Origin of the sequence: Nocardia sp. NBC_01377 (assembly GCF_045040005.1) — a bacterium.
GTDB classification, from domain to species: Bacteria; Actinomycetota; Actinomycetes; order Mycobacteriales; family Mycobacteriaceae; genus Nocardia; species Nocardia noduli.
Genome location: NZ_CP109566.1, coordinates 3,453,664 through 3,511,334, shown reverse-complemented (window position 1 = coordinate 3,511,334; position 57,671 = coordinate 3,453,664). Strand labels below are relative to the sequence as shown.

Genomic DNA, 57,671 nt, shown 5'->3' with positions numbered 1-57,671 from the left:
CGACTCCCCGTGTCGCACGCGTTCCACTCCTCGCTGATGGAACCGGTGCTCGCGGATTTCGAAGCGGTCGTCGCCGGATTGTCTTTCCGCCCGACGGATCTGGTGCTGGTCTCCGATTCGACCGGGGAGTTACTCACCGACGACGAACTCGCCGATCCGCGCTACTGGGTGCGTCATCTGCGCGGCACGGTCCGATTCGCCGACGCGGTGCGCACCGCGCGGGACGCCGGCGCGGAATTATTCCTCGAACTCGGCGCGCAGGCGGTTCTGACGCCGACGGTGTCGAGCACGTTGGAGGAACACGATCGCGGCGGTGTCGCGGTCGCGGCATTGCGCGGCGATCGTGCCGAGACAGTCGGCCTGCTCCGTGCGGCCGCCACGGTCTTCACCCGCGGCCACGATGTCGACTGGACCGCGATCGTGGCCCCCGCGCGTCCAATCACTTTGCCCACCTACGCGTTCCAGCGACAGCGATACTGGTTGGACGCCCCGCCGACCACCACGCCTGTCGAGAATCACCCAGGCGACGGCTGGTTCTGGGAGCGCGTCCGTGCGCACGATGCCACCGCACTGGCCACCGAACTCGGCGTCGACGCGGCGAACGCGCCGTTGAGCGCGGTATTGCCCGCGCTCGACGCTTGGCGAAGCCGACGCCGCGACGGCGAGACCCTGGATTCGTGGACCTACCTGGTGCGGTGGCGTGCGATCTCGGTGGCCGGTCCGCGACCCTCGCGAGGAGATCGCTGGCTCCTCGTCGCCCCCGGTACCGGCAGCGCGAACACGTGGGCCGCGGCCATCACCGAGACACTGGAGCGATTCGGCGCTACCGCGTCGACCGTATTCGTCGATCCCGAGGCGGATCGGGCCGATATCGCGACGGCCATCGCCGCCCACGAAGAGCCGACCAGGATCGTGTCACTGCTGCCGCTCGCACCGGATTCGGACGCGCGGGCGACCGGTGTGGCGCTGGTGCGAGCCGTAGCCGATCTCGGCCTGACCGCCGACTTCCGCGTGGTCACCTCGGGCACTGTCGCCGTCGTCGCGGACGAATCCGTTCGCGAACCGTGGGGGGCATGGCACTGGGCCTTCACCGCCGCCGCGGTCGCCGAGGGAGCCGTGCGCGGCGGTGGACTGGTCGACCTGCCTGCCGCGCCGGACGACGCACTCGCGGCCCGCGCGGTCGAGGCACTGTCGAATACCGTCGGCGAACGGGAACTCGCTGTGCGCGAGGGCGGTACGTGGACCAGGCGGCTGGTTCGGGCAGCCCCGCACCGCCCGACCGCGCGAGTGTGGCGTCCGACCGGGACGGTCCTGATCACCGGCGGCACCGGGGCGCTCGGGGCTCGGGTGGCCCGCAGACTCGCGAGCAGCGGCGCGACCGATCTGCTGTTGGTGAGCCGACGCGGACTCGACGCCCCCGGCGCTCGCGACCTCGTCGACGAACTCGAACGACTCGGCGCGCACGCGACGGTGGCCGCCTGCGATATCGGCGACCGATCCGCCCTGTCCGCCGTCCTGGCCGACATTCCCGAGGAACGGCCACTGACCGATGTGGTCCATACCGCCGCCGTACTCGACGACGCGCTGATCGACGGGCTCGACCGCGAACAGATCGAGCGGGTCCACCGGGTGAAAGCGGGCGGCGCGGAACACCTGCACGCGCTGACCGCGCATCTGCCGCTGTCCTCGTTCGTGCTGTTCTCCTCGGTCACCGGGACCGTCACCACGGCGGGGCAGGCCAACTACGGTCCCGGCAACGCCTTCTCCGACGCGTTCGCCGAGTACCGCCGCTCGCTCGGACTACCCGCCACCGCGATCGCCTGGGGCCACTGGGACGGTGCGGGGATCGCGAATCCGGAGGCGCAAACCCATTTGCGCAGAGCCGGTCTGCGACCCATGGACCCGGAGCTGGCGATCGACGCTCTCGAACGCGCGGTCACCTCGGACGACACCCGGGTCGTCGTCGCCGACGTGGACTGGACCGCGACGGCACGCACGGCCCACGCGCGGCTGGTCGAGGACCTGCTGCCGGTCACCGGCGACACCGACGACCCGCCGACGCACACGGACGGATTCGCCGCGCGGATCACCGACACCGACCCGGCCGAGCGCGGACGCGCCGTTCAGGTGATGGTGCGCACCGAAGTGGCCGCCGTGCTCGGATTCGGCTCGGCGGCGGCTGTCGCCGACGAACGGAGCCTGCGCGATCAGGGTTTCACCTCGCTGTCGGCGATGGAACTGCGCAACCGCCTGCGGGAGGTCACCGCGCTCGACCTGCCCGCGACCGTCGTCTTCGACCACCCGACGGTCCCCGAACTCGCCGATCTGCTTCTCGGCCTGCTGATTCCGCACACGCCGACGGTGCTGGAATCGGTGCTGGGCGACCTGGAACGGATCACCGCTCTGCTGTCGGGCGCTGACCTCACCGACGACGAACGCGCCGTCGCGGCGGAGCACCTGCGCCGCGTGGTCGATTCGTCGGCGCTCACCCCGACGGGGGCGGCGGTCGGTCGCGCCGTCGAGTTGTCGACAGCGACGGACGACGACCTGATCGATTTCATCGGCACCGAACTCGGCATCTCCTGATCTGGCACACCGGATCTGGCACACCTCGGGCAGTGGCGCCCGGCTCCACGCGTGGATTTCGAAAGGCACAGCTGTGAACGACGTTGCGAACGACGAGAAACTCCGACATCTGCTGCGGCGGGTGAGCGCCGAGTTGTACAAGACTCGGGAAGAATTGCGTTCGGTCACCGAGGCCGAACACGAGCCGATCGCCATCGTCGCCACCGGATGCCGATTCCCCGGCGCCGACTCGCCCGCCGCGTTCTGGGACCTGCTCGCACGCGGTGCAGACGCGCTCAGCGAATTCCCCGAGGATCGCGGCTGGGATACCGCGGGGCTCTACCATCCCGACCCCGAACACCTCGGCACCTCCTATACCAGGCGGGGTGGATTCATCGACGGCGCGGCCGATTTCGACCCCGACTTCTTCGGCATCTCCCGTCGCGAAGCGCTCGCCGTCGACCCGCAGCAGCGCCTGCTGTTGCAGACCACCTGGGAGGCCTTCGAATACGCGGGTATCGACCCGAAGACCCTGCGCGGCAGCCGTACCGGCGTCTACACCGGAACGAACGGGCAGACCTACGTCACCGGGCCGGGTCACGTGCCCCCGGCCGTTGAGGGCTATCTCGTCACCGGTACCGCCGCGAGCGTGCTGTCCGGACGGATCGCCTACACGTTCGGATTCGAAGGCCCCGCGCTCACCGTCGACACCGCGTGCTCGTCGTCGCTGGTGGCATTACATCTCGCGGTGCGGGCGCTGCGATCGGGCGATATCGACTTCGCCGTCGCGGGCGGTGCCACGATCATGTCCTCGCCGTCGATCTTCGTCGAATTCTCGCGGCAGCGCGGGCTCGCGGCCGACGGCCGGTGCAAGGCGTTCGCGGCGGGCGCCGACGGCACCGGATGGGCGGAGGGCGTCGGCGTCGTGCTGGTCGAGCGACTGTCCGACGCGCGACGGCTCGGGCATCCGGTGCTCGCCGTCGTGCGCGGCACGGCCGTGAACCAGGACGGGGCGTCGAACGGCCTGACCGCGCCGAACGGTCCGGCGCAGCAACGGGTCATCCGCGAAGCGCTCGCCGATGCGGGACTGAGCGCGTCGGACGTGGACGCGGTCGAGGCGCACGGGACCGGCACCGCGCTCGGCGACCCGATCGAGGCACAGGCCCTGCTCGCGACCTACGGACAGGAGCGGTCCGAACCGCTGTGGCTGGGCTCGGTCAAATCCAATATCGGGCATACGCAGGCCGCCGCGGGTGTGGCGGGAGTGATCAAAACCGTTCTCGCGCTCCGGCATCGGGAACTGCCGCCGACCTTGCACGTGGACGCGCCCTCGCCGCTGGTGAACTGGGAGTCGGGCCGTGTCGCCCTGCTGTCCGAGAAGCAGGTGTGGCCGGAGACGGGCAGACCGCGGCGCGCGGCGGTATCGGCGTTCGGTGTGTCGGGGACCAACGCGCACGTCATCCTCGAGCAGGCGCCCGATATCGTCGCGCCGGAAACGGTTTCGCCGGGGGCGGCCGGGGTCCTGCCGTTCGTGGTGTCGGCAGCGACGGCGACGGCACTGCGGGCACAGGCTCGGCGACTCGGCGCGTTCGTGACCGGCCTCGGCGAACCCGATCCGCGTTCGGTCGCCTCGTCCCTGGTGCGTGAGCGCGGTGTATTCGGGTCACGCGCGGTGGTGATCGCCGCGGACCGGACGTCGCTGGGGTCGGCGCTGGACACTCTGGCCGACGGCGTGGTCGCCCCCGGTGTGATCCTCGCCCCCGATGCCGCTGTGTCCGGTTCGGTGGGTGTCGTCTTCGGTGGTCAGGGCAGTCAGCGGGCGGGTGTCGGAGCGGACCTGTACGCCCGATTCCCCGTATTCCGTGAAGCGTTCGGCGCGGCGGTGACGGCGCTGGACCGGCACCTGGGTGACGCGGTGGAGTTCTCGGTCCGCGCGGTCGCCTTCGGTGAATCCGGCATCGACGGACTGATCGATTCGACCGTCTACACGCAGTCGGTGGTCTTCGCGGTCGAGGTCGCGCTGTTCCGGTTGATCGAATCGTGGGGTGTCGAGGTCTCGGCCGTGGCGGGCCATTCCATCGGCGGCGTGGTGGCGGCGCATGTCGCCGGTGCGCTCAGCCTCGAGGACGCGGCCCGATTGGTGGCCGCGCGCGGTCGGTTGATGGGTGCGCTGCCGGTCGGCGGCGCGATGGTGGCGATCGGCGCGACCGAAGCCGAAGTCCGCGAGGCGATCTCGCGATCGGCGGGTGACACGTCGGAGCGGGTGTCGATCGCCGCGGTGAACGGGCCGCGGGCCGTGGTGATCTCGGGCTCCGAGGTCGAGGTTCTGGACCTGGCGGCCGAACTCGCGGCGGCGGGCACACGGGTGAAGCGGCTGGTGGTGTCGCACGGCTTCCATTCGCCGCAGATGGATCCGGTGCTCGCCGAATTCGAGAGTGTCGTCGCCGCGACCACATTCTCCGAACCGACCGGTGCGACGCTCATCTCGGATTCGACCGGTGCGATCCTCACCGGCGCCGAACTCGCCGACCCGACGTACTGGGTGCGGCATCTGCGCGGCACGGTGCGCTTCGCCGACGCCGTACGCACCATGCGCGAGGCGGGAGTCACCGCGTTTCTGGAGTTGGGGGCGGGCGCGGTCCTGACACCGTCGGTGTCGGCGACACTCGACGAGACCGGTACCGACTGGGGTGTCGCGACGGCGTCGGTGCGTAAGGGCCGCGACGAGGTGTCGACGGTGCTGTCCGCGGCGGCGACGCTGTTCGTCCACGGTCACCGCGTGGACTGGACCGCCGTCGTGCCGGTCGCGCCGCGGGTCGAACTGCCCACCTACGCCTTTCAGAACGAGCGATTCTGGGCGACGGTGGAGACCACGCACGGGACGGCACGCGGCGGACATCCGCTGCTCGGCTCGCCGCTGCTGCTGGCCACCGGGGACGGTGCCGTCACGACCGGACGACTCGCCACGACCATCCAGCCGTGGCTGGCCGACCACGTGGTCGCGGGAAACATCTACGTGCCGGGTACCGTGCTGGTGGAATCGGTCGTTCACCTCGCCGATTTCCTCGCCGTCGACACCGTCGACGAACTGATCATCGAGTCCCCGCTGATCCTGCGCTCCGACGCGGTCCTCGACGTGCAGGTCGCCGCGCGCCGGGTCGGCGCGGAATTCGCCGTCGAGATCCATTCCCGCCCCTCGGACGACCCCGATGCCCGCTGGACCCGCCACGCGGTGGGAAAGATCCTGGCACGGGACGGGAATCCGGCGCCGACGACGGGTCCGTGGCCGCCCGTGGGCGCGACGATCCTCGACACATCGGACGCCTACGACCGGCTGCGTGCGACCGGACTCGACTACGGACCGCTGTTCCGCGGACTCGGATCCGCGTGGCGGCACGGCGACACGATCCACGCCGAAGTGGCGCTACCGTCGGATACGCCGAGTTCCTACGCGGTCCACCCGGCCCTCTTCGACGCGGCGCTGCACCCGATCGCTCTGCTCACCGCCGACGCCGACGCGCCGCGAATTCCCTTCGTGTGGAACGGAGTCCGCGTCCGTGCCGCCGGCGCGGCGGCGCTGCGAGTGAGTTTCACCGTCACCGACGACGGCCTGCGCGATCTGACCGCGACCGACAATGCGGGACTGCCCGTCCTGTCGGTGGACTCGCTCACCCTGCGAACCGCGGCTGCCCCGCGTCCCGCGCTCGACGACGGCCTGTTCGAAGTGAGCTGGATCGAGCGCCCGACGGGGAACACCCGTTCGTCGACACCGATATCCGGGGTCGCCGACACGGCGTCGGGTTCCTCCGCCCACGCGGCGCTGGCCGCGCTACAGGCGCACGACGGCGTCGAACCTCTGATCCTGCCCACCCGTGACGCGGTCGCCGTGCTCGACGGTGACCGGCCGGATCTCGAGTCCGCGCCGGTCTGGGGGCTGGCGCGGGTCGCGGCCGCCGAACGTCCGGGCACGGTCGTGGTGATCGACACCGACGGCACCGACGCGTCGGCCGCGGCCTTCGATCGGGCCGCCGCCGACGCGCTGGCGGCGGGGGAGTCCCAGCTGGCCCTGCGAGAAGGCCGAACCTACGTGCCGCGCCTGACGCGCTCGACCGAGAGTGCGCCGCGTCCGGGGTGGGATCCGGACGGCACGGTCCTGGTGACCGGCGGCACCGGCGGCCTCGGCGCGCTGCTGGCCCGTCATCTCGTGACACGGCACGGTCTCGGGCACCTGCTCCTGGTCAGCAGGCGCGGTTCGGCGGCGCCGGGCGCCGATCGACTCGTCGCCGACCTGCGCGCGCTCGGTGCCCACGTGCTGGTCGTCTCGGCCGATATCGCCGACCGCGCCGCCGTGGAACGGGTCGTGGCCGCCGTGCCCGCCGAACACCCGTTGACGGCGGTGGTCCACACCGCGGGCATCGTCGACGACGGTGTCCTGGAATCGGTGACACCGCGACGTCTCGACGCGGTGCTCGCTCCCAAACTCCACGGGGCACGCCACTTACACGAGTTGACCCGCGACCAGAATCTGGCCGCCTTCGTGCTGTATTCCTCGGTCGCCGGGCTGCTCGGCACCGCGGGACAGGCGGCCTACGCGGCGGCCAACACGGGCTTGGACGCCCTCGCCGCGCAGCGCCGCGCGGACGGACTGCCCGCCACCGCGCTGGCCTGGGGTCTGTGGAACGAGACAACCGGTGTGACAGCCCATCTCACCGACGCCGACCGGGACAGGCTGGCCAGGCAGGGGGTCCGCGCCCTCGACACCGACACCGCGCTGGCACTGTTCGACGCGGCGGTCTTCCACCGCGATCGCGCGCTGTTGGCCCCGGCCCCGCTGGACCTCGCGCGATGGCAGGGCGCCGATACCGCGCCGCCGCTGTTGCGGGCGTTGATCCGTCCACCCCGCCGCCGCGCCGACACCGAATCACGCACCGCCGATACGGGACTGGCGGGACGGCTGGCCGCGCTGCCATCCGAGGAGCAGGCGAGCGTGCTGCTCGACCTGGTCCGCCGCGAAGCCGCCGCCGCACTGGATCATCCGGACCCCGTGGGTATTCGCGGCGATCGCGGACTGGCCGAACTCGGCCTCGACTCCCTGACCGCCGTCGACCTGCGCAACCGTCTCGCCGCCGCCTCCGGTCTGCGCCTGCCCGCCACCCTCACCTTCGATCACCCGACACCCGAGGCCATCGCGGCACACCTGCGCGAACGCCTGCTCGGCACCACCGCGACCGGGACGGCCGTGGCCCACGGCACCGGTGCCGACACCGATCCCATCGTGATCGTCGGTGTCGCGCTGCGCCTTCCCGGTGGCATCGAAAGTCCCGAATCGCTGTGGCGACTGCTGGAACGCGGCGGCGACGCGGTCTCGGAATTCCCCGACGACCGGGGCTGGGACCTGGCGACGCTCTACCACGAGGATCCGACGACACCGGGCACGTCCTACACCCGCCACGGCGGATTCCTCACCGACGCGGCCGATTTCGACGCCGGACTGTTCGGGATGTCGCCGAGGGAGGCGCTCGCCACCGATCCGCAACAGCGGCTGCTGCTGGAAACCTCCTGGGAGGCGCTGGAACGGGCCGGGATCGACCCGACCTCGTTGCGGGGCAGCCGGACCGGCGTCTTCGCCGGAACGATGTACCACGACTACGCGCCGCATATCCAGGACGCCCCCGCCGACCTGGAGGGATACCTGGTCAACGGCAGCGCGGGCAGTATCGCCAGCGGTCGCATCTCCTACACCTTCGGATTCGAAGGCCCCGCCATCAGCGTCGACACCGCGTGCTCGTCCTCGCTGGTCGCCCTGCACCTGGCCGCCCAATCACTGCGTTCGGGGGAGAGCGATCTGGCGTTGGCGGGCGGGGTCGCGGTCATGTCGAGTCCGGCGACCTTCGTCGAATTCTCCCGTCAGCGCGCCCTCGCGCCCGACGGCCGGTGCAAGGCGTTCGCGGCGGCGGCCGACGGCACCGGATGGGGCGAAGGCGTGAGCATGCTCGTGCTGGAACGACTCTCGGACGCGCGGCGGGCGGGTCATCCGGTGCTGGCGGTGGTGCGCGGGTCGGCGATCAATCAGGACGGTGCGTCGAGCGGGTTGACCGCGCCGAACGGACCTGCCCAGCAACGCGTCATCCGACAGGCGTTGGCCAATGCCGGACTGTCGGCGTCGGAGGTGGACGTGGTCGAGGCGCACGGCACCGGCACCACACTCGGCGATCCGATCGAGGCGCAGGCCGTCATCGCCACCTACGGCGCGGAACGCACCTCGGACACACCGCTGTGGCTGGGTTCGCTCAAATCCAACGTCGGCCACACCCAGGCCGCGGCGGGTGGCGCGGGCATCATCAAAATGCTGCTCGCGCTGCGCAATCGGGTACTGCCCGAGACACTGCACGTGGACGAGCCGACCCCGCACGTGGACTGGTCGGCGGGCACGGTCCGGCTGCTCACCGAGGCGCGCCCCTGGCCGCGTGCGAATAGGCCACGCCGAGCGGGTATCTCGTCGTTCGGTGTGAGCGGCACCAATGCCCACGTCATCATCGAGGAACCGCCGACACCGGAACCTCGTCCCGCGTCGCCCGACGACGCGGCGGAACCACTGCCGTGGATCCTGTCCGCGCACAGTCCCGCCGCATTGCGTGGACAGGCGGTGGCACTGGCCTCGTACCTGCAATCGCGCCCCGAGGTGGACGCCGCCGATATCGCGCGCACGCTGGTCGAATCCCGTGCCGCCCTCACCGAACGGGCCGTGATCCTGGGCGCCGACGACACCGAACTGCGCGCGGGCCTGAACGCCCTCGCGGCCGGTGAACCGCTGCCCGAGCACATCGTGCGTGCGAGCGCGGAGGTCGCGGGCAAGACGGTCTTCGTCTTTCCGGGCCAGGGCGGGCAGTGGCCGGGCATGGCGGCCGAGCTGTACCGGACCGCGCCCGTATTCGCGCGCCGCCTCACCGAATGCGCGAAAGCACTGGAACCGCATGTGGATTGGCCGCCGCTGGCGGTCCTGCTCGGGGATTCGGAGGTCGACATCGACCGGGTCGACGTGGTGCAGCCCGCGCTGTGGGCGGTGATGGTCGCCCTCGCGGCGCTGTGGCGGGCGCACGGGGTCGTGCCGGACGCGGTCGTCGGCCATTCGCAGGGGGAGATCGCCGCCGCGGTGGTCGCGGGCGCGCTGTCGGTCGAGGACGGCGCCCGGGTGGTGGCACTGCGCAGCAGGGCGATCGCGGCGGGTTCGGCGCCCGGCGCGATGGCGGCGGTATCGCTGTCGGAAGAGGCCGCCGCCGAACTGGTGCGCGACGGCCGGATCTCGGTGGGCGTGGTGAATTCCCCGACCTCGGTGGTGCTATCCGGCGAAGTCGCCGCGATCGAGGAGACACTGGCGCGACTGGACGAGGACGGGATCCGTCATCGCAGGGTCGCCGTCGACTACGCGTCACATTCGGCCGCCGTGGACGCGTTGCGCGGTGAACTCATCGACCTTCTCGCGCCGATCGCGCCGGGAGTCGGCGAGATTCCGATCCTGTCCACGGTGACCTCGGGGTGGATCGAGGGCACCGCGCTGACCGGCGAGTACTGGTTCGACAACCTCAGGAACACCGTGCGATTCGAGGCCGCAACCCGGGAACTCGTCGGGCACGGATACCGGTCCTTCCTCGAGATCGGCCCGCATCCGGTGCTCTCCGGGGCGATCGAGGAAACTCTGGAAGCCGTGGACGCGCCCGCGACGGCCGTCGTCGGCACGCTGCGTCGGGACGAGGGCGGGCCGCGCAGGTTCGCGATCTCGCTGGCGTCGGCGTACGCCAGGGGTCTACCGGTGGACTGGACCGTCTCGCTGGCCGAGCGCGGACAGCGGATCGACCTGCCCACCTACGCGTTCCAGCGCACCCGCTACTGGATCGACGCGGACCGATCGGCCTCGCGCCGAGACGATCGCCGGACGGGTTCGACATCCGTAGCGGAGCAAGCGTCGGTGCCGCCGACGATCCTGCGCTTCACCGGCCTGGACGGCCCCGCGCGGCGCACGGCGGTGCTCGAGCTGGTCCGCGGTGAGACCGCGGCGGTGCTCAAACACGCCAGCGGTGCCGAGGTGAGCACGACCAGGGCTTTCCGCGAACTCGGTCTCGACTCGCTGACCGCCGTCGACCTGCGCAACCGACTGCGCGCGGCGACCGGGTTGTCGCTCCCGGCGACGTTGATCTTCGACCACCCCTCACCCGAGGCCGTGACCGATTACGTGGTGTCCGCGCTGCCCGCCGACACCCCGAGCGGACCGACATCGCTCGACGACGTGCTCCGACTTCTCGAAACATCGCTGACCATGGCCGACGTCGGCAGCGATGCCATCGCCGACCGGTTGCGCGCACTGGCCGATCGCCTCGCGGCCGAACCCGATATCGAGTCGGTGGATCTGGATTCCGCCTCCGACGACGAACTGTTCGACTTGGTAGACAGGAACTGACGGCAATGGCCACCGAAACGAAACTCCGCGAATACCTGAGGCGTTCGATCGCGAAGGAACAGAAGCTGCAACAGCGGCTCGACGATGCGCGGGCGCGGGCGCACGAGCCGATCGCCGTCATCGGCACCGCCTGCCTGCTGCCCGGCGGCATCAGCAGTCCCGAACAACTGTGGGAGCTGGTCTCCGAAGGACGCGACGCGGTCGGTGAGTTCCCCGCCGACCGGGGCTGGGACCTGACCGCGCTCTACGACCCGGACCCCGACCGCCCCGGAACCTCCTACACCAGGCATGGCGGATTCCTCGACGGCGCGGCGGATTTCGATCCCGACTTCTTCGGCATCTCGCACCGCGAGGCGCTGTCGATGGACCCGCAGCAGCGTCTGCTGTTGCGGACCGCGTGGGAGGCGTTCGAACGCGCGGGTCTTGACCCGAACGCGTTCCGTGGCAGCCGAACCGGGGTGTACGCGGGGCTGGCCGGGCACGACTACGGCTCGCGTCTCGACCCCGTTCCGGAGGATCTGGAAGGCTACCTGGCGATCAACAATCTCGGCAGCGTGGTCTCCGGACGCATCGCCTACACCTTCGGATTCGAGGGGCCCGCGGTGACGGTGGACACCGCCTGCTCGTCGTCGCTGGTGGCCTTGCATCTCGCGGTGCGGGCGCTGCGATCCGGCGAGGTCGATCTGGCCGTCGCGGGCGGGGCGTCGGTCATGTCGACGCCGATCGGCTTCACAGAGTTCTCCCGGCAGCGCGGACTCGCGGTCGATGGCCGCTGCAAGGCGTTCGCGGCGGGTGCGGACGGCACCGGCTGGGCCGAGGGCGTCGGCGTGCTACTGGTGGAACGACTCTCCGACGCGCGACGGCACGGACACGAGGTGCTGGCCGTGGTGCGCGGATCCGCGATCAACCAGGACGGCGCGTCGAACGGACTGACGGCCCCGAACGGCCCCGCCCAGCAGCGGGTGATCCTCGCCGCGCTGGCCGACTGTGACCTCGAGGTCGGCGACGTCGACGCCGTCGAAGCGCACGGCACCGGGACCGTGCTCGGCGATCCCATCGAAGCGCAGGCCATCCTGGCGACCTACGGCGCGCGCACCGATGGCGAACCGCTCTGGCTCGGTTCGCTGAAATCCAATATCGGCCACGCGCAGGCGGCCGCGGGCGTGGCCGGTGTGATCAAGACGGTCGAGGCGATCAGGAGGGGACAACTACCCCGATCGCTGCACCTGGACGCGCCGTCACCACTGGTGGACTGGGATTCCGGGAGGGTGGAACTGCTGAGCGAGGCGCGGGCGTGGCCCGAGACCGGGCGACCGCGCCGCGCGGGGGTGTCCGCGTTCGGTGTCTCGGGAACGAACGCGCACGTGATCATCGAGCAGGCGCCCGCTACCACGGAAGCGGACCCGGCCCCGGAAGCCGTGGAGACCCACGAGCTACTACCGTTCGTCTTCTCCGGGGTCACCCCGGAAGCGTTGCGCGCGCAGGCGGCACGGCTGGCCGACCTCGTCTCCACGGCGGACGCACCGGATCCGGGATCGATCGCGTCGTCGCTCGTGCGCGATCGCGTCGTGTTCGCATCCCGCGCTGTCGTCCTGGCGTCCGACCGCGAGCGGGCGCGTTCGGCGCTGCTCGCGGTATCGGAGGGCAACGCCGCGGCCGGGGCAGTCACGGGCGTCGGCGACAACCCCGGCGGCGTCGGGCTCGTGTTCTCCGGACAGGGCAGCCAACGGGCAGGCGCGGGAGCCGACCTGTACCGGCGCTTCCCGGTGTTCCGGTCCGCTTTCGACGCGACCGTGGCACGGCTCGACCGATATCTGGGCGACGCCGTGGCGTACTCGGTCGCCGATGTCGCCTTCGGCACCCCGGGGACCGAAGGACTGATCGACGCGACGTTCTACACCCAGTCGGTGGTGTTCGCCGTCGAAACGGCACTGGTCGCACTGCTGCGGTCGTGGGGCATCCGGATCGCGGCGGTGGCGGGCCATTCCATCGGCGGCGTCGTGGCGGCGCACGTGGCCGGCGCGCTCTCGCTCGACGACGCCGCCCGGCTGGTGGCCGCGCGGGGACGGCTGATGGGCGCGCTACCGACCGGTGGTGCCATGGTGGCGGTACAGGCCACCGAAGCCGAGGCCGCGGAGTTCATCGAGCGGTCGGCGACCGGGGTGTCGGCCATCTCGGTGGCCGCCGTGAACGGTCCTCGCGCCGTGGTGATCTCGGGTGCCGACGCGGCGGTGTCGGAGGTGGCCGCGGCCCTCGCGGCCGCGGGCAGGCGAACCAAACGCCTGCCGGTCTCGCACGGTTTCCATTCCGCCCTCATGGATCCGGTACTGGCCGAATTCGAGAGCGTCGTCGCCGGTCTGACCTTCACCGAACCCACCGACATACAGGTGGTCTCGGACGCGACCGGCGCGGTGGTGACCGGTGCCGAACTTTCGGACCCGCGGTACTGGGTGCGTCATCTGCGCGGCACCGTGCGCTTCGGCGAAGCGGTGCGCACACTGCGCGAGACGGGTGTGACCACCTTCGTCGAAGTCGGCGCGGATGCCGTGCTGACGCCCATGATCTCGGCCAACCTCGATTCCGGCGACACGGTGGCGGTGACGGCGACCCTGCGCCGCGGCCGTGACGAGACCACCACCGCGCTCACCGCGGCGGCGACCGTGTTCACCACCGGCGGCGAGGTCGACTGGTCGGCCATCGTCGCGGCCCGGCCCCGAACACCGCTGCCCACCTACGCCTTCCAGCAACAGCGCTTCTGGGCCGCTCCGACCGCGCTCCGATCCGACACCGCCGCCCGTGGCGTGGCGAATATCGGTCACCCGCTGCTCGGCGCGGCGATCACACTCGCCGCCGACGGTGGAGTCGTGCTCACCGGCAGGTTGTCTCTGCGGACCCATCCGTGGCTGGCCGATCACGCCGTCCTCGGCACCGTGATCGTGCCCGGCACCGCGCTGCTCGAACTGGTGTCGCGGGCGGGCGAGGAAGTCGGCGCACCCGGTATCGACGAATTGATCGTCGAAGCGCCGCTGGTGCTGACCGACGATCCGGTCGACATCCAGGTCACGGTGAGGACCGGCGACGGCGCGAGCGAGGTCGGCATCCATTCCCGCGCCGCGACCGGCACGGACGCCGGATGGATCCGGCACGCCGTCGCGGTACTGGCCTCCTCCGCCGTCGAACCAGACTACGATTTCACCGTGTGGCCCCCCGAGGGCGCGCAACCGGTCGACGTCGACGACATCTACCCGACCCTGGTCGCCACCGGCCTGGACTACGGCCCCGCCTTCCGGGGACTGCGCCGGGCCTGGGAACGCGACGGTGACCTGTATGTCGATGTCGCCCTGCCGGATTCCGAACGGCCGAACGCCGAGAATTTCGCCATCCACCCCGCCCTGCTCGATGCCGCCGTCCACCTGCCCGCCCTGCGCGCGCTGGCGGAGGTACCGCCCGGATTCAACCGGCTCCCCTTCGCCTGGAACGGAGTACACGTGCACGCGGTCGGCGCGGCGGCGCTACGCGTGCGGATCGCGCCCTCGGGACCGGACACGGTGACGCTGCACGCGGCCGATCCGGCGGGAGCACCGGTGCTCACCATCGACGGTTTGGTCGCCCGCCGCGTCTCGGCCGCGCAATTGCGTTCGGCGCGTTCGGAATTGCGCGACGCGCTCTTCGAGCCGACCTGGACGGCGGCCTCCACCACGTCCACCGCTCCCACCTCGTGGGTGATCCTCGACGCCGCGGGCACCGACCTGCCCGATCGGCTCCGCCTGATCGGCCATCGCGTCGATCGCGTCTCGGACCTGACCGGACTGGCCGCCGCGATCACCGCGGGCGAGGTCACACCGGGCGTCGCCGTACTGCCCACGGAAACCCTCGAGCACCTGCTGCCGGTGCTGCGGAACTGGCTGGCCGACAGTACGTTCGAGTCGGTACCGCTGATCGTCCTCACCCGGCTCGGGATCGCCGCGGACGACGACGAGATCCCCGATTCCGGCGTCGCCGCAGTCTGGGGACTGGTGCGCTCGGTACAGGCCGAACAACCCGGCCGGATCCTGCTCGCCGATATCGACGACGCCGAGGAATCGCTCGCGGCGCTGCCGGGCGTCGTGGCGCTCGGCTCCGAGGGCGACACCCATACCGTCGTGCGCAGGGGCAGGGTGCTGGTGCCCCGGTTGAGCCGGTGGGATCCGCCCGCGGAAGCCGGGACCGCGCCGTGGGACGCGGCGGGCACCGTGCTGATCACGGGCGGGCTGGGCGGTGTCGGCGCGGAGATCGCCCGGCATCTGGTGTCGGCGCACGGGGTGCGGCACCTGCTGTTGATCGGCCGACGCGGCGTCGACGCGCCGGGTGCCCGGGAACTGGTCGCCGAGTTGGAGAACGAGCACGCGACGGTCGATGTGCGCGCGGTGGATGTCGCGGATCGCGAGCGATTGGCGGCCGTGATCGCCACGATTCCCCCCGCGCGTCCGCTGTCCGGGATCGTGCACGCCGCGGGCGTGGTCGACGACGGACTGTTCGGCGCCCTCACCGCCGAACGCCTCGCGGCCGTGCTCGCGCCCAAGAGCGTCGGTGCTCGCAATCTCCACGAGCTGACCAGGGATTCGGCCACGCTGACCCGGTTCGTGCTGTTCTCGTCGGTGTCCGCGCTGCTGGGCGGACCGGGCCAGAGCGCCTACACCGCCGCCAACGCCGAGCTGGACGCACTCGCGGCCCGCCGCAGGGCCGACGGCCTGCCCGCGGTATCGGTGTCGTGGGGGCTGTGGGAGCGCGAGAGCGGCACCACCGCCCACCTCACCGCCGCCGACCGGGCCCGCATCGCCCGCGGTGGTCTGCGCTCACTGCCGACCGCGCTCGCGCTGGCCCTGTTCGACGCCGCGGTACGCGCCGATCGGGCCGTGTTGGTGGCGGCGCGATTCGATATCGGGGCACTGTCGCGCCGCGCCGATGTCGAGCCCACCGCGCCGGGCCTGCGTTCACTCGTGCGCGCACCGCGCCGGACCGCCGGATCCGCCGGGCAGCAACGACCGGTGCTGCGGGAACTGGCGGGCAAGGACGGCGCCGAACGCCACCGGGTACTGCTCGGACTCGTCCGCGCCGAGATCGGCGCGGCACTGGCACATCCCGATCCCGACGGCATCGCGGGAGATCGCGCACTCGTCGAACTGGGTCTCGACTCGCTCAGCGCCGTGGAGTTGCGCAACGGCCTGGTCCGGGCGACGGGGGCGCGGCTGCCCGCGACGCTGACCTTCGATCATCCGACACCGGACGCGATCGTGCGGTATCTCTCGGAGTCGATCGACGAGGACCCGGCCGCGGCCACCACGGCGACGCGGTCGGCGGCGACGGGCCTCGCCTCCGTGCACCGGCGCATTCACGACAGTGGCAAGCATGTCGAGGCGGCGCAGTTGCTGATCGCCGCCTCCCACGTGCGGAGCACTTTCACCCTGGAGGACCGGAAGAAGCACGCGCTGAACCCGATTCGGCTCACCTCGGGGCCCGCGCCCACCGCCGTGGTCGCGTTTCCCGCGTTGAGCGCGATCTCCGGGCCGCACGAATACTCCAGGATGGCCAAGGAGTTCGGGGGAGAGCGTGATTTCCATGTCGTCCCGTGGCCCGGATTCACCGCGGGGAGCGACGAATTGCCCGATTCGGTGGAGACGGTGGTTCGCCTCGGCATCGACGGACTGAAGGCCGCGGTCGGCGATCGGCCGTTCGTGGTGCTCGGCCGCTCGATGGGCGGGTGTGCCGCGCACGCCGTCACCGTCGCGCTCGAACAGGAGGGATTGTCGCCGCGCGGCATGGTGCTCGTCGACAGCTACCCGATCGACGCCGCCACCGAGCCGGGCATGGAATGGTGGATCGGGTCGATGATCACCGGAATGCTCGACCGCGTGGACCGTTTCGATCTGACGGTCCAGGACGAACGGCTCACCACCATGGGCACCTACAACCGGGTGTTCGCGCGGTGGCGGCCGACGCCGGTGCGCACCCCGATCCACCTGCTGCGGGCACTGACTCCGCTGCCGGGAACAACGGTGGACGGCCAACGGGACTGGCGTGCGTATTGGCCCGAGCCGCACAGTGTCACCGATATCCCCGGCGACCACTTCACCGCGCTCGAGGACGACGGCCCGACCACCGCGGCGGCGGTTCGGGCATGGCTGGAGAGTCTGGAGCGCTGAACGCCGCGAGGTGGCATCCCGGACTCCGGGATGCCACCTCGACACAGGATCGGATCAGGCGACAGCGCCGGTGAGCTGGGCGATGATGCCGAGCCGATCGGGCAGGACGGAGTATTCGGTGATGCGGCCGTCACGGAAGCGGATGGTGCTGATGCTGACGCCGGTGAAATGCCTGCCGCTGTTGGGCACACCGAAGATCTCACCGCGCTGGGTGCCATCGATGGTCCAGTACACGACGACGCGGTCGTCCTCGGCGATGACGTCGGTGACGGTCGCGGTGACGTTCTCGACATTGGCGCGCAGCCAGGTGATGTGTTCGACGAATCCGTCGCGGCCCTTGACATCGCCCGCGGGCACCGCGGAATCGCGTCCGTCCTCGGCGATGATCTCGTCGAGCAGTCCCAGATCGCCCTTGGTGACCACTTCATCGTAGAAGCGGCGGGCGACGGTCTTGTTGGTTTCCGATGCGGATGTCACGGTCTGTCTCCTTCGTATCGGGGCGATCCACCGGGGTCCGGCGGGTCGGTACTGCGTCAGAGGGATTGGCCGGGCAGCGGGAGGATGCCGAGATTGGCGTCCAATCCGCCGTCGACCACGAGCGTGGTCCCGGTGATGTATCCGGCGGCGGGGGAGGCGAGGAACCAGATCGCCTCGGCCTGCTCGCGGGGTTCGGCGAAGCGGCCCAGCGGGATCCGGCGTTCGATCGCGGCGAGCAGCGCGGGGTCCTTGTGCACGTTGGCCGTGATCGCGGTGCGGGTGAGTCCCGGTGCCAGGGCGTTGATCCGGATACCCTGCGCGGCATAGTCGATCGCGAAGGCCCGGACAAGGTTGATCAGAGCGCCCTTGGAGGCGTTGTAGGCCCAGTTGCCGGGGTCGCCGCGCAATCCGGCGACCGAGGCGGTGAAGATCGCCGAGCCGCGCGAGCGGCGCAGCGCGGGCACGGCCGCCTTGAGTCCGTGGATCGGTCCGCGCAGATTCACCCCGAAGATGCGGTCCGCCGAATCCACCGCGCCCGCCGATTCCAGGGGCGGGGTTCCGCCCGTTCCCGCGTTGAGTACCACGGTGTCGAGGCGGCCGAAGCGCTCCAGCGCGGTATCGACGGCGGTGCGGTTGATCGCCTCCGCGGAGACGTCGCCGGTCAGCGTGACGATCCCGTCGCCCAATTCGGCGAGACCGCGCGCGGCGATATCCACGGCGACCACGTGATGTCCGCGTTCGGCGAACAATTCGGCGGTGGCACGGCCGATACCGGACGCGGCGCCGGTGACGATCGTGACGGGGCGGGTGGGGGAGGGTTCGGTCGCGGTGGTGGATGGGAGTTCGGTCATCGAATGCCTTTCGGAACGAGATCGACGAGGGTGGACCCGGTCGGGGTCGGTGTGCGGGGTATCGCGTCGAGCAGTTGCCGGGTGTACGGGTGTCGCGGATCGTCGAATATGTCCTCGGTGCGGCCGGTTTCGACGATCCGGCCGTGCTGGACGACCGCGACGCGGTCACACAGCTGCCGGACCACCGCGAGATCGTGCGAGATGAACAGCAGGGCCGTTCCGGTCTCGTGCTGCACCCGCTCGAAGAGTTCGAGGATCTGGGTCTGGATGGTGACATCGAGCGCCGAAACCGGTTCGTCGGCGACGAGCAGGTCGGGCCCACCGGCCAGCGCGCGGGCGATGGCCACCCGCTGACGTTGGCCGCCGGACAGCCGCGCGGGCAATCGGTTCCGCAATCCGGGGTCGAGCCCCACCGAGTGCAGGAGTTCGACGATCCGCGCGGCGCGCGCGGTCGACGACGGGAGTCGGTGCAGCGCCTCGGCGATGATCTTCTCCACGGTGTACCTGGGATCGAACGCGCTGAGCGGATCCTGATCGATGAGCTGGATGCGGTGCCGTGACGGTCTGCGGGCACGTTCGCGCAACACGCTCCACGGTCGCCCGTCGAAGGTGACCGTGCCCGACTCCGGTGCGATATGTGCCATCGCGAGCCGTGCCAGGGTGCTCTTGCCCGAGCCGGATTCGCCGACCACTCCCAGCGTTTCGCCGCGAGACAAGGTCAGCGAGACCGAGTCGACGGTGCGCCTGGCGGTGCCGTCCGGACGCCGATAGTGGTGTGAGACGTCGGTGAATTCGAGTAATGGCCGTGATATGTCCTCCTCGTGTCTTCCGTGGGGGCGGTGAGTGGTTCGCTCCCGTGGCACGTGTTCACCGGGGTGCAGGCAACGGGAGGCGTGCCGGTCGCCGAGGGCGGTCAGTTCCGGTAGGCGCTCTCGGCAGCGGTCCTCGGCGAGGGGGCAGCGCGGCGCGAACGGGCATCCGGTCCGCGCCGCGGGCGCCCACGGCGCGACCCGTGTGCGCCGCGCCGGTCCGTCGATCCGCGGCGCCGCGGCGAGCAGTTCGACCGTGTAGGGGTGGGCGGGATTGCCGAAAATGGCCGCCGCACTGCCCTGTTCGACCACGACGCCCGCGTACATGACCGACACCGTGTCGGCCATATCCGCCACCACCGCGAGGTCGTGGCTGATCAGCAGGACCGCGGTGCCGTCGGCTCGATACGTGTCGAGCAGCCGCAGGATCTGTTGCTGTACGGACACATCCAGCGCGGTGGTCGGCTCGTCGGCGATGAGCAGCGCGGGTCGCGCCGCGATGGCCGAGGCGATCAGCGCCCGTTGACGCAGTCCGCCGGACAGTTCGTGCGGGTATTGCAACAGCCGGTCGCCGGGGTCGGGGATGCCGACGGCCTCGAGCAGGTCGAGTACCGCGTCGTCGAGGTCGTCGGGGGATACCAGCCGATGGATCCGGAGTGGTTCGGCCACCTCGTGTCCGACCCGGCGCAGTGGATCCAGTGAGGTCAGCGCGTCCTGGAGGACGAAGCCGATCCGTTTGCCCCGGATGCGCCGCCAGTGCCGGTCGGGCAGATCGCGCAGGTCGGTGCCGTCGAAGTCGATGGTGTCGGCCCGCACGGTCGCGCCGGTCCCGGCCAGGCCCAGCAGCGACCGGGCCACCACGCTCTTGCCCGAACCCGATTCGCCGACGAGGGCGAGGCATTTCCCGGCATCCAGTCGCAGGCTCACGGTGCGCACCGCGGGCGCGTCGGCCGAGCCGAATTCGACCGACAGATTCCGTACCGACAGCAGGGGATCGGTCATCGCTCACCTTCCTCGGTGCGCACGCGCAGCCCGCGCCCGAGCACGCTGATCGACAGCACGGTCACCGTCACGGCCAGACCGGGGAACAAGGCGAGCGTCCACGCGGCCGACAGGTAGTTGCGTGACTGGGCGAGCATGGAACCCCAGTCCGGTACGGCGTTCTCCGGCCCGAGGCCCAGGAAACTCAACGACGACCCGATGATGATCGCGGTGCCGATATTGATCACCACCAGCACACCGATGGGCAACAGGACATTCGGCGCGATGTGGAGCCAGGCCACCCGCCACGGCGCGATGCCCTGATCCAGGGCCGCGCGGACATAGGCGAACTGCCGCACCAGGTGCGTGCGGATCCGCACGATGCGCGCGAAACCCGGTGCGAGAGCGACCGTCACCGCGATCGTGACATTCACCGTCCCCGGTCCGAGTACCGCGACCACCAGCAACGCCATCAGGATGGCCGGAAAGGACAGGAAGACATCGGCGACCCGCATCGCGATCTGATCGACGACACGCCCGCCGAGCGCGGCGACCAGCCCCCACCCCGCCCCGGTGACGCAGGCGAGCACGGTCGAGCCGATCCCGATCAGCAGGGTGGTTCGGGCGCCGTGCACCACCCGGGCGTAGACGTCGCGTCCGAGCCAGTCGGTGCCGAAAGGGTGCGCGCCGCTCGGCGAGTGCAGCGCGACGGCGGGTTCGATCGCGTCGGGCGAGCCCGCGAGCAGCCCCGGCGCCACCGCGGCCACCACGATCGCGGCGAAGACGATTCCGGCGACCGCCGTTCCCAACGGCGGGATCCGACGGCCGGGTCGGCGTCGCACCACCTCCGGTGCCTCGACGGCGCCGGTCACCGGGCCGACTCCCCGATACGGGGATCGACCACGCGATAGAGCTGGTCGAGCGCGATGCTGATGAGGGAGAACGTCGCGGCGGTGAGCACGACGATACCGGTCACCACCGGATAGTCACGTCCTCGGACCGCGGTCACCAGTACCTGCCCCAAACCCTGTCTGGCGAAGACGGTTTCGACCACGACCACCCCGCCCAGCAGATTCCCCAGCATCCAGCCCGACATCGTCAGCACCGGCAGCGCGGCGTGGCGCAGGGCGTGGCCGACGCGCACCGTGGTCTCGGTCGCGCCCCTGGCGCGGACCGTCAGCGCGAACGGTTGCCCGAGCGCCTGTTCGATACCGTCGCGCGCGACCTGGGACAGGACGCCGGTGATCGCGATGGCCAGGGTGATCCACGGCAGGATCAGTGCCTCGATGCCGCCGTTGCCCAGGACGGGGAACACGTGCCAGCGGAAGGAGAACAGCGCGAGCAGGACGAAGCCGATCCAGAAGGTCGGCATCGACAACGCGGTGAATTCGGCCAACCGCGCGACCGAGCGCGGGCGCGGTCGGTCCGCGGTCAGCACGGCGAGCGTGATCGCGATCAGCGCGCCGAGCAGCATGCCCCCGAGCGCGAGCGCGAGGGTGGCCCCGAGCTGTTCGGTGATGATCGACTGCACCGGCCGGTTCTGCTGATACGACGTGCCGAGGTCGCCGCGCAGCAGCCGCGCCAGGAAACGCAGATATTGCACGGCGACCGGATCGTCGAATCCGTATTCGGATCGGATGCGGGCGAGCACCTCGGGCGAGGCGGTCGCCGCCACCCCGCCCGCGACGGCGCGGGCGGGGTCGCCGGGAATCAGCAGCAGTCCGGCGAAGGTGACGGTCGCCGCGCCCCAGATCACGACGAGCGCGAGGGCGAGGCGACCGATCAACCAGCGCAGCGGCTCCGGCACCCGATTCAGGACGCGAGCCATGCGTCGTAGAACCTCGGATAGGTCTGGGCGTCGAAGGTGATGCCGTGCACCGTGTTCGCGAATCCGGTCAGGCTGACGGGGGTGTACACGGGAATGATGTAGGCCTGTTTCAGCACGTCGTGCTGCACCGAGGCGTAGTTCCGCGCGGCGCGTGCCGGATCGGTGGTCGACGCGGCATCGGTCACCCAGGTGTCGATCTGCGGCGAATTCACCAGCGCCACATTGCCGCCCGCCTTGGCGTAGGTGTTGGTGGAGAAGAAGGCGAAGCGCAGCACGTCGGGGGTCGGGCGGGCGAAGCTCACGTCGACGAGGTCGTACTCGCCGCCGATCAGGTACTTGTCGATGTAGGTTCCGGTGTCGACCTTGGGACGCTGGATCTCGATGCCGACCGAACGGGCCTGGGCCTGGATACCTTCGGCGACCACCTCGCGCTGTTCACGGGTGCCCTCCGGCCAGTACGGCCACACCAGCGACAGTCTGCGGCCGTCCTTGACCCGGTATCCGTCACCGTTGAGGCGGTTCCAACCCGCCTGATCGAGAAGCTGTTTCGCGAGCTCGGGCTGGTAGGTGGCGAGCTCGCCGCGCGCCGACGCGTCGTAGGCGGCGGTGACGCGGGTGAGTGGATTGTCGGCCACCGGATAGCGCCCGAAGTAGACGTTGTCGACGAGTTTCGGGACGTCGACCGCCGCCGACAGCGCCCGGCGCACCGCGACATCCTGGAGCGGCCCACGGGTGCCGTTCAGGTAGACGTTGTAGTTGAGGCCGGGGGTCTCGGTGCTGTGCAGGGTGAAACCGGCCTGGTCGGCGAGCTGTCCGGCGGAGACCGGAGGTACCCCGGCGATGCCCTGGAGTTGGCCGCTGGTGAGCGCACCGAAGCGGGTCGCGTCCTCGGGCACGAATTCGAAGACCAGCTTCTCCAGATAGGCGGTCCCGGTATGCGTCGCCCCGTCGGGCGGCGACGAATAGGCGGCATTGCGCACCAGGGTCTCCCTACGGCCCTGTTCCCACTGCTCGAACGCGAACGGACCGGTACCGACCGGCCGGTAGCTCGTGCTCGGCTCGGCGAGCGCCTTCGGGCTCTGGATACCGAGGCTCGGAGTCGAAAGTGCTTGCAGCAGTGGGGTGAACGGCTGCGCGAGGACGACCTCGGCGACGTTCGGGGCGGTGACCCTCGTCTCCCGGTACGGGGTGATCAACGAGGCTGCGTAGGCGGATTTCGTCTTCGGGTCGACGACGTGGTCGAGACTGGCCTTGACCGCCGTGGCGTCGAACGGGGTGCCGTCGTGGAAGGTGACGCCGTCACGCAGGGTGAAGGTGTAGGTCGTGCCGTCCGGCGAGACGGTCCACCTGCTCGCCAGCCAGGGCGCGAAGGTGTCGGGACCGGTCTGCACGATCAGCGAATCGAAGATGTTGCGGTTGATCACGCTGGTGACCGCCGTGGCCGCGACCGCGGGATCCAGCGAGACCTGGGTCCCGGAGACCCCGTAGACCAGGGTGCCGTGATGGGTCGGAGTGTCACCGGCCGCGTCGTCGGAATCCGACCCGGTCACCGCGACGACGACGCTCACGGCCACCAGCGCCGCCACGACGACACCGGCGACGAGCCACCGCCCACGACTGCGGCGCAGAGTACCGCGTGCCCGGCGGTCGGGACGCGCTGATTCATTGTCTGGAGACATGGCACCTGTTCTCGGAAAGGAAGGGTCGCGAATTCGTGCACGCACGGAGAAACGCCATCGATTCGGTTCCGGACTGCCGATCGGTGACTGCTATGACTTCAACACGGGGTATTCGACGTTGTCAATGATTGCGGCACAGGCAGATTCGAGAAAGTCGCGGTATTCCGACCTGTTCGACGCGGAATTCGAAATTGGTATCGGTGCCGATCGGATACTTATATCGGTGAAATAGAATCATCGCGATCGGAACGGTTCGAATTGGGCCATCGTCGTGAAATCATGCCCTGTTCCGCGAGAGATCGGCGACGCTCCGCGATCGGGTCGACCGGCCGCTCGTCGCACCGACGACGGTTGCCCGCCGCCGTCGAGGACCGCTTCGGCGCGCAGTGCGATCGGCCCGGCCGGTGCGGCCCGGAACGGCTCGCGTGCCGCCGGTGTGATTCGTGTGGGACGGCGAGTGCATCCGCGTCACCCGGCGGAGTCGAATCGGCGCCGAGACGGCCCTTTCGGCCCGGACGCGCCGGGTCGTGTCGTCCTCGTGGTCTGCCCGGCAACTGTCGCCGAACGCCGACCGCGAGGCCCGCCCAACTCGTCATTTCCCCTTGGGGAAAAATACTCTAGGCTCTGGAGATGACGGGATTCCCGGCCGCAACCCGATGGTTGCCGTCGGAGATTCCGTCGCCCAATGTCTCCGGCGTGCGACCGCGTCGAACGCCGCCCAGGTAGCAGCAAAGGCAACACATGGCACATTCGGACAGAGTCGAGGCCTACTACGAGCTCACCCAGGCCAAGGCCCAGTACTGCTACAACCTGGACGCGCGTGACTGGGGGGCGTTGGCGGAACTGATGACCGAGGACGTCGAGTTCGACGTCGGCGACGGTGATCCGCGCATCCCGGTGCTCTACGGCGTGGAGAACGCGATCAGGATGCTTCGGGTGTCGTTGGCCGGTTCCCGCTCGGTGCACCAGGTGCACACACCACTGATCGATCTGGACGGCGACGAGGCCCGCGTCGTGTGGACGATGCACGACCGCGTCATCTGGGAGGACGGGCGCAGCCGGACCGGATACGGCCACTACCGGGAACGGTGGGTGCGGGCCGAGCGCGAGTGGAAACTCGCGTCGCTGCGGCTCACCAGGCTGATCACCGATCTGGACCGCGCGCCCGTGACCATCTACGACATGGGTGACTGGACGACCCGGTCGACCGCCGACATCTGACGCCGAGGGTGTGACCCGAGGAGCTGTTCTAGGCCCGAGATGATCAGGTCGAGTTCGAAGGCGAACTGCGTACCGAGCTGAGTGCGGTTCCTCAGGGTCGACGCCGCTTCCCTGAGCAGCGGGAAGGCGTCTCCCGGCGTGTTGTCGAGGGTGCGTAGGACGTGCTCGGCCTGCGGGTCGACGGGATCGTCGACCGCCTCCAGCGCCTCGCCCGCGGCCGAATGCGCGACCTCGGCGAGGAGTTTCATCGTGCGCCCGGCTTGGGCCTCGTCGAATCCGGCGTCCATGAGCGACCGGATCATCCGCTCGATCACCGCCAACGTGGTGAGACCGGCCTTGCCGGTGAAACGAACGGTCGGAATCAGCACGCCGACGTCGATGAGCGCGTGCGCGACCGCCGTGGTGAACACGCGCAGCAGCTCACGCCAGTCGGCGTCGCGTTCGAGATCGACCAGGGCCACCTCGCGCTCGAACGCGTCGAAGGCGATCAGTTCCAGCAGGCCGTCCCGATCGATGACGTGGTAGTTCAGCGATTTGCGGTCCACCCCGAGCACTTCGGCGACGGCTTTCATGGTGAGCGATTCGGGGCGCAGCGTGCGGGCCGCGGCGACGATCCGTTCCCGGCTCAGCAGCGGTCTCCGGCCTCGCCGTCGCCCCGGCGCGACCACGGTTCCGGCTTCGGGGCCGAGGGAAATCTTGTCGCTCACCCATCCAGCGTACGAACCCCGCGCTCGAGGTGGGACGCCCCGTCGGTCAAATAGGGGAAAATCTGCCAGTTGGAACGGTCGATCGAACAGTCGGTGGATCGCGGGGCGCTCGCGCCGGCGCGCGTGGGAAACACGCACCGGCGTCGCGCCGAACTCAGACGGACAGGATCATGGCGATGCCCTGGCCGCCACCGCCGCACAGGGCCGCGGCGCCCTTGCCGCCACCGGCGGCCTTGAGCGAGTGGGCCAGCGACAGCGCGATCCGCGCGCCCGACATGCCGACCGGGTGACCCACCGCGATCGCGCCGCCGTGGATGTTCACCTTGTCGGCGTCGAGGCCGAGCTGACGAATCGAGGCGATCGCGACGCCCGCGAAGGCCTCGTTGATCTCGACCAGGGCCAGGTCGTCGAGAGTGGTCTCGTCGTCGCGCTCGAGTGCCGCCTCGATCGCGTTCGCGGGCTGGTGCAGCAGGGAGGTGTCCGGGCCCGCGACGAGCGCGTGCGAGCGGATCTCGGCCAGCCATTCGATGCCGCGGGCCTCGGCGAGGTCCTTGCGCATCACCACGACCGCGGCCGCGCCGTCGGACAGCTGCGAGGCCGCGCCCGCGGTGATCGTGCCCTCCTTGGCGAAGGCCGGGCGGAGTTTGCCGAGGGATTCGACCGTGGTCTCGGCCCGGATGCCCTCGTCGGCGGCGACGGTGACCGAACCCTTGCGCGAGGCGATCTCGACCGGCGCGATCTCGGTGGCGAATGTTCCCGACTCGGTCGCCGCGGCGGCGAGGCGGTGCGAGCGGGCCGCGAATTCGTCCTGCTCGGTCCGGCTGATGTCCTCGGAAGCCTGGTAGCGTTCGGTGGACGCGCCCATCGAGATGCCGTCGAACGCGCAGGTGAGCGCGTCGCGGTCCAGAGTGTCCTCGAAACCGGTCGACCCGTACTTGAGCCCCTGCCGCGCGCCGCGCACCACGTACGGCGCGTTCGTCATCGACTCCATACCGCCCGCGACGACGACATCGGCCGCGCCGGTCGCGATCAGACGGTCGGCCTGCATGATCGCCTCGAGTCCGGACAGGCACAGGTTGTTGACCGTCGTCGCGGGGACCGTCATCGGCAGGCCCGCCGCGACCGCGGCCTGGCGTGCCGGATTGGGGCCGACACCGGCCTGCACGACGGTGCCCATCACGACGGCGTCGATGCCGTCGACATCGAGGCCGCTGCGCTGGATCGCCGCGGCGATGGCGTGGCCGCCGAGGTCGGTCGCTGTCAGCGACGCCAACGCGCCCGATAGCTTGCCGATCGGGGTTCGCGCCCCCGCGATGATGACACTGGTGCTCACGATGTGGTCTCCTTCTTCCGGCTCGCGCGCTCGGATTGCCGGCGAGTCCGCGGGTTCCGGCGTGCGGTTCCCATCTCTGGATATTCCCATCCCGGTTCGTCGGCGGTTCGTCCAGACCCATGACGGTTCGCCGTGGCGGCGAGCGAGGGTCCGGGATCGCAACGGCGCGCGGGCCGTCGTGGTCGGTCGGTCACGCGGGGCTCAAAGTTCCTGTCGTCGCAACGGTAATGGCAACTATAGTGTTGTCGGTCTGAACTTCCGGTGCTAATGTACGAAACACGAGGAAATGCCTCGGCGGGTTTCCCGGGGGCGTGCGCTCGCGTCACCGAGAACGGAGCGTCGATGCGACGAGTTGTCGATTGCCTTGCCAATGTGCATTTCGGTGAAAGCGAGCAGCCGGACTGGATGGTGAAGGTCCGCGACGATTACTTCCGCGGCCCGACATCGATGTACTCCCGGGTGGATCTGTCCGAGATGCTGGCGGAGATGGACAGGCAGGGCGTCGAAAAGGCGATACTCATGTATTCGCTGCAACAGCCTTCACCCACCGTGTTGAAATTCATCGACGCTAGGCCGGACCGGTTCGCGATGGCAGTCGGCGGATTCGATCCGGACCGCCCGGTAGCGGCACTGCGCGAATTCTCGGCGATGATCGACGATCTGCCCGTCGCCTACGCGTGTACCGGTCCCGGATTCTGGGGTGACGGGCGGTATCGGCCGACCGACGGCATCTACTTTCCGCTCTACTACACATGCGCGGAGCTCGACCTACCGCTGTGTATGAACACCGGTCTGCCCGGGCCGCCCGTTCCCGGTGAGGCGCAGGACCCCATCCATCTGGATCGCGTGTGCGTGCGGTTCCCCGAATTGCGGCTGTGCATGGTCCACGGCGCAGATCCCTGGTGGGACACCGCGATTCGGTTGTTGCTGAAATACGACAACCTGCGGCTGATGACGTCGGCGTGGTCCCCGAAACGGCTACCGGAGAGCCTGCTGCACTACATGCGGACCCGGGGCGCGCACAAGGTGATCTTCGGATCGGACTGGCCCGTACTGCCGATGCGCCGGGTGGTCCCGGAAGTGCTGGCACTGGACCCGCCCGACGATGTTCTCGACCGCTATCTCGCCGGTAACGCCGATGAGTTCTTCTTCGTCACACGGGCTCCGCTGGGTCGGTGAGCCGCGAGCGCACCGACCAGAGTCACCGCGGCCTCCGCGGCGTCGGCCGTCAGGGCTCGAAGGTCATCGGAACCTGGACGCGCACCGCGATCGCACCGCTGTCGTCGGTCAAGGTCCACGTGAGGTCCTGGTGCAGGGGTTCCCGGAACATGCGGATCGAACTCATCAGGCGCGGATAGTTGGCGGGCAGGGTTCTCACGAGGCCCCGGTAGGTGTAGCGCTCGCCCGCCGCCATCGGGCAGTTCACTCCGGCCGCGGCGGGATCCGGCGGCACGCCGTGGGGCACGGGCGCGGTGTGTCCGAGGGTGTCGGTCAACGTCACCTCGGCCCTGAGTTCTCTCGCGTTCGTGGCGGGAGTGAACTCGACGGCGAGTGTCAGTTCTGCCCCGTAGCGCACACCGCACCGATCGGGTACTTCCGGTCGATGTCCCGACAGTTCGATACTGTGCACTGTCGAGTACCCGTCGGCACGGGCATACGGCGCGTTACCCGTGATGGCAGCCATGGGGATATCTCACCATATCGACGGTCCTCCGCGTGCCGTGTCCGGCCTGCGCGACACGAGTTGTTCGCCTGCGAGTCGCGCAATTCGGGCCCGGACCGCATAAGCTCTGTGGTGCAAGACTATTCGTCGGTGCGGGTCGGTATCCGGATCGTAGGTCCCGACGTGCCGCCGAAACTTGGTAGAGTCTCGCGCATCCGGACATTGCAGTCCGGATTGTGCGCCGCCGGGAGACGTCGGTTCGCGAACCGAGTTACGCGAGAGCATCCGGACGATCTCCCCACGCACGGTAGGTATTTGCCGCAACGACGCGGTGCTGACACGTCATGTCCGCGACTCACCGCACTCGAGCGGAGCCAGGAGACTCCATGGGATCATCGGGGCAGTCCACCCTCCTGCAGGTACAGACGCTTTTCGCCGGCGCCGCGGCGGTGATCGTCGACAGCGCGTCGATACTCACGGAATTCAGCGACCCGCCGGTCGATCCGGGGAATATCCAACGCCGCCTGCGCATTCTGGAAACCGACAGCGCCGTGATCGCGCGTCGGATTCAGGATCTGCTCGACGCCGACCAGGCCGACACGAGTCGCCATTCGGAATTGTCGCGGCTGTCCTACATGCTCGACCTCGTCATCGATCACCTCGGGGTGGTCGCCGACATCGCCCGGATGCACGATCTCATCGCCGTTCCCGACGAACTGGTCGATTTGATCACGATCCTGTTGGGCTGCGCACAACTCACGGCCGTGTACATCGCGGCACTTCGCGGCCGACATCGCGAATTGCACTGCGCGACGATGCGATACCGCGCCGAGGACGGTCTTCGCATCGGCGAGGAATTCCTGTTGCACCGCCCGGCCAGGGCCTACACCGAGTCCGCCCTACTCGAGATCTGCGGTGCCCTCAACCGCGCCGCCCACTCCTTCCATCAGGTCGCCGACGCCCTGCACACCATGGACACCTTGGCGTAGCGGTGCGACAACCTCCAGCGAGTCGAGTGCGAGTCGGGGATGTCAGGGATTGTCGAGGGGATCGCGGAGTCCGTCCATGAGCAGTTGCCACGCCTCGTCGGCGACCGCGCGGCGCATCGGCTCGGGGGTCTTGGTGAGCAGGGCGGCGACCAGACCGATGGCGAGCATCAGCTGCCGGGCGGTGGTGCCGGGCCGGAATGCGCCGCTGGTGTCGGCGGCGAGTTTATCGGTGAGTAGCTCGCTCACCGTGAGTGCGAAACTCGCGTGCGCCGGGTCGCTGTCGTCGGGACGCAGGGTCGCGACGAAAGCGGTGCATTCGACGAGTTGGTCCAGGAACGTGGCGAGGAGTTCCCGAAGGCTGCTGTCCTTCCGGTAGGCGACCTTCTCCAGCGCTCGGATGTCTTCCTCGAATACCGCGCGCGTGAGGCTGTCCCGGTTGGGGAAATGGCGGTAGAGCACGCCGGGGCTGACGTTCGCGGTCGTCGAGATCAGCGACATGGGTGCGGCGGGGCCGTTGCGGCTGAATACCGCGCGGGCCGCGGTCAGGATGGCGGCCCGGTTCTCCGCCGCGGCGGCGGGGCCCCTGTTGACACGCCCGGTAGATCTCACGCACACAACGGTACTACCGAGGGTGTCGATCCGTTCGTCGGGCGGAAGCGGGTCGGTTCGCCGACCGGAGCGAGGAGGTGCCGCCACGCCGTAGGGCACGCACACACCGGTCGATGCCGGAGACCGGTCACCGTCGGGGCCGAATCTCCGGACACTGGAGTCATGACCAATCCCCTGGAGGACCCGAACGAATTCCCCCTGTTCGCACCGCTCGACGCCGATGACATGGCCGAAGCCCTCGCCGAGGCGATCATCGCCGACGACGACAACTGGATTCGCGTGTTCGGTATCGAGGATTCGAGCGACTGAAAATCCGGAGAAATCGCCGCACGTGAAATATTTGCTGGCCGGTTCCTGACCGTCGCGTGCCGAAGTCTGTTCCAATGAATTCATGTGCAGGTGGATGGCGTATTCAGGAGAGCCGATCCTCGCCGAGGATTTGCTGTTCAAACCCAAGCACTCGTTGATCGACCAGAGTCTGCATTCGACCATGGGGGCCACGACGACCAACGGTGACGGCTTCGGCATCGGCTGGTACGGCGAGGGCGCCGAACCGGCGCTGTTCAAAGGCACCGAGCCCGCGTGGAACGACCGGAACCTGCGTGAGCTCGCCGGTCAGATCCGAACGCCGTTGTTCTTCGCGCACGTGCGCGCCTCGACGGGGTCCGCGGTGCAGCGCAGCAACTGCCATCCCTTCCGGCGCGGTCGCTGGCTGTGGATGCACAACGGCGCGCTGCGCGGGTTCCACGATGTCCGGCGCGACCTGGTGACCGCGATCGATCCGGGATTGTTTCCCGACCTCGAGGGGTCGACCGATTCCGAGACCCTGTTCTATCTCGCGCTGACCTTCGGTCTCACCGAGGATCCGATCGGCGCGGTCGCGCGCGCGGTCGGTTTCGTCGAGGACGTGGGTCGCGCCCACCAGGTGGAGTATCCGGTGCAGATGACCGTCGCGACCACGGACGGCGAATCCATGTGGATCTTCCGCTACTCGAGCGAGCGGCGGTCGAGGTCGCTGTTCTTCTCCACCGAGATCGACAAACTCCGGGCTCTGCATCCGGAGGTGGAAGTGCTGTACCGCCTCGGCGACGAGACCCGCTTCGTGGTGTCCGAACCGTTGCGCGACCTGCCCGGCGCGTGGAACGAGGTGCCGGAATCGTGTGCGGCCCTTGTCCGCGACGGTGCGGACGAGCTCCGCGAGTTCCAGCCGATCTCGCCGGTCTGAGCGTCGACGGCGCGAATCAGTGGGCGTGCGTATCGGATTCGGGACGTGATCGGGTTTCGCGGCGAGTCGCCAAGTCTCGCAGGCGGTTCCAGTCGACGGCGGGCGCCGAGGTGCGCGTTCCCGGCCTGGCGCGCGGAACCCGGACCCGCAGCGCGTCGGGTTCGATGACACAGCGCACCGGGGTGTCGAGCATCAGTGATTCGCCGTCGACGCCGACCGGGATCTGCGCGGTGTCGGCGTCGACGACGACTTCGACCGCGGTCCGCTGCGTCAGCCCACGACCCCGGGTGCGCCGGATCAGGCCGACGGCGTCGCGGGTATTGGCGACCGAAAGGGTCACCGCGCCGAGCGCGCCCCGATCGAGCCGGTCACGGCGACTGAGTCCGGCGAGATCGCTGTTGCCGTAGGGGTTGTTGCTGACCAGGATCGCCTGCGGACCGTCGACCGTCGTGTCACCGATGCGGGCGACGAGCCGGGTGCCGGTGTGCCCGGCGAGCAGATCGGGGAGCAGTCGAAGCACCGTTGCCGTCTTGTCGTCGCGGTAGGCGGGGCTGCGCACGATTTCGGCGTACACGCCGAACGAGGCGTTGTTGACGAAGGGCAGCCCGTTGATTCTGCCGAGGTCCACCCGCATCTCCACGCCGTCGCGCAGCGCGTCGAGGCCCGCCGCGGGGTCGGCGCGATCCAGACCGAGGTCCATCGCGAAATGATTGCGCGTGCCCGCACTGATCACCAGGAACGGCAGGTGATGTTCGGCCGCGACGCCTGCGACCAGGGCCTGGGTGCCGTCACCGCCCGCGACCCCGAGCAGATCCGCGCCACGGGCGACGGCGTGGCGCGCCAGTGCGACCACGTCGACGACCCCCTCCAGCAGCACGACCTCCGCGCCGAGTTCTTCGGCCCTGCGAGCGAGATCGAATTTCGCGACCTTCCCGCCGCCGGAACGCGGATTCATGATCAGGAAGGGTTGTCGCGGTGCGGGGGCAGGGTATTCGGTGGCGGCGGCCGCCGGCGGACTCCCGGCGCGAAGCGCGGCGCGCGCGCAGACGACGGCGACCAGTGCCGCCGCGCACGCGAGCACGACCACCCACAGCAGGTGCGCGCGCACGAACAGCACGAAGACCACGATCGGCGCGAGGACCGCGATACCGAGCGAGATCCACCGCAGAACCCCGTGCCTGGTCAGGAACCAGTACAGCGCCGCCATGGTGACCACGACGCCTCCGACGCCCGTGACGAGCAGCCCGATCGTGCCGAGCAGCCCGGCGAAGAGCACCGGCGCCGCGGCGGCCACGGCGGCGAACACGAACGCGGCGCGGGCCGACCAACACCGGGTCCGGCTGTCGGTGTCGTCGTTCACCGTTCCGCCCTCCGATCATCCGCCCCCGGGCCGGTGACCCGAATCGGTCGGCGGTCGCGGTATTGGTGGCCCATGGTGTTCCTCGCTTCCGGTGGGCGTGGTCAATGCTCGGCCGCGCGGTCGGTTCGACGGTGGAATGCGTCGACGGCGGCCTCGACGGTGGGGAAGAACTGCGTCCCGTCGAATCGGTCGCTGACGCCGAAACGGATCAGTTTGTCCTTGATGGGTCCTTTCATCTCGGCGAACGCCAGTCGAATCCCCCTGCCCTCCAGGTAGTTGTCGAGATCGACGAGTTCGTCGACGGCCGTGGTGTCCAGACCCGTGATCGGCTCGGCGGCGATGATCACCCATTCGACAGGGGACGGAGCCTTCGCGACGACCGAGCGCACGTATTCGTCGAAGATCTGACCGTTGGCGAAGAACAGCGGCGCGTCGAACCGGATCAGCACCAAGCCGGGAATGCGGTGCCCGCCGGGATGGCGTTCGATGTCGTGGAAGCCGGGACGGTCCGGTGTCCGGACGAGTTCGGTGCGGTAGGGCTGCCAGGCCCGCGCGACGACCGCGACGAACGACAGCCCGATCGCGACGAGAATCCCTTGCAGCACACCCGCCAGCGCCACCCCGAGGAACGCCGCGACCGCGAGCGCGAATTCGACACCGCTCATGCGCCACATGCGGACCATGCCGCGCACGTCGATCAAGGCGGTCGCCGCGACGATCACGACCGCGGCGAGCGCCGCGTCCGGCAGGTAGGCGGTCAGTCCCGGGGCCAGCAGAACGAAAAGCAGGACCGCGAGCGCGCCGACGACACCCGCCAATTGCGTATGGGCGCCGCTCTGTTCGGCGACCGGCGTTCGTGATCCGCTCGCCGAGACCGGGAACCCGCCGAAGAGGCCGCCCGCCACATTGGCGACTCCGATCGCCTTCATCTCGGTGCTGCCGTCGACGTCCTCGCCGTGCCTGGAGGCGAACGTGCGCGACAGCACGCCGCTGTCGGCGAAGGCGATCAGCGCGATGCCCACCGCGGGTCCGAGCAGATGTCCCACGTCGGACCAGTCGACGCCGCCGATCGATGGCAGTGGCAGACCTTCCGGCAGGGCTCCGACCATCCCGATATCGTCGGTGAGTCCCGCGCCCGCGGCGACCGCGATGGCGCACGCGACCGCGACGAGTACACCGGGCACCACGGGCAGCCACAGCCGAAAGGCCACGATGATCGCGAGTGCGCCAACGCCGACGGTGGCCGCGATCGGGTCGATGCCGCCGTCGATGACGGCTCGGCCGATCTCGCCGATCTCGGCGAGCAGACCCGACGCGTCGACGGAGAGGCCGAGCAGTTTGGGAAGTTGGCCGACGACGACGATCAGCGCGATCGCGTTCAGATAACCGAGCCGGATGGGTTTGGAGAGCAGTTCGGTGACGAATCCCAGGCGCAGGAATCCGCCGACCAGCAGAATGAGGCCGACGAGGACGGCGAGTACCCCGGCCAGCGCGAGTGCGCTGTCGGGATCGTCCACCGCGGCCAGTGGTAGCACCGCGGCCGCGATGAGCGGGGCCAGTGAGGAATCCGGGCCGAGCACGAGAATTCTCGACGGCCCGACCACCGCGTAGGCCAGCAGCGGCACGATGGTCGCGTAGAGCCCGGCGTAGGCGGGCAACCCGGCCGCTTCGGCGTAGCCCATGCCCGCGGGGATCAACAGCGCGGTGAGGACGAGTCCCGCGGTCACGTCGGTTCGCAACCACTCCCGCCGATATCCCCGGGCCGTCACGATCCCGGGTAATCCGCCCATACTGTCCTTCCACGACACGGCGGATCTCAGTGCGCTCGTGCGCGCTGCGGGGTGACCGCGATCGGGGTGGACAGGAGAGCGGGTGGCTCGGTGCGCAGTACGCGTCGGCGTCGCAGCGCCTTCTCGGATTCGATGGCGATCGGGATGAGAAGCGACCAGCCCAGGCATGCGAGCCATTGGCCGCCCGTCAGCGATGTCGTCATCAGCAGGTCCTGGAGGAAGCCGAGTTCGACCGCGAACACGGTGACAACGACCGGGATCGACAGAATTTTCAGCGCGCCGAGAATCGGTGCGGCGAAACCGGATTCGGGATCGCGTCGCATCGCCAGACCGCTGAGGATCGAACCGAGCGACAGCACGACGAACGCCGTCGTGATCGGCACGGAGGACTCGGTGGTGCTCATGTCGCCGGGAGCGAGGAGCATCGCGGCGAGGGTGACGGCGAATTGCAGGATCCCGTAGGCCAGCCACTGTGTGAACGCGCGCCGATTGGCGATCGGCACGGACGGATCGCGCGGCGGTTTGCTCATGAGATTCGGCGGCGGCGGATCCATCATGATGACGGCCACCGGGAACAGCGTGATGAAGAAATGCTGGAACAGCACCATCAGCGGGGTGAGCGCGACGCCGTCGTTGATATCGAAGACACTCGCCGCGAGGAACAGCAGAACCAGCGAGAACAGTTTCGACATCTGGTAGCGGATATAGGAGACGATCTTCTCGTAGATATTGCGGCCCAGGCGGATCGCGGTGATCAGGGTGCCGAAGTTGTCGTCGGTGAGCACCATCTTGCCCGCCTGTTTGGTGACTTCGCTGCCCGAACCCATCGCGACTCCGATATCGGCCTTCTTCAGCGCTGCGGCGTCGTTGACGGCGTCACCGGTCATCGCCACCACCGCGCCGCCGCGTTGCATGACATCGGCCAAGCGCAGCTTGTCCTGCGGTGTCACCCGTCCGAACACATGCAGATTCGGCAGTGCGGCCGACAACTCCTCGTCGGTCATCGCCTGTAGTTCGGCGCCGCTGATCGCCCCGGGACCCAACCCGAGTTCGGCGCCGATCGCCGACGCGGTGATCGCGTGGTCGCCGGTGATCATGCGCACGTCGATGCCCGCTTCGCGCGCGGTGCGCACCGAGTCGATCGCCTCGGGTCGCAGCGGGTCGATGATGCCGACCATGCCGACGAAGGTGAGGTCGTCGACCAGGGACATGGGGTCGGTCTTGGCGGCCTCTTCCCGACCGTCGAGCCGCCGGGCGGCGAAGGCGAGCACGCGAAGTCCCTTCTCCGACATGGTCCGCATGGCCGCGGTTACCTCCTCGCGCACCTCGTCGATCGGGACCGCCCTTCGCCCCGGAAGAAACGCGGTCGCGCATCGCGCCAGCACCATATCAGGCGCGCCCTTGACCAGTTCGACGAATCGCATGTCGCCGTCGACCCGCAGTCGGTGGAACGTCGCCATGAATTTGTAGGCGGAGTCGAAGGGGACCGCGGCGATCCGGGGATAGGTCTGGCGGGTCAGCGGGGCGTCGACGCCGATCTTGGCCGCCAGTACCACCAGCGCGGCTTCGGTGGGGTCACCGACGATCTCGCCGGTATCGGAGACGGTGGCGTCGCTGTCGAGGCACAGTCCGTAGGCGAGCAGCGTGAAATCCGGGATATCCGAACCCGCGACCCGGGTGATCTTCCCGGACTTGCGGTAACCCTCGCCGTCGACGGTGTACCACCGGCAGTGGAAGTACAGCGATCGCACGGTCATCTGGTTCATGGTCAACGTGCCGGTCTTGTCCGAGTTGATCACGCTGGTCGCGCCGAGGGTCTCGACATCGGTGAGGTTCTTCACCACGGCTTTCGCGTCGGCGAGTTGGCGTGCGCCGTAGGCCAGCATCGCCTGGACGAAGGTCGGAAGACCCGTCGGAATCGCCGAGACGCCCATCGAGATGCCGAGCAGCAACAGCGTGGTCATATCGTCGCCGCGCAGTGCTCCGATCACCACGATGACGGCGACCGCCGTCCACGCGATGACCCCGAGCACCTTTGTCAGCGCGTCCAGTTCGCGTTGCAGCGGCGACGCGGCGGGTGCGACCGCCGACAGCATCGACGCGATCCGGCCCATCTCGGTGTTCATCCCGGTCTCGGTGACCACGATCGTCGCGGTGCCGCGGGTGACCGAGGTGTTCTGGTAGACCATGTCGGCGCGGTCGCCCAGCGCGGCGTCGGCCGCGTCGAGCGTGCCGGGATCCTTGGCGACGGGCGCGCTCTCACCGGTGAGTGCCGCCTCCTGGGTTTCCAGGGTGGCCGAGGTGATCAGCCTGCCATCGGCGGGCACGATATCGCCGGATTCGAGCCTCACGATATCGCCCGGCACGAGTTGCACGGCGTCGAGTTGCGTCAGGTCTCCATCGCGGATCACCCGCGCCTGCGGTGATTGCATCCTGGCGAGCGCGTCGACGCTGGCTCGTGCCTTGCGCTCCTGTCGCGTGCCCAGGACGACATTGAGGACGACGAGTACCGCGACCACGATCGCCGTCGGGACCTCGCCGATGACGACGCTGACGATCGCGACCACGATCAGCATCAGATTCATCAGGTCCTTCACCTGCCGCAGGGCGATGGACCACAGCGACGGCGTGGGCTCGGAAGCGATCTTGTTGGCTCCGTACCGCAGTCGGAGTTCGGCCGCCCTGTCCGCGGTGAGTCCCGCCTGCGCGTCGGAGGACAGCGCCGACACGACGGATTCGACGTCGCGCGCATGCCAATTCGTCGGTTCGCGGGTAGAGGTGTGCACCGTGGCTCGATTCCCGGGTACGGCATGCGTGGCGGCCATGACGCTCGTCCTTTCCCTCGCGCGGAAACTCAGTACGGCGTCGGAATCCAGTGCAGCGGTTGCAGGGAAGCCCGGTAACCGTGGGCGCTCTGCCGGTCCGGCAGGACGACGTCGGGACGATCCAGTGGCTCGTAGGGGACTCGGCTCAGGAAATGGCTGATGATGTCGAGTCGTCCCCGCTTCTTGTCGTCGTTGGTCGCGACGTACCACGGCGCCCAGCCGGTATCGGTGAGACGGAACATCTCGTCCCGCGCTCGGGCATAGTCGTACCAGCGGCTGTAGGACTCGAGATCCAGTTCCGACAGCTTCCAGATCTTGCGGGGGTCGTCGATGCGGCTCTGTAGGCGCAGGGTCTGCTGCTCCTGGCTGACCTCGAGCCAGTACTTGACCAGGATGACCCCCGAGTCGACGATCGCGCGCTCGACCGCGGGAATCAGCTGGAGGAAGTGCTGCGCCTGCTCGTCGGTGCAGAATCCCATCACCCGTTCGACACCCGCCCGGTTGTACCAGCTGCGGTCGAAGATGACGACCTCCCCGGCCGCGGGGAGATAGGGCAGATAGCGCTGCACGTACATCTGGGATTTCTCCCGTTCCGTCGGCGCGGGCAGCGCGACGACCCGGAAGACGCGTGGACTGACCCGCGCGGTGATCGCCTTGATGACCCCGCCTTTCCCCGCGGTGTCACGACCTTCGAATACGACGCAGATCCTCGCGCCGGAGGCTTTCACCCATTCCTGGAGCGCGACCAGTTCGCCGTGCAGCGGTCGCAGCAGGCGACGGTAGTCCTTGTTCTTCATCGGTGCGTCGCGCTGTCGCGTCCCGGGTGCGAACAGTTCTCCCGTGTCCGCTCGGTGATGGGACTTCTTTCCCACAACGGTCCTCTCAGTTCGCTATCAAGGTGTCGGCGCCGTCGCGGGAATCTCCGATCGGTTCGGCCAGGCGATCGCTGATGGCTTGCCGAGCCGCCTTCTCGACGAGAAGTGGTACGAAATCGTGGATCCGGACATCGACGAAACGTTTGTGAACGGTGCGCACGATGAGTTCGATATCCGCTGGTGGGAACGACGGGTACCGAGTGATGAGACGTTCGACGACTTGCTCGACCTGAAGCAATTCGTTATCGCCGGCCATAGATCTATCGTCGGCCCGTCGCGGAATATTCGTCAAGGCACGAATCGGATGCGAAATGCGGGTGTCCACGCGGAATTCGACCGCCGTGTCATCACGGCGTCACGTCATCTGACGGTCTTCGGTGGTTTCGCATCCTTCGGTGGTCAGCCGTGAGACGACGTCGAAGACATTCGACGGTCCACCCGAATACAGGGCGCTGCGCTGTCGAACAGCGCCGTTGCCGCGCGTGAGTACCGCCGCCAAGGCGTCGTGGGTGAATTCGTGATCGCCGGATTCCTCTAGTGCCGGGCGAATATGGGCGAACAGTTCGGCGATCGATCCGGAACCCGGCACCGGATGCCGTGTGGCCGTGTGGAATTGCGGACCGGGCAGACCGTCGCGGGCGGCTTTGCGGCAGGCCGACCGTAGGCGGTCCTGGTCGATGACCGGTGCGGGTCGACCGCCCTCGACGGCGGCCACCGAGGTGACGACCAGTGCCCGGACCAGGCTCGCCAGCAAGGTGGTTTCCCCCACCGTGGCGGGGACGTCGCTGATCCTGATCTCGATCGTGGGCAGGTGCGCGGACAGTCGCACGTCCCAGTAGACCATCGCGGAGTCCAGGATTCGGCCGTCCTCGACCAGTTTCGCGACGAGGTCGTCGTAGTGGGCGGCCGACCGGAAATGCGGTGGGGGCCCGGCGCTCGGCCATCGCGCCCACAGCAGGTGACGCCGGCTGGCATAGCCGGTATCGGCGCCCTCGGCGATGGGTGAATTCGCGGTCAGTGCCAGCAGGACGGGCAGCCAGGGGCGCAGATGGTTGCTGACCTGGACCGCCAGGTCGCGGTCGGGAACGCATACGTGGACGTGGCAACCGCAGATCACCTGTTCGGCGAGGGAGCCGAAGCGCTCGGCCATGCGCTGGTATCTCGGTGTGTCGGTCATGGAGCCGCCCGGCGGCCCCCAGATCGGAACCCCTATCGCCAGTGGCCGGGACCCCGCGCGCGCCGCGGCCGCCACGGCCGAGAGCCGCGCCCGCCGGAGTTCTCGGTGCACCTCCGGAATGTTCGCGCACACCGGTGTGCAGGTTTCGACCTGGCACCGGGAGAGCTCCAATTGCAGTTCGACGCCGCAGGCGCAGGCCGCCACCGCGGCATTGGTGAGCGAGGGCAGGCCGGTGGCGGGGTCGACCAGGACGAATTCCTCCTCGACGCCGATCGTGAACGGACGGACAACGTTGCCGTGCAACGGATCGCGTGGATCTACCGACACCGTGGACGCCACGGCCACCTCCTTGCCCTCGGACGAGGATTCAGCGTTCGGGCTGCCATGTCGTGACCGCCCAGATGACCACCACGCTCAGTGCGATGATCACCATGGACCATGCCGGGTAGTAGGGCAGGGACAGGAAATTCGCGAGGATCACCAATGCCGCGATGCCCAGCGAGGCGTATCGGCCCCACGTCCTTCCGAACATCAATCCGAGCGCGCAGATCAGTGCCACCACGCCGAGCACCAGATGGATCCAGCCCCACGTCGTGGTGTCGAACCGGTAGACGTAGTCGATACCGGCGACGTAGAACTCGTCATCGACGAGTGCGGAGATGCCTTCCAGGATGGAAACCGCCCCCAGGATCAGCAGCATGAACGCGGCCGTGATGGATATGCCCGCCGCGACGCTCTGCTGCTGGAAGGGTTCTGCCTCGGGAACGGCATCGTCTACACCGGAAGTATGGTCGGTCATTTTCGACTCCTCGCCGATTCCGATAAAGGGGTCACTGGAATCAATGGCGCCGACCATCTGTATTACGCCGTGGGTCGCGGCGTTTCGAGACAATTCGAGTGGACGGTCTCGTTGCCATTTCTCCATGAGGGTTCGCAATCTTATCCGGTTCGCCCGTGATCGCGGAAGCGATCGTCACGGATCGTATTCACCCCGGACGCGCCAGCGGAAATCGCATGCAATGGTTCGGCAACCGGGGTATCGGATGCTGTTTTCCAGTGGTCTGTCGAAGTGATCGAAGTTTACCGGAAAATTGCCCGGTAAAAAAGGACCGGTCGGTGTTCGGCTCGAGCCTATGCGCGGTCGGGGATGCCGGGGGCCGACATACCGTTTCGAATTCATAACTGTGGCCGGGGCCGGTCGGCTTCCGAACCGGAGGTGTGGTCGGCGATGACGCGGTGCGGGAGAAACGTCGCGGCGAGAAAACCGGCGAGCCCGACACCGGCCAGTGTGACCATCGCGTCGGCGTAGGCGTGACCGGTGAGATTCGCGATGAGGATGGTGCCCGCCACGGCGGTGCCAAGCGATGAGCCCAGATTCGACGCGCTGCGCGACAGGCCGGAGATCTCGACCTGCTCGTCCTCGCCGAAGCTGGACTGCACCACGGTGACCGACGGGGTGAGCATCAGGCCGAGTCCGAGTCCGATCAGCAGTAGTCCCGGTGCGAATGCCCACGGGGACAGCGAGCGGTCGGCCAGCGCGAGCAGTATCGCGACGCCGAGAATGCCGACGAGGAATCCCGTGCGGATCAGGGTGCGCTGGGGATGTCGACGTGCCAGACGTGCGGCGGCCAGCGAAGTCGTGAGCAGTCCCAACGTCGCGGCGGTGAAGATCACCCCGGTTTCGACGGCGTTGTACCCGCGCACGACCTGGAGGTAGGCGGCCACCACGAACGATGTGCCCATCAGCAGTAGCCATTGGGCCAGTTGGGTGACCAGGCCCAGGTTCGCGACCCGGTCGGTGAACATCCTCGTGGCGATGAGCGGTTCGCGACCGGCCCGCTCCCGCGCGCGGATATGCCCCACGAAACACGCCAGCACCACAGCGCCGAACGCGATCGTGGCGACCATGAGTCGAATGTCGTTGTCGGCGAGCTGAATACCCAGCACGACGAGGGTCAGCCCCACCGCCGACAGTACGGCGCCCATGATGTCGAAGGGGCGGGACGGGTCCGGTAGCAGCGGGTCGTCGACGCGGCGGCCGAGCACCGCGATGCACAGGACGACGAGCGCCTGGAACAGGAAGGCCGCCCGCCAGCTCAGCGCCGTCGTGATGAGTCCGCCGATCAGCGGTCCCGCCGCCGCGCCGATACCGCCCATGGCCATGATGACGCCGAATGCTCGTGCTCGGGAGGCTGTTTCGGTGAAGAGCAGAGTTGTCAGGATGTAGACCGGTGGGATGAGCAGCGCGGTCCCGACACCCTCGAGAATGGAATTGCCGAGGATCAGGATGCCGAGTCCGGGCGCCGCCGCGCTCAACAGGGCGCCGATACCGTAGATCAGCAGACCCGTCTGGAAGCAACGCCTGCGACCGTACCGGTCGGTGAGTTTGCCGCCCGGGATCATCAGCGCGGCCATCACCAGTAGGAAGATCGTGATCGCCACCTGGACGCCCTGCACCGTGGTGTCCAGATCGGCGCTGATGTCGTTGATCATCACATTCATGTTCGAGCCCGCGAAGCTCGTCGGTGAATTCGTCGGGGCACAGGTACATGGCCAGCGTGAGATCGGCCTGTTTGACGACCTGCCTGCGGTAGAGGTCGAAGTACGGGTAGTGCAGCAGCAGCGGATAGTGGTCGGCGGGTGTGGCCTCGAAATCCCACCGCGCGTGCCGGGTGAAGCCCTCGGACTGGTCGTGGACCCGCAATTCCTCGTTGTAGGGCATCGCCATTTCCTCGGCGCACTCGCGCCAGCGAGCGATCTCGTCCGCGCCGACGCCGAGACGTTCGGCGAGATCGGTTCGACGCGAGCAGGTTTCGGCGGCTTCGCGCATGTTCTGTCTGGCCATCACATTGGTGTAGATGTTGTTGTCGGCCAGCGCGGAATACTCGTCGGGACCTGTCACGCCGTCGATCCGGAATGTCGCGTTGCTGTCGTGGTGGCCCAGGCTCGACCACATCCGCGCCGTCTCGACCAGCAGTTCGGCCGCTTCGGCGTTCGCCGAGGATGTCACCACACCGACGCGCAGCCCGTGGTCGCGCACCGCGCGGACGCAGGCGACCGATCCCGGATACGCCCGCACCCCTTCGTTCTCGATGATCGAGAGCAATACCGCGTTCTTGCGGTTTCCCAACCCGTACACGGTCAGCGCGTCGGCCGGGTCGCCGGGATCGCCGTCCGGCAGGGTGATGTCGCGCGATCGCAGGAAGGCGCGCACACCCTCCTGGCGGGGGCGACCGTTCACGTACTCCAGATAGTCGCGCTCGTCGAACGGCCGTTCGTCCGGGCCGGCGTGGTCGGCCAGGTAGCTGTCGAATATCTGCTTCCACGCGCGCCGATGTAGTACGGCCGTACTTGTCAGCACCCCCGTCGAGGTCGAACAGCACCGCTGTCACCGAATCCGGTAATCCCATCACCACGCCGATACCCCTGCCACCACGGAAACGACCACGTCACCGCGAAACCCGAAACTCCGAAGTCCAACCCCGGCAGCGCCATCCGCGCCCGGTCGCGCGGCAGCCGCCTCATTCGAAGTGGCGCTCACGGTGACGGTGGCTCGTGTCGCAGAGCGGATAGTTCTTCGACCGGCGGCACAGACAGATCGCGACCATGAATCGGTCGCAGTGGATGGTTCGGCCGTCGGCGGTGAACAGGTCGATCGGGCCTTCTACGAGGGCGGGGCCGTCGTGGGTGAAGGTCATTCGCGGGGGCTCAACGCCGGATGCGGTCACCGCGGATCACCACCAGATCCTCGGTGTCGTCGGCCGGGTCGATGCGTTCGGTTTCGGTCAACCAGGCCGCGCGGGCCCGCAGTACCGGTCCGAACGGAACGGTCGCGCGGGCGACGACCGCGGCCTTCAACCCGTGTTCGCGCAGCGTGTCGAGGGTGCGGCCGGGATCGGACAGGGCCGATTGCACGATCAGCGCGGTGCCGCGCGGGGCGAGCGCGGAGGGGACGAGAGCGCACAGTCGGTCCAGGATCGCGCGTCCGTCCGCGCCCGCGTCCCAGGCGCGGGCCCGGCCGACGGCGGTGTCGTTGGGCGCGGGGACATACGGCGGGTTCGCGACGACGAGATCGTAGTGGTGGTGTCCGAATACCGAGGCGAAATCCCCGCAGTGGATTTCGGCGGCGACGCCGCGCAGGCGCAGGTTCAGCCAGGCCGCCGCGGTGGCGCGGCGCGAGATGTCGACCGCGGTGACCGTGGCCGCGCCGATGCGGGCGGCGGCGATGGCCAGTGCGCCGGTGCCGGTGAAGACGTCGAGAGCGTGCGCGCCGCGCGGGATTCCGGCTTCGACCAGGGCGCGGGCGAGCAGCCAGGTATCGGCTTGTGGTGCGTAGACCCCCGGCGGACGAAGCAAGGCGCGGTGCGGGATTCGCAGCGGGTTATGCATCGGCCGCCCCTTCACGCAGCGAGCTGCGACCGGCTCGCCAGGCCTCCAGCATATATTTGGCAAACCGATCCTCGAGCAGATTCGTCACCTGGATGCCGAATGCCATCGCGGCCCGTTGCGCCGGTTCCTGCGTCAGCAGGTCGGCGATGACGCCGTGGCGCATTACCTGTTCGTGGACGGCGTCCGCTTCGACGTGCTCGGTGTAGAACCCGATACACGCCGGGTCGGCGTCGAACCGACGCAGGGTGTCCACCATGCGCTGAGCTCCCGGCGGTGAGGTGATCTCGACGGCGGCCAGATGTCCGACGAGGGCGCCGCGATGGCGGCGATGCAGGCCGAACAGCGACATCATGTCGACCAGCGCGAGCATCGGCGCGCCGACCACATCGAGGTAGTGCAGGTAGTCGGGGTTCAGGCCGGCGCCCGCCAGCAGATCGGCGTACAGCTGTGCGTGGACGCGCTCGCCGCGCCCGCCACCGAACTCGTCGAATTCCACCGCGACCAGCGAGGCCTTGGCCTGTCCGCGCAATCGCGGGATCATCCACGCGTACGGATCGGCCTCTTTGTGGTGGTAGATCGACCGGTGGACGAAATATTCGCGGACCTGCCACCAGTGACCTTCACCGAGCAGGTAGGCGCTGGTTCCGGAAGGCTCGTCCGGGACGACCAGCAAACGTTCGATTTCGGTGTCCAGATCGTCGCCGCCGGGGACGGCCTCGCGCAGGGCGTCGAGGAATACCCGTTCCATCTCCGCGCGCAGGGTCAGCAGACCGGGATCCCATTCCCACCCGGGATCGACATCGGGAAATCCCTGGTAGTGCAGTTCGTAACAGGTGTGCAGCGCCAGGTGCAGGTCGTCGCCGAAGGGGTCGACCGAACCGAGCCTCGGCGGCGGGGAACCCGGTGACCGGCCGAGCACATCGATGACGGCGCCGGACAGTTCGCCCCGCTGGGCGAATCGCATTCGTGTCGGAGGAACGGCGATCGTCATGGCACATCCCTGCGGGTCGAAGTTGATCAAGCTGTCTGCGTCATACCCGGGGCTTCCAGCGCGAAACCGTGGTAGGGGTGCCGTACCTCACGCTGTCGCCGCCCTACGCGCCGTCGGTGATTCGGCGAGGGCTTGTTCGCGCAGCCCGCTCAGGACGCGGTTGAGGATGCGTGAGACCTGCATCTGGGAGACGCCGACGCGCTCGGCGATCTGGGCCTGGGTGAGTTGGTCGAAGAATCGCCACGCGAGGATCTGGCGCTCGTGTTCGGGAAGTGCGGCGAGCAGCGGGCGTACCGCCATGCGGTCCTCGATGAGCCGGTAGGAAGGCTCGTGCGCGCCGAGGGTGTCCAGGACGTTGGCGGCGGGGACGTCGTCGTCCTGGCCGCCGGTGTTGTCGAGCGAGTTGGCGCGGTAGGCGTTGCGGGCGATCAGCGCCCGGGTGACCTCGGTGACCTCGACGTCGAGTTCGGCGGCGATCTCGCGGGCGGTGGGGCCGCGGCCGAGGCGTTGGGTGAGGGTGTCGGTGACCGGGCCGAGTTGCTGCTGGAGCTCCTTGGTCGCACGGGGGACGCGGACGGCCCAGGTGTGGTCGCGGAAGTAGCGACGGACTTCGCCCATGATGGTCGGGATGGCGAAGGACAGGAACGACGCGCCGTGCGCGGTGTCGTAGCGGTCGACGGCGAGGACGAGTCCGACGCGTGCGATCTGGAGCAGGTCGTCGAGCGCTTCGCCGCGGTTGTTGAATTTGCGGGCGATGTTCGCGGCCAGCGGGAGGCACAGGTCGATGATGTGGGCGCGGGTCCGCGCGTGCTCGGGGTCGGCGGGGTCGAGTGCCGCCAGTTCATCGAACCAGGGCTCGATATTGTCGTAGCTGTCACCGGCGGACCGGGAGGTCCGGGGGTGTTCGGTGTCGTTCGTGGAGGCAGTCATCAGGGCGTTCCTCGTTTCCACCGTGCGGTTCGGGCTGGATCCCCGGCTACCCCGATCCCCGTGGGTCAAACGGGGCGGTCGGATGAGATCTCGACCACTCGCACCGGGCGATCGGGCCGTGTTTGGATCCGTGTGCGCGGGGGATACGAACCACATGGCTGTGAAACCCACCAACCCCACCGGCCCCTCGCGTCTCGCCACGGGTGTGGGCTGGCTCCTCGGCTCGATCATCGCGTTGTCGAGTATCGGCGTCGGGCTGATAACCACCTCCGTCTTCGGGCCGGTCGTCGTCGCCTTCGGGATCGCCGTCGGCCTCGCGATGGCGCTGGGTTTCCCGATCTGAGAAGAACCGCCTTCCGTCTCATCGATGATCGCCGGACCGATATTCTTGCGGTCTCCAGCGGTGTCAGAGAAGAATAATCGCTGATCAGACGGATCGAATCGGAAATAGCCGATTAGTTGCTCCCTCAACGGGGTAGGTCTCTGGTGAGTGGGAGTACTGCCGACAACGCCCACTCTCCGGTGGAGTCGACACGGCCCATACCTGCTCGGGGGCGTGCGCGACTGCCGCCTCGGCTCCGTCCGGCCATCCGGTCGGACGGAGCTGATCACTGCGTTTGCCGGGTCCGGTCGGGGTATCGCCCTCTCGATCGAGAGGTGACGCGCAGGTGTGGCGACGCCGAACACCTCCGCTGTCCAGGCATCGGAACGAAGGACGCATCACGATGACGGACACCGAAAATGTGCCGTCCGCGCAGTCCCGATCGGTCACCGAGCTGGTCGAGGACGCGAGTGCTCAGATCACCTGACTCGTACGCGACGAGATCCGGCTGACCGGACTCGAACGGGTGTGGCGCTCGGCGACCGGCGCGGATCACGCCCCCACCGCCACCGCGAAGGACCCCGGATGGCGTGAGGTCCTGATCGCGGCCGCCGTGCAGGGCGCCATTTTCGGCCTGGTCAAAGCCGCCATGGACCGGGCCGGTGCGGCCGGATATCGGTCGCTGACCGGTACCTGGCCGGAATAGGTCACACCCGCATCGCAAACCGCGCCACACGCACCGCGTGTGGCGCGTATCGCTCGTTTGAGGGGTGGTACGCGGGGAATGTTCTCCCGGGCCGGTCCGGATCAGTGGTGACAGTCGGTGCGCTCATGCGGCCCGTGCACGATCGGGCCCGCCGGATCGGAACGAGCGCACCGGCGGAGGAGAGAACATGACCAGCATTGCGGAAGTATCGAATTCGGTGGCGTCGGTGTCGGAAGCGGACATCGCCTCGGCTCGCGCCGCGCGTCTTCGGCGGCGGCTGGAACGGCTCATCGGTATCGCCGCGACCGAGGGCAACGCGCTGGTCGCGCTGCGCAACGGGGACGAGATCTTTCCCGCGATGCTCGACGCCATCCATTCGGCCGAGCACACCGTCGACATGATGACCTTCGTGTACTGGCAGGGCGATATCGCGCGGCAGTTCGCGCACGCGCTCGCCGATCGCGCTCGCGCGGGAATCCGGGTGCGGCTGCTGTTGGACGGTTTCGGCAGCAGACTCATCGAGAAGGATCTCCTGGAGGATATGGATCAGGCCGGCGTGCAGGTCGCCTGGTTCCGCAAACCGCTGTATCTGTCTCCGCTCAAACAGAACCACCGCTGCCACCGCAAGGTGCTCGTCGTGGACGAGCGGGTGGCGTTCACCGGCGGCGTCGGCATCGCCGAGGAGTGGAGCGGCAACGCGCAGGACGAAAACCACTGGCGCGACACCCACGTTCGGATCCAGGGCCCGGCCGTCGACGGTGTCGCCGCGGCTTTCGCGCAGAACTGGGCTGAATGCCACGACGATCTTTTCGACGACAACGACCGCTTCGCCGGTCACGAGAGCGAGGGTGGCGCCGTCGTCCAGGTGGTGCGCGGTTCGGCGAGTTTCGGCTGGCAGGATATGCAGACGCTGTTGCGGGTCGTGATCGAATCGGCCGAACAGCGCTTCCGGTTGGCGACGGCCTATTTCTCGCCGGACGCCTACTTCGTCGAATTGCTGTGTGCCGCCGCGCGTCGGGGCGTGGAGGTCGAGATCCTGCTGCCGGGGCCGCATACCGATAAACGCGTCTGTCAGCTGGCCGGTCAGAACTTCTACGAGGATCTGCTCGCCTGCGGTGTGCGCATCCTGCAATATCAGCCGACCATGATGCACGCCAAGATCATCACCGTCGACGGTATCGCCGCGCTCGTCGGCTCGACCAATTTCAACCGGCGCTCCCTCGATCACGACGAGGAGATCATGCTGGCGGTACTCGACGAGGAATTCACCGCGACACTGGACGCGGATTTCGACGCCGACAAAGCGGTCAGCGAACCCGTCGGCGAAGGACGCTGGAAGCGGCGTTCACTGATGCAGCGGGCGCGCGAAGCGGCCGTGGTGCCGATCCGCCGCTTCCTGTGAGGTGACCCGCGCGGTCGGAGGTCGGCCGATCACTGGCGGTGGGCCTTCTCCGATAGCCAGGTCTCGTGGGTGTGTCCGGTCGCCATGAAAATGGTGCGACGCCCCACCTCGACGGCATTGTCGGCGAAGCGTTCGTAGTAGCGGCCGATGAGGGTGAGGTCGACGGCCGCGGAGATCCCCTCGGTCCACTCGGGGGCGAGAACGGCGGTCAGCAGGTCGTGTTGCAGGCCGTCCATGACGTCGTCCTGGTCGTCGAGTGCGGCCGCTTCGTGCGGATCACCGGAGCCGAGCACCTCGATGGCGCCGTCGGCGATGGCGACCGCGGCCGCGCCCATCCCCGCCACGATCGGGTGTACCGGCTCGGGGATGGCGGTGAGCGGGTGCCTGCGACGGGCGATATCGGCGATATGTCCGGTCAGCACACCCATCCGGGTCAGATTTCCGGCGAGCTGGATCGCGGTGACCACCTGGCGCAATTCACCCGCGACCGGGGCCTGCAACGCCAGCAGCGACACAGCCGTCGTCTCGATCCGGTCGCGCAGCACGTCGAGATCGCCACACAGATCCAGCGCCTGCTCGGCCAGCCCGACATCGGCCGCGAGGAGGGCGTCGGTCGCGACGGCGACAGCGTCACGGTCGCGTCGACACATCACCTGTAACTGTCCGGCGAGGTGATCGAGGTTGTCGTGGAACTCTGTCCGCATGCCCCCTATCCTGCCCCTGCCTCGCAACGCGCGACGGTCGCACCCGGATCGAGGTGACGGATCTGGCCTGGCGAACCCCGATCCGTCACCTGCGCGGAAGGGCGAACCGAGTCGTCGCGTGACGCGGAGTTCCGCTCCGGCAATGGTGTGCGACGGCCGCTCGCCCGGCGCTGGAATCGGTCGGAATTTATGTCGATCCGGGACGAATAAGAGCTTGTGGGAGCCTGTTTCGAGGGTACGTATGCCGCAGGTGCCGACGGCTTCCCGCGGTACCGCGGGCCGATAATTTCGTTGTTCGGACGATCGTCGCGCTGCGCACGGGCTCGTGTCCCGGTGGCAGTACGGAAGGTGCGCAATGACAGCGGTGGAAACAGCGACCGGTCCGGCCGCGGCGGTGACGGCCGCGGACCGACATCCCTTCGTCGCGAAGGTGCGCGAATACGCCGAGACGCGACTACGGCCGCGAGCGTTGACGACCGACCGCGACGGCGTCGCCGAGGAGCGCGTCGACGAACTCGCAGCCCTGGGTCTGCTCAATCACGCGGCCCCACCGGAATACTGCGGCGCGGGCGTGGATCGCGCTGTCGATCGCCGCGTGCACGAGATCATCGCGGGCGCCTGCTTCAACACGTGGCTGGTCTGGGCCCAGCACGCGTCGCTGTCGCAACGGATGGTCGAGTCCACTGCGACGGGTGCGCCGCTCTCCGCACTCGCGCGCCGGATTCTGCGCGGAGAACTTCTGCTCGGCGCGGGCGTGAGCGACGTGCGGCGCTTTCCCGACCACTACATCGCGGCGCGCGAGACCGATTTCGGCGTGGCGAGCGATGCCCGCTCCCACCACTTCGGTCTGGCCGAGACGGTATTGGACGAACTCGAGTCGACAGGGTATCCCGAAGCCGTGGAAGTCGCCGCGATCTGGCGGCCGCGCATCGCTCGGATCCGCGCCGCGGCCTACGAATTGACCGACGAGGCCCGGGTGAACGGCGGCGGTCCGTACCGCGTCGAGGAACGCCTCGCTACCAAGGTCGCCAGTGGCGAAGCGCTGTCCGCCCTCACTCGCGCCCTGCTCATCGCCAGGTCCGGTCGCGGACTCGCGGGCGACGACACCGCCCAATTGCACGCGCGCTCGGCCCTGTTCATCCTCGTCCAAGGCCAGACCCCCGATGTCCGCCGAGCCCAGCTCGCCCGACTGGCGAGCTGGTCGCGTCCTGCCTACGGTCTCCGGTTGATCTCGTCCAGCACCAGTTCGGCGATAGCGCTGCTCCCGATGGGAGTCGGGTGCCGATCTGGTGTCGTGTCGGTGGAGTAGTTCCCTTCGAACCATCGGCTCTCCCGTGGCGCGCACGCCTCGTGCCCGGCGGCGGCGTTGCGCACGTCGACGAACCGGGCGTTGTGCGCCAGGGCGCGACCGCGCAGCACGTCGTCGATCCGGGCGAAGAAGTCGGCGACCCAGGCGGCATCGTCCGCGCCGAAGGTGGCAGTGCGGCCGCAACCGTATCGCCCGTAGACGCCCCCGTGCCCGACCACGACGATCGTGGCGTTCGGCGCTTTCGCCCTGACGGCGATGAGGTCGGCTTCGATCCATCCGACGAGTTCGGCGAGTTTGCGGTCGACGCGGGCGCGCACGCCGGGGTCGAATCGGCATCGAGCGTCGACGCCCTGTTCCGCAGGGAAGCACGACGAGATCAGGTTCCACCAGTTCAGATCGTTGCCGCCGATGCTGATCGTCACCAACGTCGTGCTGAGGCGCAACGCGGAGATCTGCGGCGCCCTGCGGTGCCGATTACCGTCGGAACTCGTCGTGACCTGCGCGGTGAGGAGCAGATTCTCCGACGTCGCGCCCGAACAGGTCACATCGACGAAGGAGCCGGGGCTGATCATGTCGGCGATCCGGGCGGGATAGCCGGTCGCGCTGCGCCCACAGCCGTCGAATCCGGAGCCGACCTCCTTGTCCGGCGCCGCCGCCCGGGAATCGCCGACGGCGACGTACTCGATGACCCGGTCGCTCCCGACGTACTCGATCGCCCCGTCGGTTCGTGGGCAACTGCTCACGATCAGCGCCAGCGCGGCGGTCATCAACCCGAATCCCGGAAGTAGTCGTCCGGCCGTTTCTCGCATGATCGGAACGCGTGTGTCTCGCCGTACCTTCTCGACCGGCCGCCGCTAGCCGGTGGTCCCGATCGTGACGCGACGTTCGTCGCGGGCTGCCCGCGTCGATACCGGGGCAGCGGGCGGTGTACCGAATCGGATATTTCTCATCGCGGTGTAGCAGGTCTTCCTCGAGATCGGACGCCCAGCGTAGAACGCGGGCGCGTTGTCCTGGGAGTCGACCATCCCGATCCGCTCCGGAGCGAGAGGTCGGCTCACACTGATTCGAACCGCGCACCCGTACCGGCAGCGTCTCACGGCCGGTCGGGCAGCGGAAAGCCCAGGGCGGCAGCGGCTTCGTGCGGCATCGGCTGGGACCACCGGTCGACGATCGCGGCATTGCTGGACAGCGATCGCGTTTCGGCGCGGTCCAGGTACAGGATTCCGTCGAGATGATCGGTCTCGTGCTGCACGATGCGCGCCGCCCAACCCTCGACGATCTCGTCCACGGCGCGGCCGGATTCGTCGAGGGCGGTGAGGTGGACCGCGGCGTGCCGGGCGACGACCGCCTGCCACCCCGACACGCTCAAGCACCCCTCGAAGAAGCCGACGGTGGCGTTACCGGCGGGCGAATACGTCGGATTGACCAGCACCCGCAACGGCACGGCGCGCCGGTCCCGCGCGAGGCGAACCTCGTCGGACACCTTCGCGGAATCCTCGATCACGGAGATCCGCAACGGGACTCCGATCTGCGGCGCGGCCAGTCCGACTCCCGGCGCGGCGCGCATGGTGTCGCGCATGGCCGCGATCAGCCGGGCGAGCAGGTCGTCGTCGAGTTGTCCGTCGAAGGGGGCGGCGCGTCGGCGCAGCACCGGGTCGCCTGCCTGCACGATGGGCAGCGGCCCGTCGTCGTCGAGGAGTCGCGTCACCAGATCGACCAGCGAGATTGCCATGCCGACAGCATCACAATCGGTCCGGTCGCGCCGCTCTCCGGGACGCCGTTCGCCGCCGCACCGGAACTCCGGGTTTCACCGGTCGAAATGTGGAATACCGGTACCGGGAGACCACGATGATCCGACCTTGACGCCGCGTACGAAACCGAATCCGGAGGTTGATGATGTCGAAGATCCTGTTCGTGATGACCGGTGCCGACCACTGGACCCTGGCAGATGGAACCAAACACCCGACGGGGTACTGGGCCGAGGAGGTGGTGGCGCCGTACCGGGCGTTCGAGGCCGCCGGTCACGAGATCGTGGTGGCGACACCGGCGGGGGTGGTGCCCACCGTCGACCGCGGCAGTCTCGAACCCGACGCCAACGGCGGTCCCGAACGGGCGGAGGAAATCGCCGTGACCCTGCGGGCCGCCACCGAACTCGCCCACCCGATCCGCCTCGACGAGGTGATTCTCGGCGATTACGAGGCCGTCTACTACCCGGGCGGACACGGACCGATGGAAGATCTCGCCGTCGACACCACCTCCGGGGCGCTGCTGCGCGCCGCGCTGGCCTCGGGCACGCCGTTGGGGGTCGTCTGCCACGCGCCCGCCGCGCTGTTGGCGACCGTGGACGCCGAGGGATATTCGCCGTTCGCCGGGTACCGGGTCGCCGCGTTCACCAATGCCGAGGAGACGCAGGCGGGTCTGGCGGACAAGGCGAAATGGCTGCTCCAGGATCGGCTGGTCGCGATGGGGGTACAGGTGCAGGAGGGCGAGCCGTGGGCGCCGAACGTCCAGGTCGACCGCAATCTCTTCACCGGACAGAATCCCGCGTCGTCGGCCCCGCTGGCAGCGCTGATGCTGCAATCGTTGCGCTGAGCCGAGGTTCGTCCCGGGTGCCGGAGGTCGGTGGCGCGGAATGACCGGCGCGGTCGCGGTGTTGCGGCAGACAGCACGCCGCGATCGCGTGTCGCATGTCCGATCCACCCGACGAGAGCGGTTCCCGCCGCCTCGTCGAGCCGACTCCCGCAGAGGATATGACGTTTATGACAACCGAAACCGCCACCCGGCCCGCCGACGCCTCCGGAACCTTCGCCCTCGGCGGTGACCTTCCGATCAACCGGCTCGGCTATGGAGCCATGCAGATCACCGGACCCGGCGTGTGGGGTGATCCCGCCGATCCGGACGAGGCCGTGCGCGTGCTTCGCCGCGCGGTCGAGTTGGGTGTCAATTTCATCGATACCGCCGATTCGTACGGTCCGTTCGTCAGCGAGAACCTGATCCGCAAGGCACTGCACCCGTACGCGGATGATCTGGTCATCGCGACCAAGGCGGGGTTGACGCGGTCGGGCCCGGGGGACTGGCGTCCGGTCGGACGGCCCGAATATCTGCGTCAGCAACTGGAATTGAGCCTGCGCCACCTCGGTCTGGACCGGATCGACCTGTACCAGTTGCATCGGATCGACGCGAAGGTGCCACTGGCCGACCAGATCGGCGCGCTGCTGGAATTCCAGCAGGAGGGCAAGATCCGGCATATCGGCCTTTCCGAGGTGAGCGTCGAACAGCTGGCGCAGGCGCGCGAGATCGCGGAGATCGCGTCGGTGCAGAACCTGTACAACCTGGCCAACCGCCGCGCCGAGGACGTCTTGGACTACGCCGAGGCGAACGGGATTGCCTTCATCCCGTGGTTCCCCATCGCGACCGGTGAACTGGCCCGTCCCGGCGGCCCGCTCGACACCTTCGCCAAGCAGCACGGGGCGACGCCGTCGCAGTTGGCGCTGGCCTGGCTGCTGCGCCGCTCCCCGGTGCTGTTGCCCATTCCCGGTACCTCGTCGGTCGCCCACGTCGAGGAGAACACCGCGGCGGCCACGATCACCCTCACCGACGAGGAATTCGCCGCCCTGTCCGACGCGGTCTGATCCGTCCGGACACCCAACCGCTACGGAATGGCACGCCGCCATTCCGTAGCGGTGGCGGTCAGTCCGCGTTGTCGAGCGAGGTGACGCCGGTGGTCGAGGCGATTCCCGGCCCGGCGCACATCGCCGCGACTCTCACCCGTGGCGGCCATTATCGACTCGCATTCCCGCTTGGGCGGCGGAACCGATGAGCAGGCAGTCCCAGGCTTCCCCTCGGGGTTGCTGCCGAGCGCGATCGTGCCTTCCTCTCGAACGTCGGCGGTGAGCGTCGGTGCCGCCGCCCCGACGGTGCCACCCAGGATGATCAGGGAAAATGCCGCCGCGGATGACAGGGCCACGCGCCGGATTCCGGTTCGAAACATCGCATTCTCCTCTCGAACGCGCTGATACCGGATGTTTGCCCGCTGTGTGCGACATCAAATAGGCAGGAGACGGGTGCGCCACGATCGGTGTAGCGCCGAATTGTCCGATGTTTGATCGGCTGAATGCGGGTAGTCGTTGTGTAGCAAGCGCATTCGACTCTGGAGGATCGTCGGAATGGTTACCCGTACGCACTGGTCGACTCGCCGCGACCACGAACGACATGATCGGACCTCGTCCCGCTCGGTGCCCGCGCCGCTCCTGCTCGGTGTGTGGATCCTGCTGATCGCGGCGGTGAGTATCGCACTGGCACTGCTCTGATCGCGGCGCTCCCGCGATCGGGAAATCCCCGTGAGAACAAGTGATCCGCCCGGCGGCGCTCTCGCGTCACCGGGCGGATCGCTTCCCCGTTTGCCGTGGACGCCGCCACGTCTCACGGCCGAGATCAGCATAGAAGGTCACCCCGCGCGGCGCGTGACGCCACGCCGAAAGTGACTGTGTTTCACACCGTGTGGGCATTTCCCGCTGTCGGGCGTCACCGGGGTGCGCGCATCGCGCGCGAACTCGCAGGGAGTGCAAGAACATTCGGTGCGCCTCGTCGCGGTCCGGATGTCGTCGCGCGACGCGGGTTTCGGTCGCCGTGCGATGGCGGCGTGTCGACCGGACCTGGCTTCCCCGCTCGACCCGCCGACCTGCTACCTTGAACGCCGTTCAAGTCTGTAGTGGAAGGTCGTCCATGGAGGGTGTCGAGAAGTCGCGCACGTGGCGGGCCCGGATTTCCGCGCGGGATATGGCGCAGATCGCCGTATTCGCCGCGCTGATCGCCGCGTTCGGCTTGCCGGGGGCGATCACGGTGGGTTTCAGCGGCGTCCCGATCACGGTACAGACCCTCGGCGTCATGCTGGCGGGGGCGGTGCTCGGCGCCAGGAAGGGCACCGCGGCCGTGGTCGTCTTCCTCGCGCTGACCATGATCGGTCTGCCGCTGCTCTCGGGCGGCCGGACCGGGCTGACCGCGATGGCCGGGCCCAGCGCGGGCTACCTGATCGGGTGGATTCCCGCCGCCTTCGTCATCGGTCTGCTGACGGAACGCGTCCTGCCCAAGTATCCCGTCGTCCTGGGCGCGGCGATCAATATCCTCGGCGGAATCGTGGTGATCTACCTGTGCGGGACCGTCGGACTGCTGTTGCGCACCGACCTGGGATTCCGCGAATCGATCACGACCAATTTCGCTTTCATCCCCGGCGACCTGGCGAAAGTTGCCGCGGCAACGGTAGTGGCCAAGGGAGTGCACCGCGCGTATCCGGGCCTGACCGGTGCGTGAGTCGCTGCTCGGCGGCACGGGCGACCGACCCGCGATACACGCGAACGGCCGGACCTACACCTACCGGGAACTCGACCGCCTGATCGACGACCGGAACCGGGATCGCGACACCGCGGTCGACGACGCCTCCGGTCCGGACCTGGCCGACGCGCTGATCCGCGTACTGGCCGCCGCCCATCGCGGCGTCGCCGTGTCGGTGGAGGATCCCGCACGCCGCCCGCGGCGGACCGAGATCCCCGAGTCCGCCTTCCTGCTCGTGGCGACGTCCGGCTCGACCGGAACACCCGAGCCGCTGGCCAGGACGGCGGCTTCCTGGTACGACAGCTTTCCGGCGTTCACCGAGATCACCGGGGTGACCGAGGACGACCGGGTGCTCGTCACCGGGCCGCTGCACGCCACCATGCACCTGTTCGGCGCGTTGCACGCCCTGTGGTGCGGCGCGTGCGTCACCGACGATCCGGCCGAGGCCACCGTCGTGCACGCCGTCCCCGCCGTGCTGCGCGAGGTGGTGGCCGCCGCGCCCGGATTGCGGACTGCGATCGTCGCGGGGATCGCGCTCGACGACGGCGCGATCGCGGCGGCGGGCCGGGTATCGATCGTCGAGTACTACGGATCGTCGGAAGTGTCGCTGGTGGCCGCGCGCCGCGTGCCCGACCCGCTGCGACTGCTCGACGGCGTCGAGGCCCGGATCCGCGATGGACTGCTGCACGTCCGGTCGCCGTACACGGTGATCGGGGCCCCGGACTGGTATCCGGTCGGTGACCTCGCCGAACTGGGCGAGAACCGGGAACTGGTGGTGCGCGGACGCGGCGATTGCGTCATCAATGTCGGGGGCACGACGGTCGTCGCCGAGGACGTCGAGCGCGTGCTGGAATCGGTCGACGGCATCGTCGCCGCCGCGGTCATCGGCGCCCCGCACACGGTATTCGGTGAGATCGTCACCGCCGCCGTCGAACTGGACGACGCGGTGGACCTGGACCGCGTCCGCTCCGCCGCGCGGGCGCTGCTGACCAAGGAAGCGATGCCACGGCGCTGGCTGCCCGTGTCCACGCTGCCGCGCACGGCATCGGGCAAGGTCGCGCGGTCGCGGGTGCGGGAACTGCTCGGATGAGCCCCGTCCTGATCGCGCCGTGGCGGACCCCGATCGGCAATGCCGGACACGGTTTCGCCGACCTGACGACCACCGACCTGGCCGCACCCGTCCTGCGCGCGGTCCTCTCGACCGTGCGCGCGGGCGGTGTCGAGGCCGAGGTGGACGACGTCGTGCTCGGCAACTGCCTCGGTCCCGGCGGGGACCCCGCGCGCGTGGCCGCACTGCGGGCGGGGTTGGGTATCGGTGTGCCCGGTGTGACGGTCGATCGGCAATGCGGCTCCGGTCTGGACGCGGTGATGCAGGCGGTGCTGCGGGTTCGCGGCGGCGCCGACGACCTGATCCTGGCCGGTGGCGTGGAATCGGCGAGTACCGCGCCGTGGCGTTTCTGGCCGCCGGTCGCCGGAGCCGACCCCGTGCGCTACACCAGGGCTCCCTTCGCGCCGCCGGAATTCGCCGACCCCGATATGGGTGCGGCCGCCGACGAGTTGGCGCGGGTGCGCGGCATCGGCCGCGAACGCCAGGACGCCTACGCGGCCCGCTCGCACACGCTGGCCGCGGCGACGGATTTCGCCGCCGAGATCGTGCCGATCGGCGCTGTCACCCGCGACGAACGGATCCGCTCCGGAATGACGGTGGCCCGCCTGTCCAGACTGCGCCCGAGCTTCGGCGCGGAGGGCACGGCCACCGCCGGGAATTCGTGCGGCATCTCCGACGGCGCCGCCGCGCTCGCCGTCACGAGTGAGGCGCGAGCCTCGGGAATGCCCGCGCTGCGCGTGCTGGGCTGCGCGGTCGCCGGATCCGACCCGGCGCTGCCCGGTCTCGGGCCGGTGCCCGCGATCCGGAAAGTGCTGCGCCGCAGCGGTCGCGCGGTATCCGATCTCGGCGTCGTGGAGATCACCGAGGCCTTCGCATCG

At 68.8% G+C, this 57,671-nt stretch carries 45 protein-coding genes and 1 pseudogene (2 of these 46 only partly in view); 18 read left to right on the top strand and 28 right to left on the bottom strand.

Annotated features, from left to right (window positions below; all coding sequences use genetic code 11):
• The 3 genes from OG225_RS16190 to OG225_RS16180 form a co-directional block, all read left to right on the top strand.
• Nucleotides 1-2,586, top strand: partial view of a type I polyketide synthase gene (locus OG225_RS16190; RefSeq protein ID WP_405182410.1) — the 3' end only. Its footprint begins 5,478 nt before the window's first position; only the last 2,586 of its 8,064 coding nucleotides appear in the window; its start codon lies beyond the left edge, outside the window; it ends in the stop codon at nucleotides 2,584-2,586.
• Nucleotides 2,587-2,659: 73 nt separating this feature from the next.
• Nucleotides 2,660-11,020 (top strand): SDR family NAD(P)-dependent oxidoreductase, encoded by an 8,361-nt coding sequence (locus OG225_RS16185; RefSeq protein WP_405182409.1) that lies wholly within the window; start codon nucleotides 2,660-2,662, stop codon nucleotides 11,018-11,020.
• A gap of 5 nt (nucleotides 11,021-11,025) precedes the next feature.
• On the top strand, nucleotides 11,026-17,202 hold the full coding sequence (locus OG225_RS16180) for a type I polyketide synthase (protein WP_405182408.1): 6,177 nt from the start codon (nucleotides 11,026-11,028) through the stop codon (nucleotides 17,200-17,202).
• A gap of 54 nt (nucleotides 17,203-17,256) precedes the next feature.
• Here the strand turns inward: OG225_RS16180 and OG225_RS16175 are convergent, their stop codons facing one another.
• The 6 genes from OG225_RS16175 to OG225_RS16150 are packed head-to-tail and all read right to left on the bottom strand — an operon-like array spanning nucleotide 17,257 to nucleotide 23,827.
• Nucleotides 17,257-17,679, bottom strand: a complete 423-nt coding sequence (locus OG225_RS16175) for an ester cyclase (protein WP_405182407.1) — start codon at nucleotides 17,677-17,679, stop codon at nucleotides 17,257-17,259.
• A 56-nt stretch (nucleotides 17,680-17,735) separates the two neighbouring features.
• Nucleotides 17,736-18,530: an SDR family NAD(P)-dependent oxidoreductase gene (locus OG225_RS16170; RefSeq protein ID WP_405182406.1), complete on the bottom strand. Its 795-nt coding sequence runs from the start codon at nucleotides 18,528-18,530 to the stop codon at nucleotides 17,736-17,738.
• Nucleotides 18,527-20,341, bottom strand: a complete 1,815-nt coding sequence (locus OG225_RS16165; protein WP_405182405.1) for a dipeptide ABC transporter ATP-binding protein — start codon at nucleotides 20,339-20,341, stop codon at nucleotides 18,527-18,529. The genes OG225_RS16170 and OG225_RS16165 overlap by 4 nt, the downstream gene beginning before the upstream one ends.
• On the bottom strand, nucleotides 20,338-21,192 hold the full coding sequence (locus OG225_RS16160; protein ID WP_405182404.1) for an ABC transporter permease: 855 nt from the start codon (nucleotides 21,190-21,192) through the stop codon (nucleotides 20,338-20,340). The genes OG225_RS16165 and OG225_RS16160 overlap by 4 nt, the downstream gene beginning before the upstream one ends.
• Complete coding sequence (locus tag OG225_RS16155; RefSeq protein WP_405182403.1) at nucleotides 21,189-22,148, bottom strand: ABC transporter permease; 960 nt, start codon at nucleotides 22,146-22,148, stop codon at nucleotides 21,189-21,191. The genes OG225_RS16160 and OG225_RS16155 overlap by 4 nt, the downstream gene beginning before the upstream one ends.
• Complete coding sequence (locus OG225_RS16150; protein WP_405182402.1) at nucleotides 22,133-23,827, bottom strand: ABC transporter substrate-binding protein; 1,695 nt, start codon at nucleotides 23,825-23,827, stop codon at nucleotides 22,133-22,135. Before OG225_RS16150 ends, OG225_RS16155 begins: the two co-directional genes overlap by 16 nt.
• Nucleotides 23,828-24,568: 741 nt before the next feature.
• On the opposite strand from OG225_RS16150, the gene OG225_RS16145 reads away from it, so the two are divergent.
• Nucleotides 24,569-25,048 carry a nuclear transport factor 2 family protein gene (locus OG225_RS16145; protein ID WP_405182401.1) on the top strand — a complete coding sequence of 160 codons (480 nt, stop codon included), beginning with the start codon at nucleotides 24,569-24,571 and terminating at the stop codon, nucleotides 25,046-25,048.
• Here OG225_RS16145 and OG225_RS16140 read toward each other — a convergent pair.
• Both OG225_RS16140 and OG225_RS16135 read right to left on the bottom strand, forming a co-directional pair.
• Complete coding sequence (locus OG225_RS16140; protein ID WP_405182400.1) at nucleotides 25,003-25,755, bottom strand: TetR/AcrR family transcriptional regulator C-terminal domain-containing protein; 753 nt, start codon at nucleotides 25,753-25,755, stop codon at nucleotides 25,003-25,005. The genes OG225_RS16145 and OG225_RS16140 overlap by 46 nt on opposite strands.
• A 154-nt stretch (nucleotides 25,756-25,909) precedes the next feature.
• The gene (locus tag OG225_RS16135) at nucleotides 25,910-27,088 is read right to left on the bottom strand and encodes an acetyl-CoA C-acyltransferase (RefSeq protein WP_405182399.1); all 1,179 of its coding nucleotides are present in this window, start codon (nucleotides 27,086-27,088) and stop codon (nucleotides 25,910-25,912) included.
• A 342-nt stretch (nucleotides 27,089-27,430) separates the two neighbouring features.
• On the opposite strand from OG225_RS16135, the gene OG225_RS16130 reads away from it, so the two are divergent.
• Complete coding sequence (locus OG225_RS16130; protein WP_405182398.1) at nucleotides 27,431-28,267, top strand: amidohydrolase family protein; 837 nt, start codon at nucleotides 27,431-27,433, stop codon at nucleotides 28,265-28,267.
• A gap of 49 nt (nucleotides 28,268-28,316) precedes the next feature.
• On the opposite strand, the gene OG225_RS16125 is transcribed toward OG225_RS16130, so the two are convergent.
• The gene (locus OG225_RS16125) at nucleotides 28,317-28,772 is read right to left on the bottom strand and encodes an ML domain-containing protein (RefSeq protein ID WP_405182397.1); all 456 of its coding nucleotides are present in this window, start codon (nucleotides 28,770-28,772) and stop codon (nucleotides 28,317-28,319) included.
• Nucleotides 28,773-29,137: 365 nt separating this feature from the next.
• Between OG225_RS16125 and OG225_RS16120 the strand changes: the two genes are divergently transcribed.
• Complete coding sequence (locus OG225_RS16120; protein ID WP_405182396.1) at nucleotides 29,138-29,740, top strand: hypothetical protein; 603 nt, start codon at nucleotides 29,138-29,140, stop codon at nucleotides 29,738-29,740.
• A gap of 42 nt (nucleotides 29,741-29,782) precedes the next feature.
• Here OG225_RS16120 and OG225_RS16115 read toward each other — a convergent pair whose 3' ends face one another.
• Complete coding sequence (locus OG225_RS16115; protein ID WP_405182395.1) at nucleotides 29,783-30,349, bottom strand: TetR/AcrR family transcriptional regulator; 567 nt, start codon at nucleotides 30,347-30,349, stop codon at nucleotides 29,783-29,785.
• A gap of 162 nt (nucleotides 30,350-30,511) precedes the next feature.
• On the opposite strand from OG225_RS16115, the gene OG225_RS16110 reads away from it, so the two are divergent.
• Nucleotides 30,512-30,658 carry a hypothetical protein gene (locus OG225_RS16110; protein WP_405182394.1) on the top strand — a complete coding sequence of 49 codons (147 nt, stop codon included), beginning with the start codon at nucleotides 30,512-30,514 and terminating at the stop codon, nucleotides 30,656-30,658.
• A 94-nt stretch (nucleotides 30,659-30,752) separates the two neighbouring features.
• Nucleotides 30,753-31,574: a class II glutamine amidotransferase gene (locus OG225_RS16105; protein ID WP_405182393.1), complete on the top strand. Its 822-nt coding sequence runs from the start codon at nucleotides 30,753-30,755 to the stop codon at nucleotides 31,572-31,574.
• A 16-nt stretch (nucleotides 31,575-31,590) separates the two neighbouring features.
• Here OG225_RS16105 and OG225_RS16100 read toward each other — a convergent pair whose 3' ends face one another.
• The 13 genes and pseudogenes from OG225_RS16100 to OG225_RS16040 form a co-directional block, all read right to left on the bottom strand.
• Nucleotides 31,591-32,934: a diacylglycerol/lipid kinase family protein gene (locus OG225_RS16100; RefSeq protein ID WP_405182392.1), complete on the bottom strand. Its 1,344-nt coding sequence runs from the start codon at nucleotides 32,932-32,934 to the stop codon at nucleotides 31,591-31,593.
• Between the two features lie 101 nt (nucleotides 32,935-33,035).
• Entirely contained in the window at nucleotides 33,036-34,724 is a 1,689-nt protein-coding gene (locus OG225_RS16095) for a SulP family inorganic anion transporter (RefSeq protein WP_405182391.1), read from the bottom strand.
• 26 nt (nucleotides 34,725-34,750) lie between these two features.
• A complete protein-coding gene (locus OG225_RS16090; RefSeq protein WP_405182390.1) occupies nucleotides 34,751-37,549 on the bottom strand; it encodes a cation-translocating P-type ATPase in 2,799 nt (932 codons plus the stop codon).
• Between the two features lie 29 nt (nucleotides 37,550-37,578).
• Nucleotides 37,579-38,421, bottom strand: coding sequence for a polyphosphate kinase 2 (gene ppk2, locus OG225_RS16085; RefSeq protein ID WP_405182389.1), 843 nt, complete (start codon nucleotides 38,419-38,421; stop codon nucleotides 37,579-37,581).
• Nucleotides 38,422-38,431: 10 nt separating this feature from the next.
• Nucleotides 38,432-38,680: a three-helix bundle dimerization domain-containing protein gene (locus tag OG225_RS16080; protein ID WP_405182388.1), complete on the bottom strand. Its 249-nt coding sequence runs from the start codon at nucleotides 38,678-38,680 to the stop codon at nucleotides 38,432-38,434.
• 99 nt (nucleotides 38,681-38,779) lie between these two features.
• Nucleotides 38,780-39,940 (bottom strand): glutamate--cysteine ligase, encoded by a 1,161-nt coding sequence (locus OG225_RS16075; RefSeq protein WP_405182387.1) that lies wholly within the window; start codon nucleotides 39,938-39,940, stop codon nucleotides 38,780-38,782.
• Between the two features lie 28 nt (nucleotides 39,941-39,968).
• Complete coding sequence (locus OG225_RS16070) at nucleotides 39,969-40,400, bottom strand: acetyltransferase (protein WP_405182386.1); 432 nt, start codon at nucleotides 40,398-40,400, stop codon at nucleotides 39,969-39,971.
• Between the two features lie 377 nt (nucleotides 40,401-40,777).
• A complete protein-coding gene (locus OG225_RS16065; protein WP_405182385.1) occupies nucleotides 40,778-42,094 on the bottom strand; it encodes an MFS transporter in 1,317 nt (438 codons plus the stop codon).
• A gap of 25 nt (nucleotides 42,095-42,119) precedes the next feature.
• Nucleotides 42,120-42,581, bottom strand: a pseudogene (locus tag OG225_RS16060) (family 65 glycosyl hydrolase); the annotation flags it as partial.
• A gap of 541 nt (nucleotides 42,582-43,122) precedes the next feature.
• Nucleotides 43,123-43,299 carry a CDGSH iron-sulfur domain-containing protein gene (locus OG225_RS16055; protein ID WP_405182384.1) on the bottom strand — a complete coding sequence of 59 codons (177 nt, stop codon included), beginning with the start codon at nucleotides 43,297-43,299 and terminating at the stop codon, nucleotides 43,123-43,125.
• 10 nt (nucleotides 43,300-43,309) lie between these two features.
• Nucleotides 43,310-43,990 carry a HemK2/MTQ2 family protein methyltransferase gene (locus tag OG225_RS16050; RefSeq protein ID WP_405182383.1) on the bottom strand — a complete coding sequence of 227 codons (681 nt, stop codon included), beginning with the start codon at nucleotides 43,988-43,990 and terminating at the stop codon, nucleotides 43,310-43,312.
• Nucleotides 43,983-44,981 (bottom strand): iron-containing redox enzyme family protein, encoded by a 999-nt coding sequence (locus OG225_RS16045; protein ID WP_405182382.1) that lies wholly within the window; start codon nucleotides 44,979-44,981, stop codon nucleotides 43,983-43,985. The genes OG225_RS16050 and OG225_RS16045 overlap by 8 nt, the downstream gene beginning before the upstream one ends.
• 87 nt (nucleotides 44,982-45,068) lie before the next feature.
• On the bottom strand, nucleotides 45,069-45,911 hold the full coding sequence (locus OG225_RS16040) for an RNA polymerase sigma factor SigF (protein WP_405182381.1): 843 nt from the start codon (nucleotides 45,909-45,911) through the stop codon (nucleotides 45,069-45,071).
• A 154-nt stretch (nucleotides 45,912-46,065) separates the two neighbouring features.
• On the opposite strand from OG225_RS16040, the gene OG225_RS16035 reads away from it, so the two are divergent.
• The 3 genes from OG225_RS16035 (at nucleotide 46,066) to OG225_RS16025 (ending at nucleotide 48,341) form a co-directional block, all read left to right on the top strand.
• Nucleotides 46,066-46,254, top strand: a complete 189-nt coding sequence (locus tag OG225_RS16035) for a hypothetical protein (protein ID WP_405182380.1) — start codon at nucleotides 46,066-46,068, stop codon at nucleotides 46,252-46,254.
• A 505-nt stretch (nucleotides 46,255-46,759) separates the two neighbouring features.
• Nucleotides 46,760-46,939 (top strand): DUF4235 domain-containing protein, encoded by a 180-nt coding sequence (locus OG225_RS16030; protein WP_405182379.1) that lies wholly within the window; start codon nucleotides 46,760-46,762, stop codon nucleotides 46,937-46,939.
• A gap of 187 nt (nucleotides 46,940-47,126) precedes the next feature.
• Nucleotides 47,127-48,341 carry a phospholipase D-like domain-containing protein gene (locus OG225_RS16025; RefSeq protein ID WP_405182378.1) on the top strand — a complete coding sequence of 405 codons (1,215 nt, stop codon included), beginning with the start codon at nucleotides 47,127-47,129 and terminating at the stop codon, nucleotides 48,339-48,341.
• 29 nt (nucleotides 48,342-48,370) lie between these two features.
• Here OG225_RS16025 and OG225_RS16020 read toward each other — a convergent pair whose 3' ends face one another.
• Entirely contained in the window at nucleotides 48,371-49,045 is a 675-nt protein-coding gene (locus OG225_RS16020) for a phosphate signaling complex PhoU family protein (protein WP_405182377.1), read from the bottom strand.
• Nucleotides 49,046-49,400: 355 nt separating this feature from the next.
• Here OG225_RS16020 and OG225_RS16015 point away from each other — a divergent pair, with 355 nt between their 5' ends.
• Nucleotides 49,401-50,354, top strand: coding sequence for an acyl-CoA dehydrogenase family protein (locus OG225_RS16015; RefSeq protein WP_405182376.1), 954 nt, complete (start codon nucleotides 49,401-49,403; stop codon nucleotides 50,352-50,354).
• Here OG225_RS16015 and OG225_RS16010 read toward each other — a convergent pair.
• The 3 genes from OG225_RS16010 to OG225_RS16000 are packed head-to-tail and all read right to left on the bottom strand — an operon-like array spanning nucleotide 50,258 to nucleotide 52,086.
• Nucleotides 50,258-51,163: an SGNH/GDSL hydrolase family protein gene (locus OG225_RS16010; protein ID WP_405182375.1), complete on the bottom strand. Its 906-nt coding sequence runs from the start codon at nucleotides 51,161-51,163 to the stop codon at nucleotides 50,258-50,260. The two genes, OG225_RS16015 and OG225_RS16010, sit on opposite strands and share 97 nt — an antisense overlap.
• 45 nt (nucleotides 51,164-51,208) lie before the next feature.
• Nucleotides 51,209-51,412 (bottom strand): hypothetical protein, encoded by a 204-nt coding sequence (locus OG225_RS16005; RefSeq protein WP_405182374.1) that lies wholly within the window; start codon nucleotides 51,410-51,412, stop codon nucleotides 51,209-51,211.
• A gap of 35 nt (nucleotides 51,413-51,447) precedes the next feature.
• Nucleotides 51,448-52,086, bottom strand: a complete 639-nt coding sequence (locus tag OG225_RS16000) for a peptide deformylase (protein ID WP_405182373.1) — start codon at nucleotides 52,084-52,086, stop codon at nucleotides 51,448-51,450.
• Between the two features lie 164 nt (nucleotides 52,087-52,250).
• On the opposite strand from OG225_RS16000, the gene OG225_RS15995 reads away from it, so the two are divergent.
• Nucleotides 52,251-52,946 carry a type 1 glutamine amidotransferase domain-containing protein gene (locus tag OG225_RS15995; RefSeq protein WP_405183282.1) on the top strand — a complete coding sequence of 232 codons (696 nt, stop codon included), beginning with the start codon at nucleotides 52,251-52,253 and terminating at the stop codon, nucleotides 52,944-52,946.
• 167 nt (nucleotides 52,947-53,113) lie between these two features.
• Nucleotides 53,114-53,986 carry an aldo/keto reductase gene (locus tag OG225_RS15990; protein ID WP_405182372.1) on the top strand — a complete coding sequence of 291 codons (873 nt, stop codon included), beginning with the start codon at nucleotides 53,114-53,116 and terminating at the stop codon, nucleotides 53,984-53,986.
• 20 nt (nucleotides 53,987-54,006) lie between these two features.
• Here the strand turns inward: OG225_RS15990 and OG225_RS15985 are convergent, their stop codons facing one another.
• Entirely contained in the window at nucleotides 54,007-54,345 is a 339-nt protein-coding gene (locus OG225_RS15985; protein WP_405182371.1) for a hypothetical protein, read from the bottom strand.
• Between the two features lie 175 nt (nucleotides 54,346-54,520).
• Between OG225_RS15985 and OG225_RS15980 the strand changes: the two genes are divergently transcribed.
• The 4 genes from OG225_RS15980 to OG225_RS15965 form a co-directional block, all read left to right on the top strand.
• Nucleotides 54,521-54,664: a hypothetical protein gene (locus tag OG225_RS15980; protein WP_405182370.1), complete on the top strand. Its 144-nt coding sequence runs from the start codon at nucleotides 54,521-54,523 to the stop codon at nucleotides 54,662-54,664.
• A gap of 415 nt (nucleotides 54,665-55,079) precedes the next feature.
• Nucleotides 55,080-55,664, top strand: a complete 585-nt coding sequence (locus tag OG225_RS15975) for a biotin transporter BioY (RefSeq protein ID WP_405182369.1) — start codon at nucleotides 55,080-55,082, stop codon at nucleotides 55,662-55,664.
• Complete coding sequence (locus OG225_RS15970) at nucleotides 55,657-56,775, top strand: class I adenylate-forming enzyme family protein (RefSeq protein ID WP_405182368.1); 1,119 nt, start codon at nucleotides 55,657-55,659, stop codon at nucleotides 56,773-56,775. Before OG225_RS15975 ends, OG225_RS15970 begins: the two co-directional genes overlap by 8 nt.
• On the top strand, nucleotides 56,772-57,671 hold the 5' portion of the coding sequence (locus OG225_RS15965; RefSeq protein ID WP_405182367.1) for a thiolase family protein. 222 nt of this gene lie beyond the right edge of the window; the window shows 900 of its 1,122 coding nt (coding positions 1-900); its start codon is at nucleotides 56,772-56,774; the stop codon falls past the right edge of the window. Before OG225_RS15970 ends, OG225_RS15965 begins: the two co-directional genes overlap by 4 nt.

What these genes read in the sequence shown, in the direction of transcription:
- OG225_RS16180 (WP_405182408.1), top strand. Translation starts at nt 11,026, where the DNA reads ATGGCCACCGAAACGAAACTCCGCGAATACCTGAGGCGTTCGATCGCG.
- OG225_RS16170 (WP_405182406.1), bottom strand. Translation starts at nt 18,530, where the DNA reads ATGACCGAACTCCCATCCACCACCGCGACCGAACCCTCCCCCACCCGC.
- OG225_RS16165 (WP_405182405.1), bottom strand. Translation starts at nt 20,341, where the DNA reads ATGACCGATCCCCTGCTGTCGGTACGGAATCTGTCGGTCGAATTCGGC.
- OG225_RS16155 (WP_405182403.1), bottom strand. Translation starts at nt 22,148, where the DNA reads ATGGCTCGCGTCCTGAATCGGGTGCCGGAGCCGCTGCGCTGGTTGATC.
- OG225_RS16150 (WP_405182402.1), bottom strand. Translation starts at nt 23,827, where the DNA reads ATGTCTCCAGACAATGAATCAGCGCGTCCCGACCGCCGGGCACGCGGT.
- OG225_RS16145 (WP_405182401.1), top strand. Translation starts at nt 24,569, where the DNA reads ATGGCACATTCGGACAGAGTCGAGGCCTACTACGAGCTCACCCAGGCC.
- OG225_RS16130 (WP_405182398.1), top strand. Translation starts at nt 27,431, where the DNA reads ATGCGACGAGTTGTCGATTGCCTTGCCAATGTGCATTTCGGTGAAAGC.
- OG225_RS16125 (WP_405182397.1), bottom strand. Translation starts at nt 28,772, where the DNA reads ATGGCTGCCATCACGGGTAACGCGCCGTATGCCCGTGCCGACGGGTAC.
- OG225_RS16120 (WP_405182396.1), top strand. Translation starts at nt 29,138, where the DNA reads ATGGGATCATCGGGGCAGTCCACCCTCCTGCAGGTACAGACGCTTTTC.
- OG225_RS16110 (WP_405182394.1), top strand. Translation starts at nt 30,512, where the DNA reads ATGACCAATCCCCTGGAGGACCCGAACGAATTCCCCCTGTTCGCACCG.
- OG225_RS16105 (WP_405182393.1), top strand. Translation starts at nt 30,753, where the DNA reads ATGGCGTATTCAGGAGAGCCGATCCTCGCCGAGGATTTGCTGTTCAAA.
- OG225_RS16095 (WP_405182391.1), bottom strand. Translation starts at nt 34,724, where the DNA reads ATGGGCGGATTACCCGGGATCGTGACGGCCCGGGGATATCGGCGGGAG.
- OG225_RS16090 (WP_405182390.1), bottom strand. Translation starts at nt 37,549, where the DNA reads ATGGCCGCCACGCATGCCGTACCCGGGAATCGAGCCACGGTGCACACC.
- OG225_RS16080 (WP_405182388.1), bottom strand. Translation starts at nt 38,680, where the DNA reads ATGGCCGGCGATAACGAATTGCTTCAGGTCGAGCAAGTCGTCGAACGT.
- OG225_RS16070 (WP_405182386.1), bottom strand. Translation starts at nt 40,400, where the DNA reads ATGACCGACCATACTTCCGGTGTAGACGATGCCGTTCCCGAGGCAGAA.
- OG225_RS16065 (WP_405182385.1), bottom strand. Translation starts at nt 42,094, where the DNA reads ATGATCAACGACATCAGCGCCGATCTGGACACCACGGTGCAGGGCGTC.
- OG225_RS16055 (WP_405182384.1), bottom strand. Translation starts at nt 43,299, where the DNA reads ATGACCTTCACCCACGACGGCCCCGCCCTCGTAGAAGGCCCGATCGAC.
- OG225_RS16050 (WP_405182383.1), bottom strand. Translation starts at nt 43,990, where the DNA reads ATGCATAACCCGCTGCGAATCCCGCACCGCGCCTTGCTTCGTCCGCCG.
- OG225_RS16045 (WP_405182382.1), bottom strand. Translation starts at nt 44,981, where the DNA reads ATGACGATCGCCGTTCCTCCGACACGAATGCGATTCGCCCAGCGGGGC.
- OG225_RS16040 (WP_405182381.1), bottom strand. Translation starts at nt 45,911, where the DNA reads ATGACTGCCTCCACGAACGACACCGAACACCCCCGGACCTCCCGGTCC.
- OG225_RS16035 (WP_405182380.1), top strand. Translation starts at nt 46,066, where the DNA reads ATGGCTGTGAAACCCACCAACCCCACCGGCCCCTCGCGTCTCGCCACG.
- OG225_RS16025 (WP_405182378.1), top strand. Translation starts at nt 47,127, where the DNA reads ATGACCAGCATTGCGGAAGTATCGAATTCGGTGGCGTCGGTGTCGGAA.
- OG225_RS16020 (WP_405182377.1), bottom strand. Translation starts at nt 49,045, where the DNA reads ATGCGGACAGAGTTCCACGACAACCTCGATCACCTCGCCGGACAGTTA.
- OG225_RS16015 (WP_405182376.1), top strand. Translation starts at nt 49,401, where the DNA reads ATGACAGCGGTGGAAACAGCGACCGGTCCGGCCGCGGCGGTGACGGCC.
- OG225_RS16010 (WP_405182375.1), bottom strand. Translation starts at nt 51,163, where the DNA reads ATGCGAGAAACGGCCGGACGACTACTTCCGGGATTCGGGTTGATGACC.
- OG225_RS16000 (WP_405182373.1), bottom strand. Translation starts at nt 52,086, where the DNA reads ATGGCAATCTCGCTGGTCGATCTGGTGACGCGACTCCTCGACGACGAC.
- OG225_RS15995 (WP_405183282.1), top strand. Translation starts at nt 52,251, where the DNA reads ATGTCGAAGATCCTGTTCGTGATGACCGGTGCCGACCACTGGACCCTG.
- OG225_RS15990 (WP_405182372.1), top strand. Translation starts at nt 53,114, where the DNA reads ATGACAACCGAAACCGCCACCCGGCCCGCCGACGCCTCCGGAACCTTC.
- OG225_RS15985 (WP_405182371.1), bottom strand. Translation starts at nt 54,345, where the DNA reads ATGTTTCGAACCGGAATCCGGCGCGTGGCCCTGTCATCCGCGGCGGCA.
- OG225_RS15980 (WP_405182370.1), top strand. Translation starts at nt 54,521, where the DNA reads ATGGTTACCCGTACGCACTGGTCGACTCGCCGCGACCACGAACGACAT.
- OG225_RS15975 (WP_405182369.1), top strand. Translation starts at nt 55,080, where the DNA reads ATGGAGGGTGTCGAGAAGTCGCGCACGTGGCGGGCCCGGATTTCCGCG.